The organism is Pedobacter sp. (assembly GCF_041662865.1).
Lineage (GTDB): Bacteria > Bacteroidota > Bacteroidia > Sphingobacteriales > Sphingobacteriaceae > Pedobacter.
In genome coordinates, this window is sequence record NZ_JBAZRL010000025.1 from 1 (window position 1) to 47,203 (window position 47,203).

The window sequence follows — 47,203 nt, forward strand, 5'->3', positions numbered from 1 at the left end:
CCGTATCGAAAAGTACTTAAACTACAGGGTTTTGACCAGTTCCAACACGTTTTGTACCTAATGGTGCCCGCTATCTCAAAATGTATATCTTGTTTCCATCGTTCAGTTTTTCATTTCTTTTACCAGTAAATTACTTCCAGACAAGTCTTCGTACTTTTTAATAATTTATTGACCGCAAAAAAAACGAGCACTTATACAAAGGGGTTACAGAAAGAAATTATGATCTATGAATTGAAATGTCTTAGTACCATTCATTTACTTCGCTAGCGAATGATATATTTCATTAATCGCTTGATCAAACTTTTCTAATTCAAAGTTCTGAGGATCGTCATGTCCATCAGGAATGCCATCATCTAAAACAGCATGAAAAGTTGGAATTAACCATTCTCCTTTTCTAAGGCTTGCAGCAACATAGATCAGCGCTAATCTTTTATATTGAAGATCAGTAAAGCCAGGGATTATGGCGATGGCATCATTCTTTTTTCCTGGATCGGCAATACGTGGCTGAATAACTTCTATATGAATAAAACTACCAACCACACTTTTATTCAATAAAGGGTTTTTTATGGGACTTTCGAATTTAGTAGCGTGAATGTGTCGACTTAAATCATTTGGGGTAATTGATGCACCCAATCTATTGATGAAGATATGGGTGAGTTTAAACGTTCGTTTGTTATCTAATCTATTACCGCTCCAAGAAACAGAATCTATATTAGTTGGAAAGGCGGTTGAATCTGTTAAAAAATTACTCGTGTCATGAATTGCAAAATAACTCGCCTTTACTCCTGAAACAGCACAAATTGGCGAATCTAAAGACCCTCCTATTTCTTCATCAGTGATAGTTGACCTGTCTAAATATTTTTGCAGTTTCCTTTTACGAATTACTTTAATTTCTCCATTTAAAATCGAATCTAAGAAAGGCGGTAATGTTTTTAATGTATCTCCTAAATGAGCATATTTTTGAACATAACGTAATAAATAAGTAGCCTGTTGATGTTTTGTACCGATAAATTGCATTGTTTCAGTATCAAATTTTGGGGCTAGTTTAGATTGCCCCATCGCTTTATAGCTAAACGTGATTGATAATAATGCTAGAAGTAAGAGTTTAGTGTTGTTAGACATAAAATTTTATTGGTTGATGACTAAATTAAGTTATTTAAATAGCATGTGTTTATACTAAATTTTATTTTATTGCTTTTTGAGTATTTAAATACAGTTTCTATACAAAATACCTAAAAATGAGTATTGCACTAAAATTTTAGCCTGAGTAATTTTAGTTTATAATTAAACAGATAAATTAAATAGCTATGGAACAGACTAGAAAATTTTTATTATTTGCAATGGCACTGCCTATGTTGATGGCAAGTTGCGAATTATTTGAGGCAGAACCAGAGGAAGAAGAAGTTAAAAAAGTAGATAATTCGACGTATACGTACACTTACACTTGTCCTATTGGCTCAAAAAACACTATTCAAATACCGAATAGGTTATCTGCATCGTGTAAAGCAAATTGGGAATATTTTGCTAGAACATACGGTTGTAATGATGCTAACAATTTCGATGAGGCGAATAGAAGAAAAGCACAATGTCCATGAGAACGTTCTTATTTATACTGTTAGTTTGTGCTTTAGGTTCGGCGCAAGCACAAATTAAACTAACATCAGGGCAATACACCACAGAAGATGGCTATTATACCGTTACTATTAATTTCGATCAAAATAGTTTGACTTTAATTGAGCCGAATAGGACTTCTGTTTATACCAGATTGGAAGGAAATGTATTCAGGTTTATTCATCCAACTAATAAAATAGATTATCGTATTGAAGTGATGGATCCTTCTACCATTCAGACTTTCAAACCAGATGTGGCTAATAGTCGATATACCATTAGGTTAAGCAAAGGTAGTGCAACTGCGAATAGCGAGCAATTTAAAACGTATTACGCAATGGCAGAACGATATAAGGCTAAAATGATTACCGATAAGAAAGATGCACAATTATGGTCGTTTTGTGCGGCTGCAGCAATGGCTAGAAGTAGCATGAACGAGGAAGGTTTTAAAGATTACGCCAACAAAGTTTCGTTGTCCATCAAACAAATTATCATTAATAAAACCAAATGCCCGTGTGAAGATGCAATTCCGACGGAGATATGGAATAAAGCAAATTAGTTAATAAGTTAAATGCCTCTCATCAGAGCCCTAGCGAAATCTGGGGCTTTTTTAATTTCACCTGCTTAATGCCCCAAAATAATTTCGTTAACTTTGAATTAACCAACGTGAAAAATCCTGATGCAGCAGAAACGTATTGTCTTATTAATTACTTTATTAGCATTAATTACCAGTTTTATTCTGCTTAGTTTTTTTGTTGTTTACTATCCAATTCCTACACTTGATCATAATATTTCCCTATTTGTCCAAAAATACCATTCGGATATTTTCGATAAAATGATGTTGGGTGTTAGTTTTTTTGGCGAGCTACCCTATTCTTTGCTCATGGTTGTTCTAGTTTCAACGCTCTTTTATTTTTATAAATATAAACGTGAAGCCTATTTTACACTTTCTATTTTACTTTCTGGATTACTAATTTTAGGTATAAAAAATATAATTGATAGACCTCGTCCAACAGCTTTTTATGTGCGTTTGGTAGAAATAAATAGGTTTCAGAGCTACCCAAGCGGACATGTGCTTTCGTATGTGTTATTTTTTGGGTTTATGATCTTTTTAATGAGAAAGTTGCATCATCTCCCGCTAATCACCAGAAGAATAGTCACTTATTTTTCTGCTTTTTTCATCATAACTATTCCTTTCTCTAGAATTTATTTAGGCGCACATTGGTTTTCTGATACGCTTGGTGGGTTTCTATTAGGCTTAATTTGCTTGTATCCACTTTGTTTTTTCTACTTAAAAAAGAAACGGGGATAAAGCCTTAGCCCTATCCCCGTCATCTAAATTAACGCTCTCGTATATATAGACGCTCATCTCTTTAGTTTATTGTATAGATTTTAATTTTTTTTACTCCAGTTTTAAAGAATTCCAAAATTTGTTCTTGTCGTCGTCATGCGGGTTATCGTATTTTTCCATCAATGTGAAAGTATACATTTTAACATTTACATAAACAGTTAAGATATAGGCGATGCTAAAATCTTCTTTTTCACCTTTTAAATCGAGTTTTAAGATATAAGCTGGTTTACCCTTAAAAGTAGTAATTGATTCGCTTAATGCAATAGCTCCTGGACTGCCTCTTAACATTCCACTTTTAATGGTTTGGTAAGTTTCTTTTCTTTTTAAACGTTCTGTCAACGTATTCGCGTCTATACCTAGTTTTTTTAAATCGGTAATCATTGCCATACATTGTGATGTAGAATCTACCGCTGCAATCCATACTTGCTTTCCTTCGAATATAGTTTTTTCAGGTTTGGACGGAAAAGAAATAGAAACATTTTCATCCAATTTCACACGTTCCCAAGTTAGGATCGAAACAAATAAAGCAGGTGAAAATAATAGGAATAGGATTAATTTATGTTGCATGTTTCAGGATATGCAACTAAGATATAGGATAATAAAAGGAGATGCAATACCTAAATGTGTGTATTTCGATTTGCTCCAAAAAAAGAGACGGAGATAAAGCTATTGCTCTATCCCCGCCATCTAAATTAACGCTCTCGTATATATAGACGCTCGTTTATTTATTTTATTGTATACAGTTTATATTTTTTTATTTTTTTTAACTCTACCTTTTCACTTGTTTATTTTATTGTGAATTTTTGGTTAGAATAACTTTTAATACTAATTTTTTTAGCATATATTTCTTTAACCATTGAATTAATATGTTGTATGCAGTTGTAGATATTGAAACCACTGGTGGCTATGCAGCCGCCCATGGCATTACGGAAATTGCCATATACATTTATAATGGGCAGGAAATTATAGAAAGTTATGAAACGCTAATCAATCCACATCAGCACATTCCAATACACATACAAGCGTTAACAGGAATAGATAATGAGATGGTTGAAAACGCTCCAGATTTTAGAGCTGTAGCTGATAAAATTTACAGTTTATTACACGATAAAATTTTTGTAGCACATAATGTAAATTTCGATTATTCTTTTGTTCGACATCACTTAGAAGCTTGCGGTTACAGTTTAAATAGTAAAAAACTATGTACAGTAAGGCTTAGTCGCAAGTTATTTACCGGCTTACCTTCCTATAGTTTGGGCAAGCTTTGCACTTCCTTATCCATTCCTTTAAACAATAGACATAGAGCTGGTGGAGATGCAGCAGCAACTGCCATTTTATTAGCCATGCTCCTTGAAAAAGATGCTGGTGGATTAATTAATGACACATTAAAACGTAGTTCCGCAGAACAGACTTTACCACCAAATTTGCAGAAAACAGAAATAGATAAATTACCAAATACCCCTGGAGTATATTATTTTAAAGATCAGAAGGGAAAAGTAATTTACGTTGGCAAAGCTAAGCAACTTAAAAAGAGAGTATGCACTCATTTTACAGGACATAGTATTAGCATGCAACGGCAGAACTTTTTAAGATCTATTCACAGCATAGACTTCCAGACGTGCGGAACAGAATTAATGGCTTTTATTTTAGAAGCAGCAGAAATTAAAAAGCTTTGGCCTGAGAATAATCGAGCTATGAAACGTTTCGAACAGAAATATTCGATGTATAGTTTCGAAGATCAAAATGGATATATCCGACTTGGTATTGATAAGTATCGAAAAAATGGAACGGTGTTGTATAGTTTTAACAATTTATTAGAAGGACATCAATTATTAAGAACCCTAGTAGCTGAACATTCACTTTGTGAAAAGTTATGTTTTATTCAGACAACAAAAACAGCGTGTACACATTATGCTACTAGCGAATGTAATGGCGCATGTATTGGAGAAGAAAATGTGGATGACTATAATTATCGTGTTTTACAAGCTATGTCGGCTTTACAAAACCTACTTCCCTCTTTCGCATTGATAGATGAAGGAAGATCGGAAGATGAAAAAAGTTGTTTATGGATAGAAAAAGGAAAATTTTACGGCATGGGTTACATTTCCGAGTATTGCGATATTAATGATTTAGAAACCTTAAAATCTGCTATTACACCCTACCCTTCTAACGATTACATTATGAATATGATTTTAACGCACAGTAATCAATTCCCACAAAAAATGATACCCTTATCACTTGAAACAGCATTCTAAAGTTAAACCCATCTATAAACTCTTCTCCTGCGCATCTAAATAACAATAAGTAAAAAGTACCATTTTTAATAAGGATTACACCTTTATTAACACATCTTAAATTGGTACTTTTGTATATGAAAAATGATATCCCTGTTTACGATATACAAAACCTCAAAGCATATAAGCATGATGGGATTTTAGTAAGTCGATTTGGCTATTATTCTAAACAGCACGAACATTTACATTCAGCACATCGTCATTCATTTTTTCATTTAGTATTTTTTACCGAAGGAACTGGAAACCAGCAGATAGATTTTAAAGAGTTTGCTGTAAAACCTGGGTTGATTTATTTTATGATTCCTGGACAAGTACACAGTTGGAATTTTAAGACCGAACCTGAAGGGTATATCATCAATTTCTCTGCCGATTATTTAAGTTCATTCTTATTAAAACCTGATTATTTAGAAAACTTTAGCTTTTTTAACGGACAACCAGATTCTCAAGTAATTGAATTACCAACTGATGTTCAGCAAACTCTAATTTCAATTTTTGAAGACATTTTAAAAGAAGGGTCAATTGAAGAACCTGTTACTGATGATTTGGTAAAAACCTTATTAATTAGATTATTTATTGAAGTTGCAAGAACAGGTGATGCCCTACAAAAAGCGCATTACAATTCTTATAATCACACACTATTAAAGAATTTCAGAAATTTAATAGAAAAAAACTACGCTCAGTTAAGACTTCCTAAACAATATGCAGCCCTATTATACATTACGCCTAATCATTTAAATGCATTGTGTAATGATTTTTTGGGAGTATCTGCTGGAGCATTAATTAGAGATCGTGTTATTTTAGAAGCCAAACGTTTATTAATTAATTTAGATTTAAGGGTTTCAGAGATTGCTGATAAATTAAACTTTGCTGATCAATCTTATTTCATCAAATTCTTTAAAAAATACGAGGGCATTACACCAGAAAAATTCAGAAAATTAAATACAACACAAAATGGAAACTAATAAAGAACTATATATTTCTCAATGGAATGGGTTTGCACATGCTAAATGTCCTCGTTGTAGAGTTGGCAAGGTATTTACTGGATCAACGTATGGATTTAAAATCCAGAAAATGAATGAAGTTTGTCCACACTGTAAACTTAAATTTGAACGTGAACCAGGTTATTTCTACGTAGCCATGTTTGTAAGTTACGCTATGAATGTAGCCGAAATGATTACGGTAAGTGTTGCTGCTTATGTTTTAGGTTTAGAACTAAATTTTGACAACTTATGGTATTTTGCAGCCCTTCTATTTTGTACTACGTTATTGTTTTCGCCTTTTAACTATCGCTATTCTAGAATGGTTTTACTGTATTGGTTATCACCAGGATTACACTACGAACCTAAAAGAAGTTTGAAATAGACTAAAGGTTTTAGCCGCAGATTAACAGATTTTGTCATCATCGTCATTGCGAGTCTCAATTTTTCATTGGGCGAAGCAATCTTTCCAAATAATGCAATTTGTCGTCCTTTGAGTCTTGTCATCCTGACATGTAACGATTATACATCTGTAGCATAAAACGCTATTAATCTGTTAATCTGTGGCTAAAACAAAAATTTACTTACTTAAACACCAGGTGCAACTAGCAGAGGAGCATCTATTAATCTGTGGCTAAAACAAAAACTTACTTGCTTTCTTTAAGCACCATATCTATGGTAATCGCAGTAGCCACAATAGCTACTTTCTGCTTATTCTCTGCATAAGTTGGGTCTATTGAAACATTATATTTATCGGCAGAAGTAAAAATCTCTTTCATTGCACCAGCCCACTTTTTACTGATTTTACCCATTTCAACTCCCAAAGAATTTTTGATAGTAAAATTCCAAGCTTTCCAGTCGCCTGTAATTTGCGCAATGGTATCTCCTGTAGCGGGTTCAGTAATGGTAAAGGTTGGTTTAAAAAACTTAAACTTTTGTTTTATAACGCCTATTTCTGCCCCATTCGGGTCTGTGACACTAATTTTAGACATCCAAAATGTCCATCCTCTACTTATGGTAGCTTGTAACTGACCATTTGTATCCGTTATTTCTAGCTGGAAAGGCATCATTGCTTTGTTAATCAGAATGGTTAAAAATTTATGCCATCCGCTCATTCGTTGTTTAATTATACCTATTTGAGCGCCTTGTTCATTGTAAACTTTGTATTCATTCGTAAACTTTAAAAAATTTACTTTCTCATCGATAAAGTACTCATCTCCAAGAAAAAATGTTGGAATTTGTTGATTCATTAATTTAGTTTTTGTCGGTTTATGCCGCCTAAAGTAATTAAATTTTAGTTTGAATGGCTTACTATCTTCTTAATTTTTTAACCCTCAACCCCACCTAAAGATTGTGTAACTTTGCGAAACGAAAATTAAACAGTCATTGAAGAAAATGGCTTAACTCAAAATTAAAAAATGATAGAAATAGGAAAGTATAATGATTTAAGAATTGCAGCTAAAAACAGTGATGGCTTAAGTTTATCAGATGGGGAAAGAGAAATTTTATTACCCTATTCAGATGTACCCAAAAACGCTGAACTTGGCGACAATATAAAGGTATTTGTATTTATTAATAAAGATGGGAACACCATTGCAACAACAAAACAGGCTTTAGCAGAAACTGATGATTTTGCGTATTTAACGGTAGTTGATGCAAACGAAGACGGCGCTTATTTAGATTTAGGCATTGGAAAAGACATTTATGTTCCAGTTCGTGAGCAAAAAAGGCCAATGCATAAAGGAGAGAGTTATGTAGTTTATGTTTATTTAGACGATAATAATCAGCGGATGCTTGCTTCTTCTCGATTAGATAAATTTATTGAAGAAGATGATTTTGATTTCGATGAAGGAGATGAAGTAAGTTTATTAATTAGTGAACAAACGGATTTAGGTTTTAATGCCATCATCAACAACAGATATATTGGACTTTTATACCATAATGAATTGTTTGCCCATTTAAAACCTGGCGAAAAAAGAAAAGGTTGGATTAAGAAAGTACGTATCGAAGGTAAAATTGATTTAAGCCTACAGCCACTTGGTTATAGCCATATTCTTGACACTAAAGACGTACTGTTAAAAGAGCTAAGAGAAAATGGAGGTGTAATTGCTTTAGGTGATAAAAGCACACCTGAAGAGATTTATGAACGTTTTCAAATCAGTAAGAGTGCTTTTAAAAAAGCAACAGGTGGTTTATATAAAGAGCGAATTATAGTAATTAGCGATAGAGAAATTAAGTTGGTAGTAGATCATTTGGCAGATTAATTTACAAGTCTTATACTTTGTCAATCTTTTACAGATTGACAAAGTTTATAATACGATTTACTTCAAAGCGCCAATCCAAAAAAGGGTTTTCAAAGTGTAGAGTTCGTTCTATGTCAAAAGTTAATAGATAAAATAAAAATAGTTTGAGCTACAGCAAACCATTTGGCACTATTAAACGTATTTAATAGTGAGTAGAATCTACTTAAGGGAGTTTTTTTGTGAGGTGCGGCTTGTGAGGGCTGCACCTTTTCTTTTTGCTTTTAGGTTAAGAAATTGTAATTGTATGAAAATTATTTACCCTTTTCTATTGAAATTGTTATCTTCACTTTTTAATTTAATAAAAAGAAGTTATGACAGGTACAGTAAAATGGTTTAATGATGCAAAAGGCTTTGGTTTTATAACCCCAGAAGAAGGCGGTAAAGATATATTCTGCCACCATTCTGCGATCCAATCTTCAGGACAAAGATCTCTGCAAGAAGGACAACAAGTTGAGTTTGAAGTAAAAGACGGCAAAAAAGGCCCGGAAGCTGAAAACGTAAGAGTAACCGGATAAGTAGAAATTTTTTATTTATTTATTTGATGCAAAAAATGCCATCTACCACGGGTCGATGGCATTTTTGATTCTAGGTAATTATAACATTTCTAGTGCAATAAGAAATTATAATGCTAAAAACCATTAGATTGATTATTTTTACAAGCTCAATAGATCCATTTTGTTCAAGCTATTTACGTATAAAACACCTGCTAATTTCACCGCAGCGTTTAGGGAATTTTACATTACTGCAAACTTAAAGCAAGTAAGGGTATTAAGCATTGCGATTCTGGCAATAACTCTCTTAACTAGAATTATTGCCTTCATTTATTATGAAGAGGCAATAAAAATCACTAGATATTCTGAATACTCTCTTGGAAATTGGATACAAATAACTGGTGCTGCTTTATTTTTTATCTTAAGTAAATTTGCATTAACCTCTCCTAAATGGAGTTCTCGAAATAAAAAAAATCTAACCCTATTCTTTATCGTATTTGTACTTTTAATCTCTTTTGGTGTAAGCTATGTAGTATCAACCTACAATACAAAAAACAATTTAACTGTGTTTATGATAGGCATTGTAACTGTAAGTCTGTTTTTTGCAATTGAATATAAGGAGATTAGTATTATTGCAGCTTTTGTTGTTCTTGTTTTTGTGTTAGGTATGGTAATTCCAAAAATCACTTTTCAAGATAAAATGATGAACGTTTTTGCCGCAATTACATTAGCGTTTATCCTGATTTGCTTTTCTAGATATAGTTATTATTTCAAATCGCATCACTTTGTAAAAATTAAAGAACTTGAAGAAAAGAATATAAAAATTGAACATTTAAGTACTCAAAAAGAAGAAATTCTTGCTTCTGTTGCACACGATTTGAGAAACCCTTTGAATAATATAGAAGCATTAAGCGGTTTTTTGTTGCTGGAAAATGAGAATAACAGCGAGGCAAAAATGATTTCGAACGCCGCTAAACAGGCAAAAGAAATTATAAATGATTTAATTGAAACCGTAAAGCTAGATCAATCTGATTTAAAAACCGAAAGACAAGATATTGCCTCCTATTTGACTAAAGTTATCCAAAAATGGAAAGCAAATACCAAAAGGGAGTTTTTATTCATAGATAATGATATAAAAGCTGATGTTTATTTAAACTCTTCGAAACTGGAACGAGTTATAGATAATTTAATTAGCAACGGGCTAAAGTTTTCTAGTGAAGATAAACCGATTGAAATTAGCCTAACTGAGCAAAAAGACAAAGTTGGCATAGTTGTAAGGGATTTCGGAATTGGCATACCTGAAGAACTGAAAGAACACATTTTTCATCAATTCTCTAAAGCTGGTCGTCAAGGTTTACAAGGTGAAAAATCTATTGGCTTAGGTTTACATATTTCAAAGCGGATTGTAGAACAACACGCTGGAAAACTACTAATAGACAGTAAAGAAAATGAAGGTACTACTTTTACCATTCTTTTACCTGTAGCTTAATTTTCTTCTTGTATAGTGGCAAATAAGTTTTGCGAAAAGTTCACTAAAAACAATTCCTTTTTAGCTCTGGTTAATGCGGTGTATAACCATCGTAAAAAATCAAGATCTATCATTTCATCCGTTAAATACCCTTGATCTACAAAAACTGCATCCCATTGTCCGCCTTGCGCTTTATGACAGGTTACTGCATACGCAAATTTGATTTGTAAAGCGTTGTAATATGGATCTACTTTAATCGCTTCCATTTTATCTCGCTTACTATTTAAGTGACTATAATCTTCTAGTAAACCATCAAAAAGCTGTTTACTTTTTTCGTAAGGAAGATTTGGGGTTTCTGCTTGTATCGTATCTAAAATCACTTTACAGGAAATAACTCCAGCATCAGGAAAGTCTAAAAACTCCAATTGAACTTCTGCAAATCGTAAACCATAGCGCTCCTCTTCTCTCCTCACCCGAACCACTTTCGCCATATCGCCATTGGCAATAAATGCTGTTTCTGGATTATCTGGCAACCAAAAGTAATTATTACGCACTACCATAATTTGGTCGCCACCGCTTAATTCTTCATCTCTGTACAACAATCTCGCTCTAATCTGATTATTATACACATTTGCTGATTTATTGGAGCGACAAACTACCAATGAATTTTCAATACCGAACTTACTGTAGGCATACTCTAAACCCTCCACCAATTTTATTCCAGTCATGCTAAAAATATCTTTATAGCTTTTGGTGATAAACTTTGGTAATGAAATTGTATCCTCATCGTAACCATTAATTAACTGCCGTAGCATGGTGGCATTTGCCAAAATTCCCGATTTCTTTTCTTGTCGTACTACTTCTTTCAACTCAACAGCAGTAACTTTCAACCCAAAATTAGCTAGCAGGTATTTTTCATTTAAAGCAGGGCTATCAATGCTGCCAACTGGCGGAAGCTGGGCAGTATCGCCAACAAATAACAAGGAGCAATTTTTAGATGCCCCAGTTGGTGCGGGTTGATAAACGAATTCTATTAAATCTTTTAAAAACGAAGAACCATTTTGTGGATTCCATTCATCGGCAATCATCGAAGCTTCATCCACAATAAAAAGTGTGTTTTCCACTAAATTTGGAGCCAACTGAAAAGCCATTTCCGTAGAAACGGCACTCCGTTTCCTGTAAATTTTTTTATGGATAGTTAACGCTCTTTTATTGGTGTAGCTACTAATTACTTTCGCAGCCCTACCTGTTGGCGCCAATAAAACCACTTTTAATTTAAATTGAGGTAAAGCTTTAACCAATGCCGCTACTGAAGTTGTTTTACCCGTACCTGCATATCCTCTTAAAATAAAACATTTATTCGTTTCATTTTTTACTAAAAAAGACGTTGCTTTAGCACAGAAAACCAATTGTTCTTCGGTAGGTTTAAACGGATACGATTGGGCAATGATATTGGCTTTATCCATTTAGCAAAGATGCAATGGTAATGTTATAGAAAAAAGTTATTTTTGCCAACACATGAACAATAACAACAGCATTTTATTAATAGACCCAGCATTTGATCCAGCTACAGCATCAGCCTGTAACCTTTTGGTAAAAGTGGGCTTAGATAGTTTTTCTTATGCGATACTAAATAAAGAAACTAACCAAGTTAGTGCTGTTTTTGATGAACAAGAATGTGAAAATGGCGCTCAAAAGTTTGCAGAGCGATTAAAAACAGATACCTATTTAACCTTACCTTATCAGGATGTTAAAGTTGCTGTTCATACACAAAATGCCATTGCCGTTCCAAATGATTTATATACTAAGGATAGCTTAAACGCACATGCTCAGTTCTTTACAGAAGCACCAGTTGGCGATTTATATACACAAACTCAACCTCATTTTGGTTTTACGACCATTTTTTCATTACCAAAAACCGCTAATGAAGCATTAACTAGTTTTACTGATGGAAAAAAATATTCTCAGCATGCTGGTTTATTGGCATTAGCCGAAAAAATAAATGAAACTGCTTTACTATTAGATTTTTCTGTTGGATCTTTTAATGCACTTTATATTCAAAATCAGCAGGTTGTTTTTCAACAATGCTATGAAATAGATGATCAAGATGAGTTTAATTATTATGTTTTATTAATGATTAACCAATTGGATATCAATACAAAAGAAACCCATTTACGCTTAACTGGCATTATTCACGAAGGTGATGAAAAATACACTTGTCTATTAAAATATTTTAGCAAAGCTGATTTTATAGCTGCAAGCAACGATCTTGATCAACAGATACTAGACGATATGCCAGCGCATTATTACAGTAGTTTATTAGCTCTTGACCAATGCGTATAATTGGCGGAAAACTAAAAGGAAGGCAATTTAATGCCCCTGCAAACCTCCCTGTTCGCCCAACTACCGACATGGCAAAAGAGGCTTTATTTAATATCCTTTACAATACCTACGATTTTGAAGAATGCGATGTTTTAGACCTTTTTAGTGGTACAGGAAGCATTTGCATTGAGTTTGCATCGAGAGGAATAAAGCAGGTGACTGCAGTTGATAAACATCCAGGCTGTGTGGCTTGGCTAAAATCTGTAGCAGAGAAATTCGAGTTAACTCAAATTACACCTCAAAAAGCAGATACATTTAAATTTCTGGAACAAGATAAAAATCAGTACCACATCATTTTTGCCGATCCACCTTACGATTTACCCAATATCCCAATGATCCCTCAATTGGTGATGAAAAATAATTTACTAACGGATAATGGAGTTTTAATTGTAGAACATCCACCTTTTTTAAAGTTAAACTTACAGCCCGGTTTTACCGAGGTACGTAAATACGGAAATTCTTCTTTCAGTTTTTTTGAGAAGGTGAAAGAAGAATAACTATAAAAGAGCAAGGAATAAGTAAACAGTCGTCATTGCGAGGTACGAAGCAATCTTACAACGATGGGTTAATTTCTAATGCTTTAAGATTGCTTCGTACCTTGCAATGATGAATAATTTCAACTTTTCGCTCCCGACTTTCTTCCCCTTATTAGCATTGAGATTGAATCGTAGTTAACTTAAAGTTAATTTTAAAGGGTATGCCCTGTTCTATTTTTTAGTTTTTCGGTCTGCTTTTACAGGGTATTAACAAGGTCATAACAGGGTGGTAACAGGGTCATTGTAAGGTCAATGATATAGTTAACTATTAGTTAAATACTAGTAAGCTTTTTTCTATATCGTCTGTATGGCTTCCTATATACTTCTGATACTAATTTAGAAACCCTATCTATAAACAATAGCTGATTTTATGGATGAACAGACTTTAGCATGCTTTCTACTTTAGTCTTTCAGCTTAAACCTATATATTTACGGTATTGAAAAAATGAAAAAAATGAAAATTGCTTTATTTCCAGGCTCATTTGATCCGATTACCATTGCTCACGTAGATATTTTGAAACGAGCTTTGCCTTTATTTGATCGCATTATTGTTGGTATTGGTTTAAATAGTTCGAAGCAAAATTTCCTTTCTGCCGAAAAAAGAGAAGAAATGGTACGCACCATTTTTGTAAACAATCCAAATGTAGATGTTCAATTGTATGAAGGTTTAACCGTTGATTTCTGCAGGAAGATTAATGCAAAATACATGGTTAGAGGTATTCGTTCTGCTTCAGATTTTGAATACGAAAGAGCAATTGCTCAAATCAATCAGACGATGATGCCTGAAGTAGAAACCATTCTATTATTAAGCAAACCTGAATATTCAGCAATCAGCTCAACAATTGTTCGTGATATTTTAAGAAACAGGGGCGATGTTAGCCCGTTTGTGCCTAAAGAAGTGATTGAGTTTTTGTAGGAATTGAACTCCTACTTTTACAATCCAAAAAGGATTGTAAAAGTTTGAAGAATCATATTATATTAAACTTTGTCAATCTGTAAAAGATTGACAAAGTAAAAGATCGACAAAGAAATTTAAATCAAACTCTCCGCTTTCAATACATCCAATATTAACGGATAGGTATTTTTTATTTTCGCTTTAACGCCTAATGGAGCAACCCAAGATGCGGTTGTAATTCCCTCTTCTTTTTGGGGAATTAATTTCGGCACTCCTTTTACAAACATTTTGTACCAATTTGTTCGCTTTAAAATTACCTTTCCTCCTAATTCATATACATGGTAAGTTTTGCATAAACGTTCTTCACGTTTTTCGATTTTCACACCACACTCCTCTTCAACTTCTCGAACTGCAGTAACTTTTATTTTTTCACCCCTTTCTACCTTTCCTTTTGGCAAATCCCATTTCTTATTTCTAAAAATAAATAAAAATTCGCCCTTGGCATTTTCTACTAAACCACCCGCTGCTTTAATTAATGTCAGCTTTTTTTTGATAGATTTTAGCAACTCTTTAGGCGTTTTTGTAATCAGCATATAATGCTTTTGTTTACTTTTTTTTAAATTTCTATAAAATGTTATAAAATCAAAATCCTCTGTGTCAAGCTGTTGAATTTTCTCTAATTGCTTGGGTACTGTAACACCTATAAACAAAGTATTATCGTTAATATAAATTCTGTATTTTTGAGCCATGTATAATAAAAGTGATATAGAATTAAAGGTAGCTGAATTTTTATTACAAATAAAAGCAATTAAATTACAACCTAGTAATCCATTTACGTGGGCATCTGGTTGGAAGTCCCCTATTTATTGCGATAACCGTATTACTTTATCGCATCCATCTGTTAGAACATACATTCGTCAAAAATTAGCGCAACTCATTCAAGAAGAATATGGTGCTGTTGATGTAATTGCGGGAGTAGCTACTGCAGGTATTCCACAAGGTGTTTTAGTTGCACAAGAATTAGGTTTACCATTTATTTATGTGAGATCTAAAGCAAAAGAACATGGCACTGGAAGCTTAATTGAGGGCGAAATTATAGAAGGTCAACGTGTAGTGGTTATTGAAGATTTGATTTCTACAGGCAAAAGCAGTTTACAAGCTGTAGATGCTTTGCGTGCTGCTGGTTTATCTGTTGCAGGTTTAGTTGCAATCTTCACGTATGGATTTGATCAAGCAGATGAAAATTTTGCAAATGCTAAATGTCGTTATTCTACGTTATCTAATTATTCTACATTAATTAAATATGCTGCAGAACATAGTTTTATAGCACAAAATGATATAGATTTATTAAATAAATGGCGTGAAACTCCTTCAGAATGGGGAAAAGATGCCATTGTTAATTCTTAATTTTAATTTATAAAATACGTTTGTATGACCATTATAGAAAGTGCTGTTGAGATAAATTTACCAATTGATAAGGTTTATAATTTTTTGGAAGATTTGAATAACCATCAGCAATTAATGCCTGAGAATATTTATAACTGGTCTTCTACAGCAGATGAAGCGAGTTTTACCATTCAGAATATGGCAAAATTGGCTATTAAAATTGCTAATCGTGTACCAAATAGTGAGATTACTGCTGTTCCGATGGAAAAACCTCCTTTTGATGTGGAATTAAAATGGACTGTTATCCCTAACGATAATGGCGGTACGACTGCAAAACACATCATTTCTGCAGATTTAAATATGATGATGAAAATGTTAGCTGCTGGCCCGCTTCAAAAATTGGCTGATCATCAAACAAAAAAATTAAAAGAAATTTTAGGGTAACCAAAAAAACTTAAGAAAGCACTTCAATAAAGAAGTGCTTTTTTATTTTACTACAAATTCGTGTGTTTTTCTGGTAAGTAGCCCGTTAATTGTGACACCTTCTAAAGTAACTAAATATTTCCCTGGCTCATCAGCAGTAAAAAAGCTCAAATTAACATTACCACCTTCATCAGTAATTAAATTTGGGTTCCAATAAATAGTTGATCTTAAATCTGCCATTTTATCATTCTTGTTAACCACATCGTATGCCGGTGAATAAAATTCTTTTGTAACAGCATAACCTACTGGCTTTACCCTAGCCATTCCTAGCTCCTGTTTCGTATTATATTTGGTTCTTTTAGTTTCAAGTGTAAGGTAAACAATTCCAAATTCAGCATTGCCATCACGCTCATCAAAATTGGAAAAATGCCTTATACCTAGGGCATCAGAAGAGCCACTACCTTTTATAATCTGCACTCCTGATAATGCCATCGGATTTACGGAGCCTAAATCAGAAATTGGCATACCATCTAACAATACTAGCATTTTTCCCATCTTTCCTTTACGCATCCCATAAATGCTATTATTCCTAATTAATACACCATTAAATTTATTGAGCAAACTTGCAATATTTCCTGCACTTTGCAAGTTTTCTGGCGTTATGGTATAATCAGCTTCAAAAAAAGCTGGAATAGCAGACCTAGCTATTACTGGTTGTTTTCGTCCTTTAATTACAACTTCCTTAAGCATGGTTCCCTTGTTTACCAACCCAAACTTGTTCATTTCGTTATACATCTTTTCGGTATGATATAAGTATTGTACAAATGAGCTACTTGTAGGTAATTTTTTAAACGAATAATTTTTAAATAATGTCGGTTCACTTTTATCTATTGTGATCTTTACATTGTTTCTATCCTTTGTATTTTTAGCTCTTACAATAAAAGTGGTACTGTCTGTAAAATTCAATTCATCAAAAACAAAATGTCCATTTGCATCTGCTATCGTATCAATTAAGGTAATCATTGAAGGAACAAATAGATTAACCTTTCCAAATGGAATCGGTTTATTGCTGAGATTGGTAATTGTTCCACTTATAGATAAACCTTTGTCAGAATTGTATTTGAAGTCGTTCTTCTTTTCGCTCTGCACATCTGCCCAATTAAACCTTCGCCATCCCTGGGTTAACATCAAAAGATCTAAGTGACGCACCTTTTGTAGGTTGAAGTTTGTAAAATAATAATTAGGCTTTTCTACATACCCTCTCAAGTCTGAAGTAAGCAGTAAATTTGAAAAGATTGTCTGCACATCATCTTCATTGGCCATCACCTTATCGTTATTGATTACGCCAACCGAAAAACTCCCTACCTGACCTTTATCAGTTTTATCAGAGATTTTGATTGACATATTTACTTTTTCTCTTCTTTTATAAGATTCTTTAGTATCAATATTAACGTTGGCTAACTTATATTTTGGTTGTATAAACACTAATCTCTCAGCAATTGGCTTAACATCTGATGAGAATAAGGTAATTTGTACTATGCCTTCAGAAAATAGTTTTTTCGATAATTTTGAGGTAATGGAAGCTTTATCCATCTTGATAATTGCCGAATAATCAACTATGCCATTGGTTTGGGCAACCAGTATCAATTCTTTACCTATTCCTTGACCTGCAGATTCTATTTTTAGTAATAAATTTTCTTCGTCCAAATGATTAAGGCTCATCACATACCCATGATCTACAGCTTTGGGAAGTACAAAACGCTTTACCAAACCATTTTTCAAACTGATAACTGCAGTATAAATATTTTCCTTATTAGGCATTAATGCAAACAATCCCATGCCATTATGCTCTGAATTAAACTCTGCTACTTTATTTTTATTTTGATCCTCTAGGTAACCTTTCAAATCAATACCCAAACCATCATTACCAATTGCCTTAAAGGCAACTTTAGAACGTAAGCCAGCAACTAAATCCCCTCCCTCTGGGAAGAACTTTAGGTCTATATTATCCTCATGGCTTTCTACCTTAAAGTTTCTAGGTATATGCATAGTTTCATTCATAGCTAATATTGTGCTTATGTTTACGTCTTTAGGATCATATTCCTTTTTAAGTGAATAAACAACTTTAACATTTCCATTTTCATCAGTTTTAGCTTTACCATCAGTCAAAGTTTTATTCTGGTAGTTAATACTATAGGTTACATCTTTTAAAACTTCTGGTTTACCCTCTAGTGTTTTATAGGAAATTGAAACGATTAACAATATGTTTTTTTCAGTTGGTTGTAGTTTGAAACTGGCGTTTGCATCCAAAGTTCCATTTAGTGCATCTCCAATGGTAATGGAAGTAGTAAAAAAATAATCACGATTAAAATTTTTCATCCATTTTGTATATGCCTTTACTTCGTATGTACCTGGTGCAAACAAGGAATCTATCAGAGAAATATTTCCATTCGCGAGTCCGTTCTCAATAGGCAACAAGAAAGTTCTTATCGAATCACGTTCATCAATCAAATCAACATACAACACCTTGCTTAAAAGTGAGAGTTTGTTTTCCTCTGCATTAACTACGTAAGCCTTAAGCCAAATATCGTCGCCAATGCTGTAATAAGGTTTGTCAAAATGTACATGGATCTTTTCTTGCGGATTTTCATTTGTATATCTATCCAGCTTATCAATTAAAGTAGTTAGCCTACTATCGGCATTATAAAAAGCAAAAGAAGAAATAACCGCTAAAAAACAAATAAAAATTAGGAGAAGGCGATAATTTTTCATATAAATTGAGATTTATAACAATATAGCAAAAATCTTAAGTTATTGCAAACCAAAATGATAAGCAATTAAAAAACCAATAATAATAAAAAAGATATAAGCAATACACCATTTATTAAACCGTATTTCAACGTGCCTTTGCTTATTGTTTAACTCATTTTTAATACCTTAGTTAATCAAATATTTCGAAAATGATTTCATCTTCCAAATTACTAAGTAGAATAATTCTTTTGCTCTGCTCATTTGCTTTCTCTACTAGTTTTGCTCAATCCATCACTAATTTAAAAACCGAGTATTTAATTAATCCGATTGGGTTAGATAATCCAAATCCTCGTTTTACTTGGCAAATGGTAGATACTAGAAAAGGAGCAAAACAAACTGCTTATCGAATTATGGTTAGTACGGATTCTGTTGCCTTGTTGCAGGGAAAAGCTAACCAATGGAATACAGGGTGGTTACAAACAAGCGCTTCCTTAAAAATTTATACTGGTCAGTCGCTAAAACCTTTTAGCAAATATTTTTGGCGTGTAGATGTTATTAATCAAGCTAAAGCAACACTTACCAAAATAGCCAGTTTTGAAATGGGCATGATGAATGGAAATAATTGGCAAGGCTCATGGATTGCTGATAATGAAAACCCTAAACTTAAGCCTGCTCCCTATTTCCGTAAAACTTTTGAAGCTACAAAAAAGATAAAATCTGCTCGTGCTTATATTGCCGCTGGTGGGTTATATGAGCTTTCTTTAAATGGCGAAAAAGTGGGAAATCATCGAATGGACCCCATGTATACACGTTACGACAGAAGAACTTTATATGTTACTTACGATGTCACCCATCAATTAAAAGAGGGTAAAAATGCTATTGGCGTATTACTAGGTAATGGTTGGTACAATCATCAATCTACTGCCGTTTGGGATTTTGATAAGGCTCCATGGCGCAACAGGCCAACGTTTTGTTTGGATTTGAAAATTACTTACACAGATGGAACTACACAAACCATTACATCTGGAAAGGATTGGAAGACAGCATTAAGTCCGATAATTTTTAACAGCATTTACACAGCCGAGCATTACGATGCAAGATTAGAACTCAAAGACTGGAATACTATTAATTTTGACGATACCAATTGGAAAAGAGTAATTAATCGCTCTGCACCTTCTGGTAATCTGGTAGCGCAGGCTTTACACCCAATTAGAAATGTAGAAGAAATTACCGCTAAAAGTATTCGAAAATTTAATGATACCACTTACCTATTCGATTTAGGTAGAAACATTTCCGGTGTGAGTAAAATCAAATTAAATGGTCCAGCGGGAACTGTGGTTAGATTAAAACACACCGAACGTTTGTATGCAAATGGCAGAGCAGACCTATCTAATATTGATGTGCATTATCGTCCAACTGATGATAAAGATCCTTTTCAAACTGACATTTTAATTTTAAGCGGCAAAGGCGAAGAAAGTTTTATGCCTCATTTTAATTATAAAGGTTTTCAATATGTTGAAGTCAGTTTAAGTAAGCCAATTGAATTAAAAAAGGAAGATTTGGTTGGGTATTTTATGCACAGTGATGTTCCTGTGGCTGGAAGTATTAAAGCATCAGACCCATTGATTGATAAAATCTATTACGCTACCAATAACTCTTATTTATCCAATCTTTTTGGCTACCCAACTGATTGTCCGCAACGAGAAAAAAATGGGTGGACAGGTGATGCTGCAATTGCCATAGAAACTGGATTATATGGTTTTGATGGCATTACTATTTACGAAAAATGGTTAGCCGATCATAGAGATGAACAGCAACCAAATGGAGTTTTACCTTCCATTATCCCTACCGATGGTTGGGGGTATGAATGGGGAAATGGGCCAGATTGGACAAGCACAATTGCCATTATCCCCTGGAATATTTACCGTTTTTATGGCGATACAAAAATTTTAAAAGACAACTATGAGAACATTCGTAAATACATTAACCACATTGATGAAACCTATCCTACTGGCTTAACGAGTTGGGGTTTAGGCGATTGGGTTCCGGTGAAATCTGTTTCTCCTGTTGAGTTAACTTCTACCTGCTATTATTATGCTGATGTGGTGATTTTAGCTAAAACAGCTAAAATTTTAGGTAAAGGCGATGACTTTAAAAAGTATACAGCTTTAGCTTTAAAAATCAAAAACGCTTTTAATGCCAAATACTTAAACAAAAGTACAGGCATTTATAATACTGGCTTACAAACAGAATTAAGTGTGCCTTTATTTTGGGGTATTGTACCGGATGAAATGAAAGCCAAAGTAGCCGAAAATTTAGCTAAACGTGTTGAAGCTGATGGTTTCCATTTAGATGTTGGATTATTAGGGACAAAAGCCATTTTAAATGCCTTGAGTGAAAATGGTTATTCGGATGTGGCTTATAAAGTTGCTGCCCAAAAAACTTTTCCAAGTTGGGGTTGGTGGATTGCCAATGGTGCAACAACTTTATATGAAAACTGGCCTATTGATGCTAAGTCAGATATTTCTATGAACCACATTATGTTTGGAGAAATTGGCGCTTGGTTGTATAAAGCACCTGGTGGCATTAAGCCAGATGAAAACCAACCTGGATTTAAGAATGTAATTCTACAACCGTATTTTGTGGAAGGTTTAAATTCTTTTGAAGCTACGCATGATGGGCCTTATGGTCAACTAATTTCTTCGTGGAAAAGAACTGCAAACGGAATTAAGTATCAGGTGACGATCCCAGCCAATTCAAGTGCAACGGTGAAATTAGCAAGTATAAGAGGTAAGAGAACTTACTTAGATGGAAAAGTTATCCAGGGGGAGACTTTTAATTTGCAGGCTGGAACATATGTTATTGAATTGAAATAGATTTCTCTTTCGTCATTCCCGTGAAAACGGGAATCGTAATGCGTAAAAAACTACTATCGCATTAGGATTCCCAATCGAGTTGAGAATGACGAAAAAGATGCCAATGGCTTTTGAGATTTAGCAGCACCCCAAGAACAACAATTATTGCCATTTAAACCCGATGGTAGCGAGCACGAAGTAAAGCAGACAGCGGGACTGATTTGTCCGAAGAATTACAAGATCTGATTTTCAAGTGTTTACAGACAAAACTTCAGTATAAATTACTTATTTACAGACAATTAGTCGTTCAAAACTAAAACATACAGACAAAATTTCCGATTGGTGAAGCAAAATTACTATGGCATTTGTTTTGAATAAAACGATAATATGAACTTCAACAATTTTACTATAAAAGCTCAAGAAGCAATTCAAAAGGCTTCTGAAATAGCACAGGGCAATCAGCAACAGGCTATTGAAACTGCACACCTGTTAAAAGGTTTGCTTACTGTTGATGAAAATGTGGTTTCTTATGTGCTGAAGAAACTAAATGTTAACCTAAATGCTGTTAATCAAAACTTAACAGAAGCGATTGAAAAACTGCCAAAAGTTACAGGCGGTGAGGCATACTTATCATCTAGCGCAAACAGTGCATTGCAAAAAGCGCAATCGTATTTAAAAGAATTTAAGGATGATTTTGTATCGGTAGAGCATGTATTGTTAGGCCTATTGGCGGTGAATGATGCGACTTCTAAACTCTTAAAAGAACAAGGAGTTAATGAAAAAGACCTTAAAAAAGCAATAGTTGCTTTACGTGGTGATAATCATGTCACCGATCAAAATGCTGAAGCAACGTACCAAGCACTAAATAAATATGCACGAAATTTAAATGAATATGCCGAAAGCGGAAAGTTAGATCCTGTGATTGGTCGTGATGAAGAGATTCGTCGTGTGATTCAGATTTTATCTCGTAGAACGAAAAACAATCCGATATTAATTGGTGAACCAGGTGTGGGTAAAACAGCCATTGCCGAAGGTATTGCCTTTAGAATTATAAAAGGTGATGTACCAGAAAACTTGAAAACTAAAACAGTTTTCTCGTTAGATATGGGTGCTCTAATTGCTGGTGCAAAGTATAAAGGTGAGTTTGAAGAACGCTTAAAAGCCGTGGTTAAAGAGGTTACACAAAGCGATGGGGATATCATTTTATTTATTGATGAGATACACACCTTGGTTGGTGCTGGTGGTGGTGAAGGTGCAATGGATGCGGCTAATATTTTAAAACCAGCTTTGGCCAGAGGCGAATTACGTGCCATTGGTGCAACTACTTTAGATGAATATCAGAAATATTTAGAGAAAGATAAAGCGTTGGAACGTCGTTTTCAGAAGGTAATGGTTGATGAACCTGATACACAAGATGCGATTTCTATTTTGCGTGGTTTAAAAGAGCGTTACGAAACTCACCACAAAGTGAGAATTAAAGACGAAGCGATTATTGCCGCTGTAGAAATGTCTCAACGTTATATTGCAGATCGTTTTTTACCCGATAAAGCAATTGATTTAATGGATGAAGCGGCATCGAAATTACGCATGGAGATGGATAGTGTTCCTGAAAATGTGGATGCGCTGGATAGAGAAATTATGCGTTTGGAAATTGAACGTGAAGCCATTAAACGTGAAAAAGACGATAAAAAAGTAAAAGAACTTTCTGAAGAGATTGCCAATTTATCTGCAGAGCGTGATGAATTAAAAGCAAAATGGCAAGGTGAAAAAGACTTGGTTGATGCGGTAAATAATCAGTTAGAGCAAATTGAGCACTATAAATTAGAGGCAGACCAGGCAGAACGTGCGGGAGATTACGGTAAAGTTGCCGAAATCCGTTACGGGAAGATTAAAGAAGCACAAGATAAGGTTGAGAAACTGAAAGTTGATTTAGAAAGTCAGCAAAGCGATAGCAGAATGCTGAAAGAAGAGGTGACTGCTGATGATATTGCGGGTGTAGTTGCTCGTTGGACCGGTATTCCGGTACTTAAGTTAGTGGCTAGTGAGCGTGAGAAGTTATTGCATTTAGAAGATGAATTGCATAAACGTGTAGCTGGACAAGATGAGGCGATTGAAGCAATCTCTGATGCTATACGTAGATCGAGAGCAGGTTTGCAAGATAAACGCAAACCGATTGGTTCGTTCATTTTCTTAGGTACAACTGGGGTTGGTAAAACAGAATTAGCCAAAGCATTGGCGGAGTTTTTATTCAATGATGAAAACGCGATGACCAGAATTGATATGAGTGAGTATCAAGAAAGGCATGCTGTTTCTAGGCTAATTGGTGCGCCTCCAGGATATGTGGGTTATGATGAAGGTGGACAATTGACGGAAGCTGTTCGTAGAAAACCATATTCGGTGGTGTTGTTAGATGAGATTGAGAAAGCGCATCCAGATGTGTTTAATATCTTATTGCAAGTATTGGATGATGGTCGTTTAACGGACAATAAAGGTCGTGTAGTGAACTTTAAGAACACGATTATTATTATGACTTCTAACATTGGTTCTCACTTAATTCAGGACAACTTTAAAAAACTGGATGATGAAAATCGTGATGAAGTAATTGCTAAAACCAAGAACGAATTGTTTGAATTATTGAAACAAACCATTCGCCCTGAGTTTTTAAATAGAATTGACGAGTTGATTATGTTCACTCCATTACAAAGAAGTGAAATTAGAAACATTGTTGATTTACAATTTAAACAGGTTCAAGAAACGTTAGCAGAAATGGGTATTGCGATTACTGCAACTCCTGAAGCTTTGGATTGGTTAGCTGAATTAGGTTATGATCCGCAGTTTGGTGCTAGACCTTTGAAACGTGTGATACAGAAAAGGATTTTAAATGAATTATCAAAATCTATTTTAGCTGGAACGGTGGATAAGGATAGTAAGATAAAGTTAGATATGTTCGATCATCAATTTGTGTTTTTGAACGAGAAGTAATAGTAAGGTACTATAAAAAGCCGCTGATTTTAAATAATCAGTGGCTTTTTTTGTTGTGTTTAAGACTTGATATGCTACTGAAGGCGAATTAGGCTTTAGTACATTGAAATTAACCATCAAGTAAGTTATATAGCGATTGATACTTTACGATCATCCCTAACCTTCTTTAGAAAAGGAAATTATTATGGAATAGTTTTTTTTTACATTGATTATCAATGCTTTGTTTTATTTATTCTCAAAGCAACTAAAATAATAGTTATTTTTTGAGTTTTTATTTATATCATTGATATACACATAAAAACAACACACAAATGAAAACTAAACTAATGATGGGCGTATTATGCGTCGTTGCGTTCGCTGCTAACGCACAAACAAGAGGAACTAACACTTTAGGCTTTGGAGTAAACGTTAATACTGAAAAGTTGAAAAATGGTGTTATAGAGACAGAATCAAAAACGAATTCTTATTCTATAGGTTATGGTAATTTTATTAAGGATAATACAAAAATTGGATTTGATTTAAATTACTCAAAATCTAACTACCTAAACGCTACCTACAATAGTGATATAAAGAATTATGGAATTAATTTAACCTATCAAAGGTATTTCCCTCTTGTAAAAACTTTATATGCTTATGCAGGTGGAAAAGGTGGTTATAACTATGGAACACAAGAAACTACTGATCCAAATCAAGGGACAACATACACAAGTAATACCTATAGCGTAGGCGCATTTGGAGGTATAACTTGGTTTTTATCAAAAAGATTTGCTTTTGAAACCACTTTGTTATCAGCAAATGCTAGTTACACTAATACAGAGCAAAAGGAAAATACTACTAATACAATTTATGATTATAAACGCACTACTTTTAATTTAAGTAGTGATGGGTTTATTAATAACCTTGGCTTTAAGATCTATATCTTATTTTAAACTTTAATAATAAAAAAGCCGCTGAATGCATTCAATCTGCAAATCAGCGGCTTCTTTAGCATATGAATCTACTTCATACTATTTTCCCTAATCGCTTTAAACTCACTGCCATCTTTCCAACCTGGGAAAGTAGTTTCGTTGCTTAAGCGATAACCTACATCAAATAATAATCTTAAGTCTTCTACCATTCCTGAGAAATCCCATTTGGCTGGTTCAAAATTATCTGCTGGTGCGTGATAACGATTTGTAGTATAATCTTCTTTTTGCGCTTTGCCCCAAGCTAAACCTTTAGCGATATTATCATCACCAGTTTCGGTATATAAAGCCGGAATACCCACTTTTGCAAAGTTGAAGTGATCTGATCTGAAGTAATAACCAGCTGATGGATTACTATCTTTAACTACAACCCTACCTTGTTTTTTAGCGGCTTCTACTAAATAATCTTCCAATTCAGATTGCCCTAAACCAACCGCAATAATGTCCTTTGTTTTTCCGCTTGCCGACATTGCATCGATATTAATGTTGGCCACTGTTTTATTTACAGGAACCAATGGGTGTGCCCCATAATATTCAGAGCCTAATAAACCTTGTTCTTCAGCAGTTACAGCCAAAAACAGAATAGAACGTTCTGGTTGCTTTTTAGCTTTTTTAAACGCATCGGCCAATACTAATAAAGCAGCAGTTCCAGTTGCATTATCTACCGCTCCATTGTAAATTGAATCTCCATTAATGGCTTCACCTTTACCTAAATGATCCCAGTGACCTGAGTAAATGATATATTCATCTGCTCTTTTAGTTCCAGGTAAAATTGCTGCCACATTGTGGGATACAGATTTTTTGATGGTATTATTTATGGTAGTTGATACTTTCAATCCTAAATCAACTGGTTTAAATCCTTTTTTACCGGCTTGTACCATTAAATCAGTTGATTTACCTGCCATTTTAAATATTGCTTTGGCTACATCTTGGGTAATCCATCCTTCTAGTAAAGCTCTTGATTTATTGTCATCGGCTGCTGCCAAATATAACTTAGATTTAGACCAACCACTTCTCACCACCGCCCAAGGATAACTTGCTGCTTTATCTTCGTGAATAATAATTACACCTGTTGCACCCTGACGAGCGGCTTCTTCGAACTTGTACGTCCAACGACCGTAATAGGTCATGGTTTTGCCTTTAAACAGAGTTGAATCTAAAAAGCCAGGATCGTTTACCATCACAACAACGGTTTTACCTTTTACATCTAAACTTTCGTAGTCGTTCCATTTGTATTCTGGGGCAACAATTCCATAACCTGCAAAAACGAGATCCGAGTTTTCTACTTTAACCTGATTGGTTACATGACGAGTTGCGCCTACAAAATCATCTAAATATTTGAGCGAAGTTGAACTTCCGTTAGCAGCTTTTATCGTTAAATCTGTTGGTGTGGACTTAATATCTACCATTGGCACATCTTGAAAATAACTATCGCCATTGGCTGGTTTTAGACCTAATTTTTCAAATTCACCTTTTAGGTAATTGATAGTTTTAGTTTCACCTTCGGTAAATGGTTTTCTACCTTCAAAATCATCGGAAGCCAAAACAGCAATGTGTTTTGAAAAAGCAGTATCATTTATTGCTTTTAAGGCAACCGAATCGGGTTGAGAATCTGCACCATTTTGTTTTGTTTGACAAGATGCAAAGCCCAATGCACCAAAAGCCAATATTAATAGTTGTTTTTTCATAGTTAAAGTTAATATTTTTAGTGTATAAGCAACAAAAGCGCAGATCAAAAAGAATCTGCGCTTTTGCTATTAATTAGGTGTCTTATTGTTTTCGTTCTACTTCTCTATCCATCTCTGTGATATTCACATTACTTGATTGAGAAAAATCTCCTAATAAGTAATTGTTAAAGTAATCGGCCAAACGCCAAAACATATATTCTGTCATGTCGCCAAAAGCGTGACGTTGACCGGGAACAATCATGTAATCGAACCTTTTACCTGCTTTAATTAATGCATTTGCTACACGAATTGAGTTAGCTGGATTTACGTTATTATCAACATCGCCATGCATTAATAATAAATGCCCTTTTAGGTTTTTAGCTAAATCTGGGTTTTTATCAATTGCATATTTGAAAGTAGTATCGCCTTTAGCCGAAACAATTTCTTTTACACCATGATGTTTCTCACTCCACCAACGGTTATAAATACTGTTATCATGGTTACCAGACTCCGAAACCGCAACTTTAAAGAAATCGGGATAAACCAATAAAGCTGCCGTAGACATGAAGCCACCACCAGAGTGACCAGTAATCCCAACTCTACTCGCATCTATAAATGAGTATTTATCAGCCAACTGTTCAATTGCTGCTTTTTTATCTGCTAAACCATAATCGCGTAAATTTCCGTAGCCATAGGTATGATACCATTTCGAGCGAGCTGGATTTCCACCTCTATTACCAACTGTAATGACAATATAACCAAATTGCGCCAATCGATCTACCCTATCCATGCTTCGTCCAAACGATTTATTTACTGCTTCCGTTTGCGGACCTGGATAAACGTACTCTATAATTGGATATTTTTTAGTTGGATCGAAGTTAAATGGCTTGTACATCACACCATAGATATCGGTTACGCCATCGTCTGCTTTCACTTTAAATGGTTCTGGGAATTTATAACCAGCTGCCATTAATAGCGATAAATCAGCAGTTTCTAAATCCATTACTTTATTACCTAAATTATCTAGTAAAACTGATTTAGGAACTGTGTTTACTCTAGAGAAATTATCTACAAAGTATTTTGCTTCATCATTCATGTTTACAGCATGATCAAAATCTCCACCATTCAGTAATTTCATTCCAGTGCCATCAAAATTAATGCTATATAAATGCATATAATAAGGATCTTCTTTTGCCTCACGGCCATTTGCAGTGAAATAAAGGACTCTGTTTTTTTGATCAATTCTTACGATTGCTTCACAATGAAATGCACCAGAAGTAATCTGATTTTTCAGTTTCCCGTTACCATCAAATAAATAAAAATGGCCCCAACCATCACGTTCACTCCAATGAATAATTTCTTTTCCGCCATCAATTAGTCCAGGGCGTTGAACTTCTACATAGGTATTAAAACGTTCGTCGATAAGTTGCGTAACTGCTCCAGTTTGGATATTAATGGTGCAAATATCAATGCGTTTTAAATCTCTACTAGTACGTGAAAAATAGAATTTCTCATTATCTCCCAACCAAATAGATGGGCGAAACTCGTTATCTCTATCCTTATTTAAATTTTCTTTGCCCCAACTAGAAATACTTTGATCTTTAAACGCTGTGGTATTTATTGTTTTCTGAGTTTTTGCAGCAAAATTAAACAGTACAAATTCATCAATAGGAGATTCCTTTTCTCCTGGCATTTGATATTTATACGTTTCTAAAGTTGGTCTGCCAGGAGTTACACTATTAATTACCCAAAGGTCTTTTACTTTTCTAGAGTCAGTTCTATCTAATACAAAATACTTAGCATCAGGCGACCATAAAACATAAGCTCCACGTCTTTTCTTATCGTTTTTAATAACTTCTTCATTGTTTTCTCCATCACCATCATTACCATACGAATAGAATTTTACACCATCTTTTGTAAGTTGATGTTCTACAATTGTACTATCATCTTCGTTTTTAACAGCTTTTAGATAATTGGCTTTATCCATCCAATACAAGTTGTAATTACGAGAAAAAATTACAGCAGAAGAATCTGGTGCAACAGAACCCCACGATGGTTTTGCTTTAGGTTTATCGTAATTTTTAACTTCTGTTAACGTATTAGTTCCTAATTCGTAGTTAAAGAAAAAGATTTTCTTTTGCATAGAATCCGCAGCCTTTTTATCTTTTCTATCTTTTTTGACTTCGTCTATTGTACTTTTTATTTCGAAATTGATGCTCTTTTCGTCTTTTGCAAACTTTAAATTTTCGATTGGCAAATGTTGTGTATCAAAAGGATCGCGAACAATTAGCGTGATTTGTGCTGCTAACTTCGAATTATCAAACAGTACTTTTTTACTTTTTACCGCGGGTTCAACGATATACCAAGTTTTTCCGTTAGGCGTTTCGAATTGATACCAAAATCTATTGCTCAATTTTAACCAATGAGGGTCAACAGCTGTTGAATAAATTATTTTTCTCAATTTTGTTGGCGAATAACGAGATGCTGCCTGATAATTAGCCTTTTCTGGCGCTTGAGTTGTTTCTGTTAATGAAATAGTTTTAGTTTGGGCAATTACTTGAATGCTCAAAACTGAAAGTAAAAACAAGAGTGAGTAGAGTTTCTTCATTGATGATTTTTAAAAGTAAATAAAAGGCCTAATTTATTTAAAATGTGCCTTTAACAGTCGATTTATTTGTAATAAAATAGATAGAGGTGCTAATTTATTGAACATTTATAATTTTATCCACACTGTACGAATTTCTCGCATAAATCTATCTTGTTTTTATAGTTTTGTGCTAAAGATTATAACATGAAAAAGAATTTCTTATCACTTATCGCGAGTGCATTGATTTTAGTAGCTGGTTGCCAAACTAAATCACAGTCTACTGCCGATGGAAATGTAAAAGATAGTACAGAGGTGGCAGCGGCAGATGGTACTTCTACAGAAAAAGTTGATGTGACTAACATAAAAGTTGCTGATGCAAAAACGATTTTAGAACGTAAACAAGTTCCAATTTTATGTTATCACCAAGTGCGCAACTGGAAAGCTACTGATGGTAAAGTTGGTAAAGATTACATTGTAGAAATACAGAATTTCAAAGATCAAATGAAAATGTTAGCAGATAGCGGTTATCATACTATTTTGCCTGATCAATTGTACGCTTACTTAAATACTGGAGCGAAATTACCTTCAAAACCAATCATGTTAACTTTTGATGATACAGATCTAGATCAGTTTACAATTGTTAATCCAACCTTAAAAAAATTGGGTTATAAAGCGGTTTATTTCATTATGACTGTTTCTATTGGCAGAAAAGGGAAGTTTGTAGATTATATGTCTTCTGATCAAATTAAACAACTTTCGGATGAAGGAAATGTAATTGGAAGTCATACGTACGATCATAAAAACTTCAAAAAATATGCGGGTAAAGATTGGGAAGAGCAATTAGATAAACCAACCAAGAAACTAGAAGAAATTACTGGTAAAAAAATGACGGAATTTGCTTATCCATTTGGTTTATGGAATGCTGAAGGAATACCTGAATTGAAAAAACGTGGTTTTAGAATGGCTTTTCAATTATCAACCAAACGTGATGAAAAAGATCCATTGTTTACCATTAGAAGAATTATAGCGAGTGGTTATTGGAGCCCTAAAACATTAAGCAATAGTATTAAAAATAGCTTTTAATATAGTTTGTTATTCAGAGCGTAGCGAAGAATCTCTTGGACGTATTATAGATTCTTCGTTGCTCTCAGAATGAAAAAATTTTTATGCCACCTCTTTAATTTGGTATTTTTTCCCGTTAAAATCAAAAGAACCACCTTTTTGTTTGCCCAACAATAACTTACCAATTGGAGAAACTGCCGATATTGCAAATACAGTTTCTTTGCCTAAGTGTAACTGTCCAGCGCTAATACTTAAATAGAAATTACCTTGATTGGTATATACTAAACTTCCGTTGCGAGCCTCTTCAGAAAAAGGTGCGTCTTTTAGAGAGCTTAATACTTTATAGTTTTCTTCTGCATCAATTAATAATCGTTTATTTCGATCTATATCTTGTTGCATCATTTCACGACTGGTTTCATACTTATCGCCAGCGCTACTCTTTGTATCGTCATTACTTGCTTCACGAGCTTGTTGTAAAGCAGTTTCAGCAGTTTGTATACGTTCTTTTATAAAATTTAAACAAAGTTGATATAGGGATGATTTGATTTCTTGCATAGTTTGTTAGTTAAGCAAACTAAATATATTAAAATTTAAGTTGCATTACCACTTATTGGTCTGCGATTTTAATTGAAAACTATTTTTCTAACCATTTAACTTTAGTTGCCATGGCGGTTCTGCTTGCTTCACGAGGTTCTTCGTTGTGATAGCCCATGTAAAATAAACCGTAGCATTTTTCATTTTCAGCAAGGTTTAAAAAATCTCCTAAGTCAGAAATTAAAGGCGGCGAACTCCAATACGCACCGATATTTAAAGCATCGGCAGTTAATGCTATATTTTGCACTGCGCAAGCTGTTGCAGCAATTTCTTCCCAAGCAGGCACTTTATCTGCATGGAATTGAATGTTAATAGCTAAAATACAATCCGCTTGTGCGGTTTTGGCTGAAAAGCTATCGTACTTTTTCTGTAAATAATTTCCTTGAGAAACTGTTTCCTTATACAAACGACCTAACTCTGCTCCTAACTTTGCTTTCGCTTCTTTTCTAATCACTACAAAACGCCAAGGTTGTGTTAATTTGTGCGTTGGCGCATAATTAGCACTTTCTAAAATTTGCTCAATAATATCTACTGTAATTTCCTTTTGTATATAACTATCAGGAAAAATGCTGCGTCTATTTTTTATGATCTTTGATAAAACTTCGTAATTACTCATGTCCAAAATTAAAATTTTAAGGTTCTAGTTTTGATAAAAGATTGTTTTATTGCTTTATTGTTGCATTGCTAGCTGTTTTCTTATCCGTTTCACTTTAGAATAAAAGCCACTGTTTTCTAGTAGATGTTTGCTAAAATCCAAGTTGCCCTAAATGCAATTTGTTCTTCTTTATAAAAGGTTATACCAATTAGGTCCTTAACATCTAAAGGCGGGTTATTTATGTAGATAAGCATTTGATTTTTACCAATGGTTTTATTAATTAACCCCATAATAGTTGTCTTTTTCATAAAAAACTTGTTGAGAAATATTTAAATACTTAACTTTAAGTTAAATTAAACCATTTATTATGAAAGTTATTATTTTTCCAATATTAATTGCTAGTGCCTTAATTACGGCAATAATTAATCGTACCGATACTGTACAAAAAACTAAAATTCTTTCTGACAACTCAAGATTAACCTATAATTTAAATGAAAAGAACAAATTAGATGGCGCTTATTTTGTTGAAAATACAGAAAGAAACGTTTGGCTTAGAGGGACTTACAAAGAAGAAAAAAGAACAGGCAACTGGTATGCCTTTAACAGTGACAAAACTGTATTTATAAGGTATAATTATGATTTAAAGAAATTATTATATATAGATACTGTAACTATAAAAAAAGCGGAAATCACAATTCTTGATAAGAATGATGATGTAGCAAAAGGAGCCTCTCCACTTCTTCCTATCTGTTCTATCGATCAATATGTATCATTATTAGGTGAAGCTGCAAAAGCTGGATATCCAAAAGATAATATAATCTATAATAAACCTACATTGGTTACTATTACTGCTATCGTAAAATCTGCAAAAGACGTTAAATATTCAGTAATTTATAATTTTAGAGGTACTAATTACACTTTTGACATTAACAACAAAGATCTTGATTTCCCAATTGACTGGATACCATCAACATACAGCGGTAAAGATGTGGAAGCAGAATTTAAAGTTTCTACTAATCTTGTTTTCGATCCAAACCCAAGTCAGACTAGAAGATTTAAGTGGAATTATTAATTCAACTATAATTTTTAAAAGCAATCTTCAGATTGCTTTTTTTTTGTCTAAATTTTACCAAGAGCTATATTTTTAAACTTTAGTGAGAACTTTAGCCAAAGAAACAAGATGAAAGTAAATTGGAAAGAGAGGCTGCTGTGCTATAAAAAACTAACATTTGTTTTCAAAAACCTTTTACCTTCTCCCTTTTAACCCTCAACCTTTATACGTACCTTTGCACCTTATTTTTAAGCAACATGATTTCAGTTTCTAATCTATCCCTACGTTACGGTAAACGTACTCTTTTTGAAGATGTTAACCTTAAATTTACCCAAGGCAATTGCTATGGCGTTATAGGTGCAAATGGCGCAGGTAAATCTACTTTTTTAAAAATTTTAAGTGGTGAAGTAAACCAAACAAGTGGTTCTGTGGCTTTTACGCCTGGTGAACGCATGGCGGTTTTAAAACAAAATCACTATGAATTTGATGAAAATACAGTAATTGAGACCGTTATGATGGGTCACAAGGAATTGTACGACATCATGATTGAAAAGGATGCTATTTATTTAAAGGAAGATTTTTCTGATAAAGATGGTGAACGTGCTGGTGAATTAGAAAATCTTTTTGCTGAGAAAGATGGTTGGAATATGGAAAGTAATGCGGCCACTTTATTGAGCAATTTAGGGATTAAAGAAGAGCATCATTATAAATTATTGAAAGAATTAGATGGTAACCAAAAGGTACGTGTATTATTAGCACAGGCTTTATTTGGCAATCCTGATATTTTATTATTAGATGAGCCTACCAACGATTTGGACATTGATACGATTGCTTGGTTAGAGAATTTCTTAGCAGATTATCAAGCTATTGTATTAGTTGTTTCTCACGATAGGCACTTTTTAGATGCAGTTTGTACTCACATTGTGGATATAGATTTCAGTAAAATGAGCATTTATACAGGTAACTATACTTTCTGGTATGAATCAAGCCAGCTAGCATTGAAACAACGTAGTGATCAGAATAAAAAACTAGAGGAAAAAGTTAAAGAATTACAAGAATTTATTCAGCGTTTTAGTGCAAATGCGTCTAAATCAAAACAAGCAACGTCTCGTAAAAAAGCATTAGATAAAATCGATATCTCTGAAATCAAAGCATCAAGCAGAAAATACCCTGCTATTTTGTTTAATAATTTAGGTCGCGAAGCGGGAGATCAGATTCTACAAGTAGAGAATCTAAGTAAAACAGCCAATGGTGAAGTTTTATTTAGTGGCGTAAACTTTATGGTAAATAAAGGTGATAAAATTGCCATACTTTCTCAAAATAGTTTAGCAACGACTGCATTCTATGATGTTTTATCGGGTAGAGATACCAGTTACAAAGGAGATTTTAAATTTGGAGTAACCATTAGCACAGCTGATATTCCGAATGATAACTCTAATTATTTTGAAGGAAAAGATGAAAACTTAGTGGATTGGTTACGTGAATATTCAGGTACCGATGCTGATGAGCAATTTGTAAGAAGCTTTTTAGGCAGAATGCTTTTCTCAGGAGATGAAGTATTGAAAAACGTAAAAGTTCTTTCTGGAGGCGAGAAAATGCGTTGCATGTTCAGCAGAATGATGCTGCAATTAGCTAACTTGTTAATGTTTGACGAGCCAACCAATCACTTGGATTTGGAATCGATTACTGCTTTAAATAACGGCATGAAAGATTTTAAAGGCACTATTTTATTTACTTCACGAGATCATGCGTTAACAGAATCAGTAGCTACAAGAATTATTGAACTTACGCCAAAAGGAAGTATTGATAGAATGATGAGCTATGACGATTATATAAATAGTGAAGAAGTAGCGAAGTTGAGAGAAGAAATGTATAAATAATTTCTTGTCATGCTGAGCCCGTCGAAGCAACTCATATAAATCACAATCGCTTTAAGATTGCTTCGTTCCTCGCAATGACGAGATCCCATAAAAAAGCCCCGATAATTTATCGGGGCTTTTTTTATATTATTGAAAACTGATTAATGACCTGAATGGCCATCAGCACCATGAGCATGTCCATGACTTAATTCATCAGCAGTTGCTTCACGTACTGATAATATTTTACCAGCAAAAATTAAGTTTTTACCTGCCATTGGGTGATTTAAATCAACCGAAATAATTTCTTCATGTACACCAGTTACACCAGCACGGAATTGATTTCCTTGGTTATCTTGTAAAGGAATAACATCACCAACTTTAGGTAATTCACCAGCTTCTTTAAACATATCTATTGGCAAATCTACATGAGCAGTTGCATCCAATTCGCCGTAACCATCTGCTGGAGAAAGTTCAAAACTATATTCATCACCAGCTTTTAAGCCTGCTAAATGTTCTTCAAATTTAGGTAACATCATACCTACGCCGTATAAAAATACTAATGGCTGTTCTTCGTTTGCTTTTTCAACAAAAACTTGCTGACCTTCTGGAGTAGTAGTGTGTAGTTCATAAGTTATAGACACTACTGTGTTCGAATTAATGTTCATTCTTAGTGGTTTTTTATGTTTTGTATTGCCTCGGCAACAGTACCTACAGGCAGTTGGCAAGTTTTATTTTGCAAATATTTATGGATTTAAAATTGTCCTTTTAATAAAATGCAGGGCAAAGATAATCTAATTATTAGGTTAACAAAAAACGTGTTTAATTGTTGCAAAAAAATGTTTAAAGTTTTGGAATAGCACCAAAAAACGCTATCAGCCATATAATGAGCAAGGCAGACTGGGAGATTATAGTTTGAAAATTAAATTATGTCATTTAGACATTTATTTTCTATTCTTAGTTTGTTCATCAATAAATTCCTCTCGAATTTGCGCCAATTCCTTTTGCTTTTCAGCAATTTTGGCTACTGCACTATGTTTTTCTGATTTGTCTCTAATTGTTAAATAGGCTTTTTTTAACTTAGCTATTTCTTTAACTAAAGATTTTCTCTTTGCAATAATGCCTTCTTCTTTTTCTAACATAGCGCAATCTACCCAAATTTAAACAAAGGCACCTTCGTTAATATGATAGTTAATGAGCTTTTATATTTTTAATTGCTTCAGCAACTGTATTTACCGGCAGTTGACAGGTTTTATTTTTGCATACATAAATTTTTGTTTCTTCACTTTCTTTGTCTTTTAATAATGGAAGCTCACTTTTTATTCCACCTAAAATAATTTTATTAGGGATGTAGAAATTATTCAACTCATTTTTAGCTTCTTGCAGATCAAAACCCACTATTGCAATTTCATTTATACCATAGACTTCATTCAGCAATTGAATACACCAATTTGAATAGGCCGAACCGTAAGCTTTTATACTTGGCAAAACTGATTTTAGCATAGCTGATGCCTTTTCACGATAATTTTCATCATCATAAAATAAACCTAATTTTTGCAGATTTTGTGCCATAACCGAATTCGATGCAGGTATTACATTATCCATCACTTCATGCTTACGAGCGATTAATTTTTCACCATTCCCGGCAGTATAAAAAAACATATCATTCTCCTCATCCTTGAAATTAGTTAATACATAATTAGTCAGGGATTTTGCTTCTTCTAACCACTCTTCGTTAAAATCTATTTCATAAAGCGCTATTAAAGCCTCAATCATAAAAGCATAATCATCTAAAAACCCAGGAATTGATGCTTTTTCATTCTTGTAATTACGATACAGGCCTCCATCAGACGTGATCATGTTATTTAAAATGAATTCTGTAGCTTTTTTTGCTCGGTCATAATACATTTCATAATCCAAAACTTGCGATGCATCTGCCAATGCTTTAATCATCATTGAGTTCCAAGCGGTTAAACATTTATCATCTAAACCTGGGCTTATCCTTTTGCTTCGTTCATCCAATAATTTTGCTTTTGCTAATGCTATTTTATTATAAAGTGTCTCAGCATCTATTCCATGTATTTCTAAAAAATCCTCTTCTTGATATATTCTCATTAAGATATTGGTTTGCTCTTCTTCCCAATTCCCCTCTTCAGTCACATTAAAATAATCTGCTAACAAAGTGGCATCTTCACCAAGTACTTTATCAAAAGTTGATTTATCCCATACATAAAATTTTCCTTCAACACCTTCACTATCCGCATCTAAAGCAGAATAAAATAACCCATTTTCTGCACTCATTTCTCTAAAAACCCAATCAATAGATTCTACAATGACTTGCTTAAAGGGCTCAAATTTTAAACATTGATATGCTTCTGTGTATAAGCTAATCAGCTGAGCATTATCGTACAACATTTTTTCGAAGTGAGGAACATGCCATTTATCATCAACAGAATATCTAGCAAAGCCACCTCCTATTTGATCATAAATCCCACCCATTGCCATACTTTCTAGTGTGGTACAAACTGCGGTAAAAGAAGCTTCATCTGGTGTCAAAAAGCTGTATTTTAATAAAAAACTCCAATTATTTGGTAGGGGAAATTTTGGTGCTCTATTATAACCCCCTTCGGTAATATCAAAATGACGCTTCCAAGGTTCAATTATCTCTGCCAGATGCGATTTACTAAAAACAACTTCTTCTGTTGAAGAAACGATTTTCTCAGATTGTTGGATGCCATCCGTTAATCGCTCTGCATAATTCAACGCTTTTTCTGGCTCATTTTTCCAGAGGTCCGATACATTTTCTAGAATATTAATCCAATCGTTTTTTCTAAAATAAGTACCGCCATACACTGGTCTTTGATCTGGTAAACAGATTGCATTTAATGGCCAACCTCCATTTCCATTCATTAATTGTACGGCCAACATATAAATTTGATCTATATCTGGCCGCTCCTCTCGATCTACTTTTATGCATACAAAATTTTGGTTCATTACTTCGGCAACTTCATGGTTTTCAAAGCTTTCGTGTTCCATTACATGACACCAATGACAAGCCGAGTAGCCAATACTTACCAAAATCAATTTATTTTCTCGCTTTGCTTTTTCTAATGCATCTACCCCCCATTCATGCCATTCGACAGGATTATAAGCGTGTTGCAATAAATAAGGCGAAGAAGCATGGATAAGGTTATTAGGCTGTTGCATAGATTTGAGTGTTGGGATTTGAGACTAATTTTCTCAATCTTGTAAAATTATAAATTATCTGTTTAACCCCTCTGGATTAATTATTGTTTTTTACTTTAGCATTTTCAAATCTCATATCTCAAAAAATGAAAATCACACATACCGAAATTTATCGTTTTAGTATCCCAATGGAGCCTTTTGTAATTGCAACTGGTACCATGCATTTTGCACAAAATGTGTTCATCAGAATTTTTACGGATGCAGGTATTTATGGTGTTGGCGAATGTTCTGCTTTCCCAATGATTGTTGGCGAAACTCAAGAAACTTGCTTGGCCATAGCTAAAGATTTTGCACAGATATGGAAAGGGAAAAATCCGTTGGAAATACCGGAACGGATGCAAGATTTATTAGCTTATGCCGATCATAATGCAACTATAAAAAGCGCTTTTGATATGGCTTTGTTTGATATAGCTTCAAAAAATGCGAAACAACCTTTATATCAATTTTTAGGTGGGCATAAAAGAACGATTGAAACTGATATGACCATTGGCATTGATACGCCTGAAGGAATGGCACAGACTGCATTGAAGTATAAAAATAATGGATGTAGAATTATTAAAATTAAGCTAGGCAAAAAAGTACATGAAGATATTGAGCGAGTAAAACAGATTAGAGCTGCCATAGGAGATGAAATGATTTTACGTTTAGATGCAAATCAAGGTTGGAGTTTTGATGATGCTCTTTTTGCTTTGGGTGAATTAGAATCTGAAAATATTGAGTTTTGTGAGCAACCCATGCGCACTTGGTTTGATGATAAATTACCTGAATTGGCATTAAATTCTCCTATTAAATTAATGGCTGATGAAAGCTGTTATAACCATCATGATGCTAGAAAGCTTATTAATAGCAAGGCTTGTGAATATTTGAATATCAAGTTCGCTAAATCTGGTGGAATTTTAGAAGCGCAGAAAATACATGAAGAAGCTTTGCAACATGGTGTAAAATGTATGATTGGCAGCATGCTTGAAAGTAGAATTGCGTTAAGTGCTAATTTACATTTCGCTTTAGCAAGTCCTAATGTGGTATTTTTTGATTTAGACACCTGTTTATTAGGTCATTTAGTTGATCCAGTTATCGGCGGATTAACTTATGATGGTTACTTTTTAACTGTTCCTGAAACGATTGGGATTGGCTCAGATGCGGATGAAAAGTTTTTGAAGAGCTGTGAAAGTTGGACTGTTTAATTTTTTCATCGAACTTAAAAACCTGTTCGTCGATAATTACGAAGTTTTCGTATAATACTGCATAGTAGCATGCAACTTTTTTTGATTGTGGTCGTCTTATTAACAAAACCCACAAATTATGAAAACTTCAATCAAAACAATTTTTGCTACTGGCTTAATCGCATTAGCAACCATCTCATCAGCAACTGTTTATGCAGTTAATCCTGTAAATGAAACATCAATTTCTGCAAGTGCAGTAAAAATTTCTTCCATTAATAAATTAAAGATTAGCGGAAATGTAGAGGTAACTATTATCCAAAATTCAAAGTCTAACGTATTATATACAAACGAAGGAAATGAAGATGTTTTGGTAAAAAAAGCAGGTAGCTCTATTTTTGTAAGTTCAAAAAACAAAAATCAAGCTGGAAAAATAACTATTTATGTTGATGATATTTATAGAATAGAAGCTTCAGAAAATGCCTCTGTATTAGCAAACAATACATTAACTTTAAAATATCTTCAAGTGTATATATCAGGTAATGCTTATGTAAAATTAAATGCTAAGACTGAAAATTTATATACTACAATAACAGGATCTTCAAAATTAGATCTAAAAGGATCGACAAATTTATATACTATTAACATGGATAAATCGTCTAAAATTAGCTTAAACAGATTTCAATCTAAACAAACTGACATGCAATCTTCGGTGTATGTTGCAAGTAGAGACTAAGAAAGAATACAGAATTTAAAAGCCTATCAAGTTTTGGTAGGCTCTTTTATTTGATTAAAATTTGGGTAAAGGCCAAACTATCTCCATTAAAAGCATTAAAATCAACAACGTGATTAATTCCGTTAATGCGAGCTTTATCAGAATGTTGCCAGAATTTCCAAGTATTAGTAGCCAATTTTAGTTTAGGCTGGTGATAATGCGCTACCCAAAAAGGATAATCATCATAGTAACTCATCAAATTATCTTGATAGAATTTAAGCCCTGAATAAATGATTGGTTTAACTTTTGTCTTTTCTTCAATTTGGATGATAAATGCATTTAATTCTTTACGCATCTTTTCTGGAGAAACGCCATCTAAACTTTCTATATCAACGACTGGAGGTAAATCTCCTTTTTCAAAATTAGCTGTTTGTAAGAAAAAGTTAGCTTGCCATAAACCAGATCTTTTTGGTCTAAAAAAGTGATATGCCCCTACTTTTATACCCGCTTTTGGAGCTTCACGCCAGTTTCGTAGAAAATATGGATCTACATTTAAAAGTCCTTCGGTAGCTTTAATAAAAGCGAATGTAACATGCACATCATCTTCTTTCATTGCTTTTACCTTTTGCCAATCTATTTTCCCTTGATAATAAGAAACATCAATCCCATGAACTGTATATTTTTTGGGGATTTTGATATTGAAGCTTTCGTATGTCCTGTAGTTTTTATCTTCGCCCGGATGGCGTAACCAGAACCAAGTTGATGTAGCAATTTTCACTACGTAGCCATAATAAAACGGTGATAATAGCACTAATAAAACACCGACAATCGCAAATTTTAGCTGTATAGACAGGTCTTTGCTTTTTTTTCGAGAAGATTTTCTTTTCTTGACTGGCATTTTATTTTTTAACCAATATAAGGAATGTAAGTTTAGTTACATTCCTTATATAGTCAAAGCTTATTTACTTAATTCAGCATAGTATTTATGAAATAATGGCAATGTTTCAATGCCTTTGTAATAGTTGTAAATATCGTATTTTTCATTTGGCGAGTGCAATGCATCACTATCTAAACCAAAGCCAAATAATACGGATTTAATACCTAAAACATCTTCAAATAACGCTACTATTGGAATACTTCCACCTCCGCGAGTTGGAATAGGTTTTTTACCAAAACTATCTTCAATTGCTTTTTCAGCAGCTTTGTAAGCAATACTGTCTGTTGGAGTAACCACTGGTTCACCACCATGATGTGCGGTAACCTTTACTTTCACATAATCCGGTGCAATACTTTCGAAATGTTTAGTAAATATGGCTGCAATTTCATCAGAATTTTGATTGGGCACTAAACGCATAGATATTTTTGCATTTGCTTTACTTGGTAAAACGGTTTTAGCACCTTCACCTATGTAACCACTCCAAATTCCGTTTACTTCTAAGGTTGGTCTTGTTCCTGTCCTCTCTAAAGTGCTGTATCCTTTTTCTCCCCAATCTGCTTTAATATCAAGATCTTCTTTGTATTCAGTCAAATCAAATGGAGCAGAATTTAATGCTTTTTTCTCTTCATCCGTTAATTCTATTACTTTATCATAAAATTCAGGTATAGTAATGTGATTATTTTCGTCATGTAATGAAGCAATCATCTTACATAAAACAGTAGCAGGATTTGCTACTGCACCACCATAAACGCCAGAGTGTAAGTCGCGATTTGGACCCACAACCTCTACTTCCATGTAGGCTAAACCACGTAAACCAGTTTCTATAGATGGGTTTTCCATTGAAATCATTGATGTATCAGAAATTAAAACTACATCAGCTTTCAATCGGTCTGCATTAGCTTTCACAAAAATACCCAAGTTTGCAGAACCCACTTCTTCTTCGCCTTCAATCATAAATTTAACGTTGCAAGCCAAGGTATTGGTTTTCATCATTAATTCGAACGCTTTTACATGCATATAAAACTGTCCTTTATCATCGCAAGCACCACGAGCGTAAATTTTACCATCGCGTACTGTTGGTTCAAAAGGAGGAGTTTTCCATAATTCTAATGGATCTGGTGGTTGCACATCATAGTGCCCATAAATCAAAACGGTCGGCAGTTTTGCATCTATTATTTTCTCTCCATAAACTATCGGATAACCAGCTGTTTCGCAAATTTCAACTTTATCAGCTCCTGCTGCTGTCAATTTCTGCGCTACAAAATCGGCTGTTTTTAATACGTCACCTTTATATTTAGGGTCGGCACTAACCGATGGAAAACGCAACAATTCGAACAACTCATCTAAAAAGCGTTGTTTATTATCTTCAACATATTTCTTGATTTCTTGCATAACATTTATATTTTGAACAAATATAGGTTTTTCGTTAAAAGACTGATAAAAACAATCCGATCAAAATTAATTCGTAAAGCTCCATGCATAAAAAATTACCTAACTGCACAACCCCAGCCTTTCTAAACCTTGGCGAAGTGGTTTCTCTATTTTCATCGGGATTAGTGAAAGCAAATGACTAATATTATTATGAAAAGTTGTCCTGGCTTTTCTAAAAAAATTCTTCACCATAAATTACCAACACCTTTTCATAACAGCACATAATTTGTTATTTTTGAGGTTCAAAAGAAGGAACGGATTTGGATTATTTAGCAGGATTAAACCCACAACAAAGAGCAGCAGTAGAAAACACCCAAGGACCAGTAATGATTGTTGCTGGTGCGGGTTCGGGCAAAACGAGGGTTATTACGTATAGGGTTGCGCATTTAATAGAAAAAGGCGTTGATGCGTTTAATATTTTAGTGCTTACATTTACCAATAAAGCTAGTAAAGATATGCGTGAGCGTATTGGAAAAGTTGTTGGTAATGAAGCTAAAAACATTTGGATGGGTACTTTCCACTCTGTTTTTGCGAAAATTTTACGTGTAGAAGCTGAGAAAATTGGTTATCCTTCGAACTTTACCATTTATGATACAGATGATAGCAAAAGTTTAATACGTACGATACTAAAAGAGATGCAATTGGATGATAAATTGTATGCTGCTAATGTAGTTTACAATCGCATTTCATCTGCTAAAAATAATTTAGTTTCTGCAACAGAATATTTAGAAAACGATCAAATTCAAGCAGAAGATGCTGGCAATAAACGTCCACTTTTAGGCTTGATTTACGAAACATATGCAAAACGTTGCTATAAAGCGGGAGCAATGGATTTTGATGATTTGTTGTTTAAAACCAATGTGCTACTTAAAAATCATCCTGACGTTTTAAATAAATATCAACATAAGTTTAAATATTTGATGGTTGATGAGTATCAGGATACTAACTTTTCCCAATATACTATTGTTAAAAAATTGGCTGCAGCGCATCAAAATATTTGTGTGGTTGGTGACGATGCACAAAGCATTTATGCTTTCCGTGGAGCAAATATTCAGAATATTCTAAACTTCGAACGCGATTATCCTGATTTGAAAGTTTACAAATTGGAACAAAATTATCGTTCTACGCAAAACATAGTTGAAGTTGCCAATAGCATTATCGCTAATAACAAACATCAATTAGAAAAAAACGTATTCTCTGAAAACGAAAAAGGTGATCGAATTAAAGTTTCGAGGGCTTTTTCTGATAATGAAGAAGGTAAATTAGTTGCCGAAGCAATTGTGCAAGACCGAGCAAATAGCGGATTAAAATATCACGATTTTGCGATTTTATACCGTACCAATGCACAAAGTAGAGCAATGGAGGAAGCTTTGCGTAAATTGAATGTGCCTTATAAAATTTATGGCGGTTTGTCTTTTTATCAACGTAAAGAGATTAAAGACTTAATTGCATACTTCCGTTTAACATTTAATCCAGCGGATGAAGAAGCGATTAAACGTGTCATCAACTATCCTCGTCGTGGTTTAGGCGACACTACCGTAGAGAAAATATCAGCAGCTGCAGACCAACATGATGTGACGATGTGGCAAGTAATTTGTAATCCGCAGCAATATATACAAGGCAGAATTGCAAATCAACTGAATGATTTTGCAGTGATGATACAAAGTTTTGCAGCAGAATCTAAAAAATTAGATGCGTATGAAACTGCTTTATATATCGCCCAACATTCAGGAATCTTAAAAGAATTACATACCGATGATAGCGTTGAAGGTCGTTCACGTTATGAAAACATACAAGAGTTATTGAACGGAATTAAGGAATTTGCAGAACGAGAAGATATTGAAGATAGAAGTTTAGCGATTTTTATGCAAGATATCGCTTTGCTAACTAATGATGATAATGATAAAAACAAAGATGCAGATACGGTTTCGCTAATGACCATTCACTCGGCCAAAGGTTTGGAGTTTAAGAATGTATTTATCGTTGGCTTAGAAGAAAACCTCTTCCCTTCACAAATGTCATTAACTTCAAGAACAGATTTAGAGGAAGAACGCAGATTATTTTACGTGGCCATCACTCGTGCAGAGAAGAAATTAACAATTACGTATGCTACTTCTCGTTACCGTTGGGGACAATTAACTTCTTGTGAACCAAGTCGTTTTATTAATGAAATCAATCCATCTTTTTTGGAATTAGAAGTTGTTAAACCTGCAAAAAGTAGTTTTGGAGAAAATAGTTTTGACAGTGAACGCAAAAGTTGGAGCCAGCAGCGTGAGTTTACACCAAAACCTGCAACAAGTACCACTACCATTAGACCAAAAACAACGTCTATTTTACCAAAAGCTCACGTCCCAACACCTGGTTTTACACCAAATGCGTCAAACGAGTTTCAAAATGGAATGGATGTAGAACACGAAAAATTTGGGTTTGGAAAAATTGTAAATTTAGAAGGAACTTTACCAGACGTGAAAGCAACGGTATTTTTTCAGGGCTTAGGGAATAAGCAGTTGTTATTGAAATTTGCCAAATTGCGAATTGTTAAATAATTAGTATCTTTGATGCATTAAGGGCTTCAACATTTCGATGAATTCTTAACCAAAATTTCTCATTAAAATATCGTTCTGGTTTTCAACCACGTATTTTTGTTTTGGTTATTTCATAATGTGCCTAACAATAACTATTTTCAATATTAAATTTATTCAATGAATTTCGATTATAATACCACTCGTAGCGATTTAATTTTGGCGGAGTATGGTCGTAATGTACAAAATATGGTGAAGTACATTATTGATTTACCAACCAAAGAAGAACGCAATAAATATGCACAAGCAGTAATAGACTTGATGGGTTTTTTAAACCCACATCTACGCGATGTTGCAGATTTTAAACATAAATTATGGGATCATTTACACATCATTTCTGATTTTAAGATTGATGTAGACAGCCCTTATCCAAAACCTAATCCAGAAGCAGCACAATTTAAGCCTGCACATATTGGTTATCCTCAACAAAAAATTAGATATAAACACTATGGTAAAACTGTAGAAAAACTGATTGAAAAAACGATTGAAGAAGAAAATCCTGAACGTAAATCAGCTATGGTGCAAGGCATTGCCAACTTTATGAAAATGGCTTATGTGCAATGGAATAAAGATAATGTTTCTGATGAAGTGATTTTTAAAAATTTGCGTGAGCTTTCTGGAGGTAATTTAGAACTCGATGAAAATGTAAACTTGCAAAAAGTTGAATTTAGACCTCAAGTAAATAGACCAAATAATAACAATCGTGGGCGAAACAACAACAATAAAGGACGCCAAAACAATAATAATGGTGGGCGCCAACAAAGAAATAACAATCCAAAACAAAGACATTAATTCATCTCATCGTTTATTAACGAGATAAATACAACCAAATGAATGCATTCGAAATTATAGGTGGCAAGAAATTAAAAGGCGAAATCACTCCACAAGGAGCAAAAAACGAAGCCCTACAAATTCTATCTGCTGTTTTATTAACCGACCAAAAAATTAGTATCAGCAATATTCCTGATATTAAAGATGTAAATAAACTGATTGAATTACTAGGAGATTTAGGGGTATTAGTTGAACGTATCAACAAAGACACTTATACTTTTGAAGCTAAAGATATTAAACTAGATTTTTTCGAATCTGATGTATTTAAAGCTAAAGGTGGAGGTTTACGTGGTTCCATTATGATTGTCGGCCCATTATTGGCTCGTTTTGGTAAGGCTGCAATCCCAAAACCAGGTGGTGATAAGATTGGTCGTCGTCGGTTAGATACGCACTTCATTGGTTTTGAAAAATTAGGTGCCAAATTTATCTACGATAGTAAAAGAGCATTTTTTAATGTTGATGCTACTAATTTAAGAGGTGCTTATATTTTATTAGATGAAGCATCTGTAACCGGAACTGCAAACATTGTAATGGCTGCTGTGTTAGCAAAAGGTACAACAACAATTTATAACGCTGCTTGCGAACCTTATTTACAGCAATTATGTAAAATGCTTAACCGTATGGGCGCTAAAATATCTGGCATTGGCTCTAATTTATTAACAATTGAAGGTGTAACAAAATTAGGTGGTACTGAACACAGAATGTTGCCAGATATGATTGAAATTGGTTCTTTCATCGGTTTAGCAGCCATGACAGAGTCTGAAATCACCATCAAAAATGTATGTTACGATGAGCTAGGTGTTATTCCAGAAGTTTTTAAGAAATTGGGGATAAAATTAGAGCGCAGAGGTGATGATATTTATATTCCTTCTCAAAAACATTATGAAATAGATACTTTTATTGATGGATCTATTTTAACCATTGCAGATTCACCTTGGCCAGGATTTACCCCAGATTTATTAAGTATTGTTCTAGTTGTAGCAACACAGGCTAAAGGAAATGTATTGATCCATCAGAAAATGTTTGAAAGTCGTTTATTCTTTGTAGATAAATTAATAGATATGGGTGCACAGATCATTTTATGTGATCCACACCGTGCTACAGTAAACGGAATTGATAAGAAATATCAACTTCGTGGAATTAGCATGACTTCTCCAGATATTCGTGCTGGGGTTTCCTTGTTAATTGCTGCTTTATCTGCAGAAGGGACTTCGACAATTTA

At 33.9% G+C, this 47,203-nt stretch carries 41 protein-coding genes; 25 read left to right on the forward strand and 16 right to left on the reverse strand.

What is annotated here, in order from left to right; all coding sequences use genetic code 11:
• Positions 1-255: 255 nt before the first annotated feature.
• Complete coding sequence (locus WC622_RS09865; protein WP_372819524.1) at positions 256-1,122, reverse strand: hypothetical protein; 867 nt, start codon at positions 1,120-1,122, stop codon at positions 256-258.
• Between the two features lie 185 nt (positions 1,123-1,307).
• On the opposite strand from WC622_RS09865, the gene WC622_RS09870 reads away from it, so the two are divergent.
• The 3 genes from WC622_RS09870 (at position 1,308) to WC622_RS09880 (ending at position 2,920) form a co-directional block, all read left to right on the forward strand.
• Positions 1,308-1,595: a hypothetical protein gene (locus WC622_RS09870; protein WP_372819525.1), complete on the forward strand. Its 288-nt coding sequence runs from the start codon at positions 1,308-1,310 to the stop codon at positions 1,593-1,595.
• Positions 1,592-2,167 (forward strand): hypothetical protein, encoded by a 576-nt coding sequence (locus WC622_RS09875; RefSeq protein WP_372819526.1) that lies wholly within the window; start codon positions 1,592-1,594, stop codon positions 2,165-2,167. Before WC622_RS09870 ends, WC622_RS09875 begins: the two co-directional genes overlap by 4 nt.
• Positions 2,168-2,287: 120 nt before the next feature.
• Positions 2,288-2,920 (forward strand): phosphatase PAP2 family protein, encoded by a 633-nt coding sequence (locus tag WC622_RS09880; protein ID WP_372819527.1) that lies wholly within the window; start codon positions 2,288-2,290, stop codon positions 2,918-2,920.
• 90 nt (positions 2,921-3,010) lie between these two features.
• Here the strand turns inward: WC622_RS09880 and WC622_RS09885 are convergent, their stop codons facing one another.
• The gene (locus WC622_RS09885; protein WP_372819528.1) at positions 3,011-3,526 is read right to left on the reverse strand and encodes a hypothetical protein; all 516 of its coding nucleotides are present in this window, start codon (positions 3,524-3,526) and stop codon (positions 3,011-3,013) included.
• Positions 3,527-3,825: 299 nt separating this feature from the next.
• On the opposite strand from WC622_RS09885, the gene WC622_RS09890 reads away from it, so the two are divergent.
• The 3 genes from WC622_RS09890 (at position 3,826) to WC622_RS09900 (ending at position 6,615) form a co-directional block, all read left to right on the forward strand.
• Positions 3,826-5,214, forward strand: a complete 1,389-nt coding sequence (locus WC622_RS09890; protein ID WP_372819529.1) for an exonuclease domain-containing protein — start codon at positions 3,826-3,828, stop codon at positions 5,212-5,214.
• 116 nt (positions 5,215-5,330) lie between these two features.
• On the forward strand, positions 5,331-6,215 hold the full coding sequence (locus tag WC622_RS09895; protein WP_372819530.1) for a helix-turn-helix transcriptional regulator: 885 nt from the start codon (positions 5,331-5,333) through the stop codon (positions 6,213-6,215).
• Positions 6,205-6,615, forward strand: coding sequence for a DUF983 domain-containing protein (locus WC622_RS09900; protein ID WP_372819531.1), 411 nt, complete (start codon positions 6,205-6,207; stop codon positions 6,613-6,615). The genes WC622_RS09895 and WC622_RS09900 overlap by 11 nt, the downstream gene beginning before the upstream one ends.
• Before the next feature lie 262 nt (positions 6,616-6,877).
• On the opposite strand, the gene WC622_RS09905 is transcribed toward WC622_RS09900, so the two are convergent.
• A complete protein-coding gene (locus WC622_RS09905) occupies positions 6,878-7,480 on the reverse strand; it encodes an LURP-one-related/scramblase family protein (RefSeq protein WP_372819532.1) in 603 nt (200 codons plus the stop codon).
• A 168-nt stretch (positions 7,481-7,648) separates the two neighbouring features.
• Here WC622_RS09905 and WC622_RS09910 point away from each other — a divergent pair, with 168 nt between their 5' ends.
• The 3 genes from WC622_RS09910 (at position 7,649) to WC622_RS09920 (ending at position 10,513) form a co-directional block, all read left to right on the forward strand.
• Positions 7,649-8,494 carry a S1 RNA-binding domain-containing protein gene (locus WC622_RS09910; protein ID WP_372819533.1) on the forward strand — a complete coding sequence of 282 codons (846 nt, stop codon included), beginning with the start codon at positions 7,649-7,651 and terminating at the stop codon, positions 8,492-8,494.
• Between the two features lie 350 nt (positions 8,495-8,844).
• Complete coding sequence (locus WC622_RS09915; protein ID WP_182921963.1) at positions 8,845-9,048, forward strand: cold-shock protein; 204 nt, start codon at positions 8,845-8,847, stop codon at positions 9,046-9,048.
• Between the two features lie 160 nt (positions 9,049-9,208).
• Entirely contained in the window at positions 9,209-10,513 is a 1,305-nt protein-coding gene (locus WC622_RS09920) for a sensor histidine kinase (protein ID WP_372819534.1), read from the forward strand.
• On the opposite strand, the gene WC622_RS09925 is transcribed toward WC622_RS09920, so the two are convergent.
• On the reverse strand, positions 10,510-11,958 hold the full coding sequence (locus WC622_RS09925; protein ID WP_372819535.1) for an ATP-dependent RecD-like DNA helicase: 1,449 nt from the start codon (positions 11,956-11,958) through the stop codon (positions 10,510-10,512). The genes WC622_RS09920 and WC622_RS09925 overlap by 4 nt on opposite strands.
• 52 nt (positions 11,959-12,010) lie before the next feature.
• Between WC622_RS09925 and WC622_RS09930 the strand changes: the two genes are divergently transcribed.
• The 3 genes from WC622_RS09930 to coaD all read left to right on the forward strand — a co-directional run bounded on the left by WC622_RS09930 (position 12,011) and on the right by coaD (position 14,326).
• Positions 12,011-12,835 (forward strand): DUF3822 family protein, encoded by an 825-nt coding sequence (locus WC622_RS09930; RefSeq protein ID WP_372819536.1) that lies wholly within the window; start codon positions 12,011-12,013, stop codon positions 12,833-12,835.
• A complete protein-coding gene (locus WC622_RS09935) occupies positions 12,826-13,371 on the forward strand; it encodes an RsmD family RNA methyltransferase (protein WP_372819537.1) in 546 nt (181 codons plus the stop codon). Before WC622_RS09930 ends, WC622_RS09935 begins: the two co-directional genes overlap by 10 nt.
• A 493-nt stretch (positions 13,372-13,864) precedes the next feature.
• Complete coding sequence (gene coaD, locus WC622_RS09940) at positions 13,865-14,326, forward strand: pantetheine-phosphate adenylyltransferase (RefSeq protein ID WP_372819538.1); 462 nt, start codon at positions 13,865-13,867, stop codon at positions 14,324-14,326.
• Positions 14,327-14,442: 116 nt separating this feature from the next.
• Here coaD and WC622_RS09945 read toward each other — a convergent pair whose 3' ends face one another.
• Positions 14,443-15,054: an NUDIX hydrolase gene (locus WC622_RS09945; protein WP_372819539.1), complete on the reverse strand. Its 612-nt coding sequence runs from the start codon at positions 15,052-15,054 to the stop codon at positions 14,443-14,445.
• On the opposite strand from WC622_RS09945, the gene pyrE reads away from it, so the two are divergent.
• The gene (pyrE, locus tag WC622_RS09950; RefSeq protein WP_372819540.1) at positions 15,053-15,712 is read left to right on the forward strand and encodes an orotate phosphoribosyltransferase; all 660 of its coding nucleotides are present in this window, start codon (positions 15,053-15,055) and stop codon (positions 15,710-15,712) included. The two genes, WC622_RS09945 and pyrE, sit on opposite strands and share 2 nt — an antisense overlap.
• 24 nt (positions 15,713-15,736) lie before the next feature.
• Positions 15,737-16,135 (forward strand): SRPBCC family protein, encoded by a 399-nt coding sequence (locus WC622_RS09955; RefSeq protein ID WP_372819541.1) that lies wholly within the window; start codon positions 15,737-15,739, stop codon positions 16,133-16,135.
• A gap of 42 nt (positions 16,136-16,177) precedes the next feature.
• Here WC622_RS09955 and WC622_RS09960 read toward each other — a convergent pair whose 3' ends face one another.
• Entirely contained in the window at positions 16,178-18,886 is a 2,709-nt protein-coding gene (locus WC622_RS09960; protein WP_372819542.1) for a hypothetical protein, read from the reverse strand.
• 188 nt (positions 18,887-19,074) lie between these two features.
• Here WC622_RS09960 and WC622_RS09965 point away from each other — a divergent pair, with 188 nt between their 5' ends.
• The 3 genes from WC622_RS09965 to WC622_RS09975 all read left to right on the forward strand — a co-directional run bounded on the left by WC622_RS09965 (position 19,075) and on the right by WC622_RS09975 (position 25,631).
• Entirely contained in the window at positions 19,075-21,741 is a 2,667-nt protein-coding gene (locus tag WC622_RS09965; RefSeq protein WP_372819543.1) for a family 78 glycoside hydrolase catalytic domain, read from the forward strand.
• 366 nt (positions 21,742-22,107) lie between these two features.
• Positions 22,108-24,702, forward strand: coding sequence for an ATP-dependent chaperone ClpB (gene clpB / locus WC622_RS09970; protein WP_372819544.1), 2,595 nt, complete (start codon positions 22,108-22,110; stop codon positions 24,700-24,702).
• 311 nt (positions 24,703-25,013) lie between these two features.
• Positions 25,014-25,631 (forward strand): outer membrane beta-barrel protein, encoded by a 618-nt coding sequence (locus tag WC622_RS09975; RefSeq protein WP_372819545.1) that lies wholly within the window; start codon positions 25,014-25,016, stop codon positions 25,629-25,631.
• A 68-nt stretch (positions 25,632-25,699) separates the two neighbouring features.
• On the opposite strand, the gene WC622_RS09980 is transcribed toward WC622_RS09975, so the two are convergent.
• Positions 25,700-27,355: a M28 family metallopeptidase gene (locus WC622_RS09980; RefSeq protein ID WP_372819546.1), complete on the reverse strand. Its 1,656-nt coding sequence runs from the start codon at positions 27,353-27,355 to the stop codon at positions 25,700-25,702.
• A gap of 82 nt (positions 27,356-27,437) precedes the next feature.
• Positions 27,438-29,942 carry a DPP IV N-terminal domain-containing protein gene (locus WC622_RS09985; protein ID WP_372819547.1) on the reverse strand — a complete coding sequence of 835 codons (2,505 nt, stop codon included), beginning with the start codon at positions 29,940-29,942 and terminating at the stop codon, positions 27,438-27,440.
• Between the two features lie 183 nt (positions 29,943-30,125).
• On the opposite strand from WC622_RS09985, the gene WC622_RS09990 reads away from it, so the two are divergent.
• Entirely contained in the window at positions 30,126-31,004 is an 879-nt protein-coding gene (locus WC622_RS09990) for a polysaccharide deacetylase family protein (RefSeq protein ID WP_372819548.1), read from the forward strand.
• An 81-nt stretch (positions 31,005-31,085) separates the two neighbouring features.
• On the opposite strand, the gene WC622_RS09995 is transcribed toward WC622_RS09990, so the two are convergent.
• The 3 genes from WC622_RS09995 to WC622_RS10005 all read right to left on the reverse strand — a co-directional run bounded on the left by WC622_RS09995 (position 31,086) and on the right by WC622_RS10005 (position 32,480).
• Positions 31,086-31,538 carry a 3-oxoacyl-ACP synthase gene (locus tag WC622_RS09995; RefSeq protein ID WP_372819549.1) on the reverse strand — a complete coding sequence of 151 codons (453 nt, stop codon included), beginning with the start codon at positions 31,536-31,538 and terminating at the stop codon, positions 31,086-31,088.
• A 79-nt stretch (positions 31,539-31,617) separates the two neighbouring features.
• Positions 31,618-32,193, reverse strand: coding sequence for a nitroreductase (locus tag WC622_RS10000; protein WP_372819550.1), 576 nt, complete (start codon positions 32,191-32,193; stop codon positions 31,618-31,620).
• A gap of 116 nt (positions 32,194-32,309) precedes the next feature.
• Positions 32,310-32,480: a hypothetical protein gene (locus WC622_RS10005; RefSeq protein WP_372819551.1), complete on the reverse strand. Its 171-nt coding sequence runs from the start codon at positions 32,478-32,480 to the stop codon at positions 32,310-32,312.
• A gap of 59 nt (positions 32,481-32,539) precedes the next feature.
• Here WC622_RS10005 and WC622_RS10010 point away from each other — a divergent pair, with 59 nt between their 5' ends.
• Together WC622_RS10010 and WC622_RS10015 are read left to right on the forward strand one after the other, a co-directional pair.
• Positions 32,540-33,244 (forward strand): hypothetical protein, encoded by a 705-nt coding sequence (locus WC622_RS10010; RefSeq protein ID WP_372819552.1) that lies wholly within the window; start codon positions 32,540-32,542, stop codon positions 33,242-33,244.
• Between the two features lie 236 nt (positions 33,245-33,480).
• Complete coding sequence (locus tag WC622_RS10015) at positions 33,481-35,103, forward strand: ABC-F family ATP-binding cassette domain-containing protein (protein WP_372819553.1); 1,623 nt, start codon at positions 33,481-33,483, stop codon at positions 35,101-35,103.
• A 140-nt stretch (positions 35,104-35,243) separates the two neighbouring features.
• Here the strand turns inward: WC622_RS10015 and WC622_RS10020 are convergent, their stop codons facing one another.
• The 3 genes from WC622_RS10020 to WC622_RS10030 all read right to left on the reverse strand — a co-directional run bounded on the left by WC622_RS10020 (position 35,244) and on the right by WC622_RS10030 (position 38,286).
• A complete protein-coding gene (locus tag WC622_RS10020; RefSeq protein ID WP_372819554.1) occupies positions 35,244-35,747 on the reverse strand; it encodes a peptidylprolyl isomerase in 504 nt (167 codons plus the stop codon).
• 276 nt (positions 35,748-36,023) lie between these two features.
• Positions 36,024-36,221 carry a hypothetical protein gene (locus tag WC622_RS10025; protein WP_372819555.1) on the reverse strand — a complete coding sequence of 66 codons (198 nt, stop codon included), beginning with the start codon at positions 36,219-36,221 and terminating at the stop codon, positions 36,024-36,026.
• Positions 36,222-36,270: 49 nt separating this feature from the next.
• Positions 36,271-38,286: a thioredoxin domain-containing protein gene (locus tag WC622_RS10030; RefSeq protein ID WP_372819556.1), complete on the reverse strand. Its 2,016-nt coding sequence runs from the start codon at positions 38,284-38,286 to the stop codon at positions 36,271-36,273.
• 125 nt (positions 38,287-38,411) lie between these two features.
• Here WC622_RS10030 and WC622_RS10035 point away from each other — a divergent pair, with 125 nt between their 5' ends.
• Both WC622_RS10035 and WC622_RS10040 read left to right on the forward strand, forming a co-directional pair.
• Positions 38,412-39,509 (forward strand): mandelate racemase/muconate lactonizing enzyme family protein, encoded by a 1,098-nt coding sequence (locus WC622_RS10035; protein WP_372819557.1) that lies wholly within the window; start codon positions 38,412-38,414, stop codon positions 39,507-39,509.
• Positions 39,510-39,627: 118 nt separating this feature from the next.
• A complete protein-coding gene (locus tag WC622_RS10040; protein WP_372819558.1) occupies positions 39,628-40,221 on the forward strand; it encodes a GIN domain-containing protein in 594 nt (197 codons plus the stop codon).
• A gap of 46 nt (positions 40,222-40,267) precedes the next feature.
• Here the strand turns inward: WC622_RS10040 and WC622_RS10045 are convergent, their stop codons facing one another.
• Together WC622_RS10045 and WC622_RS10050 are read right to left on the reverse strand one after the other, a co-directional pair.
• Positions 40,268-41,098, reverse strand: coding sequence for a glycoside hydrolase family 25 protein (locus tag WC622_RS10045; protein ID WP_372819559.1), 831 nt, complete (start codon positions 41,096-41,098; stop codon positions 40,268-40,270).
• A 60-nt stretch (positions 41,099-41,158) separates the two neighbouring features.
• Positions 41,159-42,529: a dipeptidase gene (locus WC622_RS10050; protein ID WP_372819560.1), complete on the reverse strand. Its 1,371-nt coding sequence runs from the start codon at positions 42,527-42,529 to the stop codon at positions 41,159-41,161.
• A 299-nt stretch (positions 42,530-42,828) separates the two neighbouring features.
• Between WC622_RS10050 and WC622_RS10055 the strand changes: the two genes are divergently transcribed.
• The 3 genes from WC622_RS10055 to murA form a co-directional block, all read left to right on the forward strand.
• Entirely contained in the window at positions 42,829-45,114 is a 2,286-nt protein-coding gene (locus WC622_RS10055; RefSeq protein WP_372819561.1) for an ATP-dependent helicase, read from the forward strand.
• Positions 45,115-45,270: 156 nt separating this feature from the next.
• The gene (locus WC622_RS10060) at positions 45,271-45,942 is read left to right on the forward strand and encodes a DUF4290 domain-containing protein (protein WP_372819562.1); all 672 of its coding nucleotides are present in this window, start codon (positions 45,271-45,273) and stop codon (positions 45,940-45,942) included.
• Positions 45,943-45,980: 38 nt separating this feature from the next.
• A partial coding sequence (gene murA, locus WC622_RS10065; RefSeq protein ID WP_372819563.1) for a UDP-N-acetylglucosamine 1-carboxyvinyltransferase occupies positions 45,981-47,203 on the forward strand: 1,223 nt, incomplete at its 3' end.

Bases quoted from the DNA above. Each gene is read 5' to 3' on its own strand.
- WC622_RS10015 (WP_372819553.1), top strand. From the start codon at position 33,481: ATGATTTCAGTTTCTAATCTATCCCTACGTTACGGTAAACGTACTCTT.
- WC622_RS10040 (WP_372819558.1), top strand. From the start codon at position 39,628: ATGAAAACTTCAATCAAAACAATTTTTGCTACTGGCTTAATCGCATTA.
- WC622_RS10005 (WP_372819551.1), bottom strand. From the start codon at position 32,480: ATGAAAAAGACAACTATTATGGGGTTAATTAATAAAACCATTGGTAAA.
- WC622_RS09960 (WP_372819542.1), bottom strand. From the start codon at position 18,886: ATGAAAAATTATCGCCTTCTCCTAATTTTTATTTGTTTTTTAGCGGTT.
- WC622_RS10025 (WP_372819555.1), bottom strand. From the start codon at position 36,221: ATGTTAGAAAAAGAAGAAGGCATTATTGCAAAGAGAAAATCTTTAGTT.
- coaD (WP_372819538.1), top strand. From the start codon at position 13,865: ATGAAAATTGCTTTATTTCCAGGCTCATTTGATCCGATTACCATTGCT.
- WC622_RS10050 (WP_372819560.1), bottom strand. From the start codon at position 42,529: ATGCAAGAAATCAAGAAATATGTTGAAGATAATAAACAACGCTTTTTA.
- WC622_RS09980 (WP_372819546.1), bottom strand. From the start codon at position 27,355: ATGAAAAAACAACTATTAATATTGGCTTTTGGTGCATTGGGCTTTGCA.
- WC622_RS09975 (WP_372819545.1), top strand. From the start codon at position 25,014: ATGAAAACTAAACTAATGATGGGCGTATTATGCGTCGTTGCGTTCGCT.
- WC622_RS09985 (WP_372819547.1), bottom strand. From the start codon at position 29,942: ATGAAGAAACTCTACTCACTCTTGTTTTTACTTTCAGTTTTGAGCATT.
- WC622_RS10045 (WP_372819559.1), bottom strand. From the start codon at position 41,098: ATGCCAGTCAAGAAAAGAAAATCTTCTCGAAAAAAAAGCAAAGACCTG.
- WC622_RS10020 (WP_372819554.1), bottom strand. From the start codon at position 35,747: ATGAACATTAATTCGAACACAGTAGTGTCTATAACTTATGAACTACAC.
- WC622_RS09990 (WP_372819548.1), top strand. From the start codon at position 30,126: ATGAAAAAGAATTTCTTATCACTTATCGCGAGTGCATTGATTTTAGTA.
- WC622_RS10010 (WP_372819552.1), top strand. From the start codon at position 32,540: ATGAAAGTTATTATTTTTCCAATATTAATTGCTAGTGCCTTAATTACG.
- WC622_RS09880 (WP_372819527.1), top strand. From the start codon at position 2,288: ATGCAGCAGAAACGTATTGTCTTATTAATTACTTTATTAGCATTAATT.
- WC622_RS09870 (WP_372819525.1), top strand. From the start codon at position 1,308: ATGGAACAGACTAGAAAATTTTTATTATTTGCAATGGCACTGCCTATG.
- WC622_RS09945 (WP_372819539.1), bottom strand. From the start codon at position 15,054: ATGGCTCAAAAATACAGAATTTATATTAACGATAATACTTTGTTTATA.
- WC622_RS09895 (WP_372819530.1), top strand. From the start codon at position 5,331: ATGAAAAATGATATCCCTGTTTACGATATACAAAACCTCAAAGCATAT.
- WC622_RS10060 (WP_372819562.1), top strand. From the start codon at position 45,271: ATGAATTTCGATTATAATACCACTCGTAGCGATTTAATTTTGGCGGAG.
- WC622_RS09890 (WP_372819529.1), top strand. From the start codon at position 3,826: ATGTTGTATGCAGTTGTAGATATTGAAACCACTGGTGGCTATGCAGCC.
- WC622_RS09900 (WP_372819531.1), top strand. From the start codon at position 6,205: ATGGAAACTAATAAAGAACTATATATTTCTCAATGGAATGGGTTTGCA.
- WC622_RS09875 (WP_372819526.1), top strand. From the start codon at position 1,592: ATGAGAACGTTCTTATTTATACTGTTAGTTTGTGCTTTAGGTTCGGCG.
- WC622_RS09910 (WP_372819533.1), top strand. From the start codon at position 7,649: ATGATAGAAATAGGAAAGTATAATGATTTAAGAATTGCAGCTAAAAAC.
- WC622_RS09955 (WP_372819541.1), top strand. From the start codon at position 15,737: ATGACCATTATAGAAAGTGCTGTTGAGATAAATTTACCAATTGATAAG.
- WC622_RS09885 (WP_372819528.1), bottom strand. From the start codon at position 3,526: ATGCAACATAAATTAATCCTATTCCTATTATTTTCACCTGCTTTATTT.
- WC622_RS09995 (WP_372819549.1), bottom strand. From the start codon at position 31,538: ATGCAAGAAATCAAATCATCCCTATATCAACTTTGTTTAAATTTTATA.
- pyrE (WP_372819540.1), top strand. From the start codon at position 15,053: ATGTATAATAAAAGTGATATAGAATTAAAGGTAGCTGAATTTTTATTA.
- WC622_RS09935 (WP_372819537.1), top strand. From the start codon at position 12,826: ATGCGTATAATTGGCGGAAAACTAAAAGGAAGGCAATTTAATGCCCCT.
- WC622_RS09905 (WP_372819532.1), bottom strand. From the start codon at position 7,480: ATGAATCAACAAATTCCAACATTTTTTCTTGGAGATGAGTACTTTATC.
- WC622_RS09865 (WP_372819524.1), bottom strand. From the start codon at position 1,122: ATGTCTAACAACACTAAACTCTTACTTCTAGCATTATTATCAATCACG.
- WC622_RS09930 (WP_372819536.1), top strand. From the start codon at position 12,011: ATGAACAATAACAACAGCATTTTATTAATAGACCCAGCATTTGATCCA.
- WC622_RS09965 (WP_372819543.1), top strand. From the start codon at position 19,075: ATGATTTCATCTTCCAAATTACTAAGTAGAATAATTCTTTTGCTCTGC.
- WC622_RS09925 (WP_372819535.1), bottom strand. From the start codon at position 11,958: ATGGATAAAGCCAATATCATTGCCCAATCGTATCCGTTTAAACCTACC.
- WC622_RS10035 (WP_372819557.1), top strand. From the start codon at position 38,412: ATGAAAATCACACATACCGAAATTTATCGTTTTAGTATCCCAATGGAG.
- WC622_RS10030 (WP_372819556.1), bottom strand. From the start codon at position 38,286: ATGCAACAGCCTAATAACCTTATCCATGCTTCTTCGCCTTATTTATTG.
- clpB (WP_372819544.1), top strand. From the start codon at position 22,108: ATGAACTTCAACAATTTTACTATAAAAGCTCAAGAAGCAATTCAAAAG.
- WC622_RS09915 (WP_182921963.1), top strand. From the start codon at position 8,845: ATGACAGGTACAGTAAAATGGTTTAATGATGCAAAAGGCTTTGGTTTT.
- WC622_RS10000 (WP_372819550.1), bottom strand. From the start codon at position 32,193: ATGAGTAATTACGAAGTTTTATCAAAGATCATAAAAAATAGACGCAGC.